Below are 57,671 nucleotides of genomic sequence, written 5' to 3'. Positions count from 1 at the left end.
TTTACGGATGAAGAACGGCTGGCCTTCGAGCAGCAGGTGCTGTTTCCGCTGGCCGGCCTTGACCCTGCGCTGGCGCCGCGCTACCTGGCAGTAAATCGCCTGCTGGCCCGGCTCGCGTATGCCGACAACGATATCGCGCGCCAGTACCTGGACGGCAGCCTGTCGCGCGGCGAAGCGCTGGAGTGGCTGGTCAATGTGCGCCTGTATCCGGCGGAAAAAGCCGCGCAGCGCCTGCAGTTCTACGATGCCATGGGTGCGTATGTGATCAACTACAACCTGGGCCAGGACATGGCCAGGGCATGGGTCGAACGCCAGGGCGCGACGCGCGCGCAGCACTGGGCGGCGTTCCGCGAACTGATGTCCTCGCCGCGCACGCCCACTGCCCTGCTTGCCTGACCACGGCAACCGGTGTCATCATCCTGACATATCCGTCCGCTAGCATGTCGGCACTTTTTATACCGACATCACGGGACGGACATGCAGACGACTACCCCTTGCTTCACCCTCAGCCGCGCTACCCTGGCGGTCGCCATGGCACTGGCGCTGGGAACCGGCCTGGCCGCTTGCGGCGGCAGCGGCCACCATGACACGGCGGCGCCCGTCTCGCCGGCACGCATCATGAACGTGGTGGCCGCTACCGGCAAGGCCATCGCCAGCGCGTCGGTCACCGTGCTCGACGCCAGCAAGAACCAGGTCGGCAGCGGCACCACGGATGCCGCCGGCAAGGCCGCCATCACGCTGGCCGCCGGCGCAAAGGCGCCGTTCCTGCTGTCGGTCACGCCGGCTGGCGGCACCACGCTGTATTCGCTGTCGCACAAGGAGAGCACCGTGAACCTGACGCCGCTGACCACCGTAATTGCCATGCAACTGCTGGGCACCATGCCGTCGGGCGTGCCGGCCACCAGCCTTGCCGCGATCGATGCCGCCAGATTGCAAACCGCGCAGACCCAGCTGGCCACGGCCCTGGCCGCGCCGATGCAGACGCTGGGCCTGGCCGCCAGCTACGACTTCATCAATGGCGCCCTGGCCGCGAACAGCAAGGATCCGGCCGACGTGCTGCTCGACAACGTACAGGTCAAACAGAGCGGCGCCGATGCCGACATTGTCAACGCCAGCGGCAGCATCGTCGCGCAAATCACCAATGGCGGCGTGCCGATGGCCACCGGCAAGAGCGTGCTGGAGACGCCACCGGCATTGAGTGCGCGCGACCAGCAGCTGATCGCCACCGCCGCCGGCACCGATGCCGCACCCGTATTCCTGCAAGTGTCGCTGGACGAACTGCATCCCACCCAGCCGGCCATCGGCTACGACCAGGTGTATTACAAGCTGGGCCGCTATGGCGCGGAAGACCTGATCATGGCCAAGACCAACAAGCCGAAGAAATTTGCCGAACTGTGCGAAGCCAACGGCCAGGATGACGTGGTGACCAAGACCGCCAATGTCGCCGGCGCTACCCTGATCAACCCGCCTGCCACGTTCCAGTGCAAGTCGCCGGTCGGCACCAAGCCGGGCGACATGAAGACGGTTGTCATCGGCCCCAACGGCAAGCTGTTCCTGACCGACGGCCACCACACCTTCACGGCTTTCTGGGACGCCGACAACGGCCAGAATCACCAGCTCAAGGTGTGGGTCAAGGTAACCGACAACTTCAGCAAGCTCAACGAATATGATTTCTGGGCGCAGATGAAGAAAGCCAACAAGGTCTGGCTGAAGGACGGCGCCAACAAACCCATCGCCACCAGCCAGCTGCCCGCCTCGATCGGCCTGAAATCCCTGGGCAACGATCCCTACCGCGCGCTGGTCTACTTCACGCGCGACGCCGGCTATGTGGTGCCGTCGACGGCCACCGAATTCCTCGAATTCTACTGGGCCGACTGGCTGCGCAACAAGCCGGTGATCGACCTGTCGAAAGTCGACACCACCGACACCGCCGCCTACATGGCGGCCATCAAGTCCGCCTCGCAAGCGATGGCGGCATTGAAGGCCACCGACATCGTCAGCGGCACGGCGACGGCGCAAAGCCTGGGCTGGACCGGTGTGTTCAGCCAGCCTGCGCTCGACGACCTGGTCACGCCGACCGGCAAGCTGACGTATTCGATCGCCTACAAGAAGGCGCTGGCGAAGTAAGCCTCGTCCTTCGAGACGGCAAGCAAGGATACTGCCCGGTTTCCTGGGCCTGTCGATGACCTCGGCGGTGTCAGCTACGTCGGCTTGCATGTGGAATGCAAGCATACTCAATCGAAACAGAAGCGCGCCAGAAAATCGTTTTTGATGACGGTACGCGCGATTCTGGTATCGGCGCCGATAAACACATCTGCGCGGCTGAACGGCGGTTTGATCTCCACGCCGTCACGGCTGGCCATGGGCAAGCTTACCTCGATGACATAGCCGGCATGGGGATGGCGGGCAGTGCGGAACTGCCGGCTGGTTCCCGGATGAATGGCATCTTTGGTAATCGTATTGTCATCATTAAAGAAAAAACCCACCGGCCCGCTCGCGGCGGCTGAGTAATGCAGAACCACCACCGGCGCGCTGCATAAAAATAAGAGCAGCGCCAGCACCAGCGTGGCAAGCAGTGCTGCGAGAACGGACAGTTTCCTGAGCATCGCCGAGTTCCTTGTCATGGCATTAATCAAAAATTATAGTTGGCAGTTTGGAAAATTTACTTCGGTCTTTCGACGGTCACATGGTATGGTGACAATCTTCCTGATTACCTGGCAAATGCCGCAATCATCTGCATGAAAAAATTTTTATTGCTGGGTGCGATCATTGTCGCCCTTGTCGCCGGAGCCGCCGTCTTCCTTTGGCCTCCCGCCAACACCATCACCTTTACCGCCACCAATGTTGGCACCGAGCCGATGCGTTCGTTGGTGGTGCATATCACCGGCAAATCGTACGCCATCGGCGACCTTGCCCCTGGCACCGGCAAGTCCTTGCAGCTGCATCCCGGCGCCGACTCGCATATCGAACTGGCACTGGCCGGGCATCCACGGCTGGTGATCGATTGCTATTTCAGCGGCGGCTACAGCGGCAGCATTGCCGCCGAGGTGACAGTCGATCAGGTCGTGGCGATAAACAATTCATTGATTTTCGGCGCGTACTGATTTGGGAAGCAATGTTTTCCCGCAGTCCATTTCAAAACGAAGGCAGCTCAGGCACCGATACTGCCGGCCAGTGAGCGCGACAGCAAACCATCAGCGGTAGCCATGTCGATAAACGCGCGCAGCTTGGGCTGGCTTTGCGTTCTGGCCGCAAAATACAGAAACAATCCCGACGTTTTCGGGATAAACGCATCGAGCACGCGCTCCAGCCTTCCGTCCGCCAGATCGTGCGCGATCTCGATATCGGGCAGATACGCCAGTCCCAGCCCCGAGCGGGAAAAATCGGCAATCAGGCCGGTGTCGTTGACCACCAGCTTGTGCCCGGTTTCCACCTGGAAGCGCTCGCCATCGCGCAGGAAGGCCCACGGCGCCAGCGCTTTCGAGCGGTGGAAGCGGTAGCGCACGGTTTCGTGGCGCACCAGGTCTTCAGGAACCCGCGGCCGGCCGGCGCGCGCAAAATATGCGGGCGAAGCCACGACAGACCAGGCCAGGTCGCCCGTCAGGCGCACCGCCACCATGCCTTGCGCTACCGACTGGCCCAGACGTATGCCCGCATCGAAGCCCTGCTCCAGCAGGTCGACCTCGCCATCGTCGAGCGACATATCGAGCGACACGTCGGGATACGCGCGCTGGAAGCGCGGCGCCAGCTCCCTCAGTACCAGCGCCCCCAATGCACGCGGCACCGTCAGCCGCAAGGTGCCGGCCGGCCGGTCGCGAAAGCGCGTCAGCGCAGCGAAGGCATCGTCGATCTGGCTGCTGGCCGCCAGCAGGCTGGCGTACAGGACACTGCCGGCTTCGGTCAGCGCTACCCTGCGCGTGTTGCGCACGAACACGATCACGCCATGCTGCGCTTCAAGCAGTTTGACCGCCTTGCTGGCGGCTGCCGGCGTGACGCCAAGCCGAATGGCGGCAGCGGTAAAACTCCTGGCCTCGGCCACGGCAAGGAAGATGCGGATACTCTCAAGCGTAACGGGTTTCATGGCGGCGATTATCAACTGTGAGTTAATAGCTTACATCGCAAACCTGTGTATCGGGAATAAATGATGATCCCTATGATGGCCATTCAATATTCACTTCACAGGAGAACGCTATGACCATCACCCTGCCTGCCGTGGTTGCGGCATATTTTCAGGCCGAAAATATCCACGACGCCGCCGCCGTGGCGCAATGCTTCAGCATCGAAGGCGAAGTGCGCGACGAACAGCACATCCACCGTGGACGCCCTGCAATTGTTGACTGGAAACGCGCCACCAGCGCCAGCTACGCGGCAACAGTCACACCCCTCGCCAGCACCACGACGCCAGCCGGCTGTGTCGTCAAAGGCGAGGTCAGCGGCAACTTTACCGGCAGCCCGGTGCAGCTGAACTTTGATTTCACGCTTGATGCCGGACACATCACCGTACTGGAGATCACGCAATGAGCCACGCACAGGACTTTACCGGCAAAACCGTGCTGGTCACCGGCGGCACCAGGGGCATGGGCCGCGCCATCGCCAGCCTGATGCAGGCACGTGGCGCGCAGGTCATCACCACCGCCAGGGAAGCTTCCGATGAACTGCCAGCCGGCGTGGCATTCATCCGCGCCGACCTGGGAACGCGGGAAGGCACCGATACGCTGGCCAGCGCCATCCTGGCGTCGCATGGCGGCGTCGATATTCTGGTCAACAATGTCGGCGGCTCGACCGCTCCCGGCGGCGGCGCGCTGGCACTGACCGATCAGTTATGGGAAGACGCGCTGCAAAGCAACCTGCTGGCGGCGGTGCGCCTGGACCGGGCCCTGCTGCCGGCCATGCTGGACAAAGGCGCTGGAGTCATCATTCATGTCTCCTCGATCCAGCGCAGCCTGCCCCTGTTCGATTCCACCCTGGCCTACGCCGCTGCCAAGGCGGCCCTGAGCAATTACAGCAAGGGTCTGGCGAATGAATTCGGTCCGCGCGGCATCCGCATCAATACCGTGGCGCCCGGCTTTATCGAAACCACTGCGGCCAGCGCCATGATACGGCGCCTCGCCGAGCATGGCGGCACCAGCGACATGGCTGCGCGCGAGAAACTGATGGCGTCGCTGGGCGGCATCCCGATCGGCCGGCCGGGCAAGCCGGATGAAGTGGCCGAACTGGTCGCCTTCCTGGCTTCGGCTCGGGCAGCTTCGATACATGGCAGCGAACATGTGATCGATGGCGGCACCGTACCGACTGTCTAGCCGCAGTCACAGGCCTGGTCATTCCAGGCCAGGCGGCTGCGTGACTCTTGCCCGATGACTGTCAAGTATGAAAGATCAACGGGCATTGTGCGTACGCCTGCATCTACAAGCAAGATCAGCCCGCTCCTGCCGCACGCTGCCCGCAGCATCGGTAGTAATTGCAGGAGACAGGCTTGCGAAGAAAACATGCAAATCCGGCATGCCCATCAGTTGGCTGCTTGCGACGAGGCTTTGACGGCGGGACATGTGTTGCATACGCCGCACTGGCTGCGTATGAGCACAATCGCTTCATGACGGGAGCGCCACAGAATATGTCCGAGCAGTTCCCGTACTGGCACTGCAAACGCCGCGATGGCATCCCGCATGCCATTATGAGATTGCCGAACGCGACCGCCTGCTTACCCGGATGCAGGCTTTGAACAGCCTTCCAGGCAGCTCATCACAAGGCGCTGCCATACAGGAAATCAGGAAATCAGGAAACTCGAGTCCGGACTGAACGACATGCTGGAACATTCAAACCGGCCTTCGCATGCCTGTCCGGGCAGGCCAATTCAGGCTGGCCCACTATTCCCATTCTTTTTCATTGTCCGCCTTGCGCAACTGGCTGCTGTCCAGCGTCGGGCGCACCAAGGGCACAATCCGGCTTCAGCAACACCCACCGCACGGACTGCCACTGCGAGAATGCCATGCGCTGGCCTTTTTTCCGCATCTGGGTAAAGCTGCCATGCGACTCGAGCAGCCACCGGCCGCTGACGGGGGCGGCGGCGCCGCTCCAGGCCCAGATCACGCCGTCGGGCGGCTCGATGCCCGAGGTTTTCGGCCGCGAACGCTCCGGTTCGAGGAAGCGGTAGTGCGCCTCCTCTTCCGGCACCGTGCCGTCCGCATAACGGTCCTCCTGCCACAGCAAGCGCCACGCCAGGTGCAGTTTTTCGCCGGCGTCGTCGCTGTCGCTGTTGTGCTGCAAGGTGATGCCGTTAGCCTGGGCGCCCCGGTCGAAGTATTTCATCGGTCCCACGACCCTGAAGGGCGGCGCCGGTTTCCATGCGCCCGTAAAGCGGTCGACAAAGCGCGTGGCCGGCGCGGCGACCGGTTCCCAGATACCCGCGCAGGGAACAAAACCATTGGCGCGAACCAGGCGATTTAGTGCGGGATCGGGCACCGCTTCCATCTTGTCGGGAAAATGCATCAGCGGCACATCGTTTTTCAGCCAGCGGTTGTAATACCACATGCCACTGGGGAAATAGTCGCGCTGGAACAGGTGCATCGAGCATTCCTGCCACACGTCGTAGGCGCAATGCATGGCATCGCAGTACTCCTGCCACAGCGGCGTATGCTCTTCATTGACGCCATTCTCGCCGTCGTCCACCCGCTGCTGCACGCTGAGCTGAATGGTGAGGCGCTTGCGCGCCGCGATCAGTTCCATGAAAGGCGGATCGCCGATCTTCTTGCAGTGGTTTTTTTCCAGGATGTCCATGGCTTTCCTGAATTCATCCAGGCCGCCCTGCACGAACTCCAGTTCCGATGCCGGCAGCGACGTCGTCAGCGCCCAGCCGTGCCGGCTCGCCTCCTGCAGGCTGGCTTTTGTCACGTCGGCCCATGCTTTGTAGTAAGCGTAAATGCGGCGCCAGGCGGTGATGGAACTGACTTTTTTCAGCAGGTAGAACAGTTTTTGCCGATCGAGATCGCACGGCACCACCAGATCGTTCGGCTCGACGATTTCATTCATCGCGCATGGCCAGGGCGTTCGCCGTGGCGCGCCAGCGCCTGCGTGACGGTGGCCGCCAGGTCGGCCAGCTGGAAAGGTTTGCGCAGCACGGTATTGCTGCCGATGACCTGGTCGATCGCTTCCATGTCCGCATAGCCGGTGGCGATAATCATCGGCAGTCCGGGAAACTCGCGGTTGGCAATCGCCACCAGTTCGGCGCCCGTCATGCCCGGCATCAGGTAGTCGGTGATCATCAGGCTGGGCTTGTCGCGCCGCAGTTCATGCAGGCCGGCCTGGCCGTCCTGGGCCTGGCTGACGCAGTAGCCGAGTGCCTCGAGCGACTCGACCATCGACAGGCGCACCGAGCTGTCGTCTTCCACCACCAGGATGCGCGCGCCGGTGCCGGGCGCCGGCGGCGCCTGGGCCGGTTCCGCGTCCTCGGCATCCATGGCGTCACCGGTCAGCCGCAGCCAGATTTCAATCGTGGTGCCGACACCGGCTTCGCTGAGCACGCGCGCGGTGCCGCCCGATTGCTGGGCCATGCCATACACCTGGCTCAGGCCCAGTCCGGTGCCCTTGCCGATCGCCTTGGTGGTGAAAAACGGTTCGAATACCTTGGCGACGATGGCCGCGTCCATGCCTTGCCCGTCGTCGGTGACGGCGATCAGGCCATACATGCCGCTCGGCAGCAATCCTTCCGGAGCGGCCGCGCGGCTGGCCCGCACGGTCAGCTTGCCGCCGGCCGGCATCGCGTCGCGCGCGTTGATGGCCAGGTTCAGCAGCGCCATTTCCATCTGGTTCACATCGGCCATCACGAACTGTACCTGCTCGTCGATCTCGAACGACAGCTGGATCGCCGAACCGAGCGAGGTGGCCATCAGCTCGCGCACACCATCGAACAGGGTATGGATATCGGTCGCGCGCAGGTTCAGGCGCTGGTTGCGCGAAAACGCCAGCAGCTGGCTGGTCAGCTTGCCGCCACGCTCGCAGGCTCGCCGGGCGACCTCGGCCTTGCGCCTGGCATTCTCGTCCTTGGACAGATACAGGATCAGGTCCATGCTGCCCTGGATCACGTTGAGCAAGTTATTGAAGTCGTGCGCGATGCCGCCCGTCAGGCGCCCTACCGCTTCCATCTTCTGCAGCTGCACCATCGCCAGCTGCACCCGTTCGCGCTCGATCACTTCATTCATCAGCCGGTCGTTGGCCTGCGCCAGCGCGCGCGTGCGCTCCTCGATGCGCGACTCCAGCGTTTCGTTCAGCTGCAACAGCTGGGCCCGGCTGTCGCGCAGGTTTTCCGCCGCGCGCATGCGTTCCACCAGGATCTTGCGCGCCTCGTACTGGCGCTGCCGTCCGCGCAAGGCCGAGGCGGCCGCGCTGCGCAGGGTTTCGGCGTTCAGCGGACGTTCCAGCAGGATGATATTGCCCAACTGGTCGAAGGTGCTGCGGGCCGCGTGCGGCGTGATGCCGGTGCGCTTGGAAATGAGCACCACGAACGGAAAGTCGGACCACGGCTCCTGCGTGCGCAGCCAGGCCAGCAGCTGGTTGACGCTGGAATCCTGCAAGGCCTCTTCGGCGATCACGCAGGCGCCCGCGCCGGCCGCCAGTTCGGCAACCATGGCGTCAAAGCTGGCCACGGCGCCGCCGCCAAAGCCGTTGCGCACCAGCACCTGGTGGATCACCTCGGCGTCGCGGCCATGCGGCGCGAGGATCAGGATGCGCTCGTCGAGCGCGCCGCTATCGAGGGTCATCGGGCCCAGCCATCATCATGGGGGTGGCGCCGCGGTAAGTCGGCAGGCCCGTCAGTATGCCTTCGAAGCCTTCCAGCGCGCCGCCGATGGCGATGCCGCCGGCGCCGAGTTTCAGTTCGTGGATGGTCAGCGCATGGTTGCTGGTGCGGCTCTTGATCACGGTGATCGCGCGGCGCAGCTTGCCGTTCGATTCGAAAAAGCGCAGCAGCACGGTGGTGTCGCTGAGGTAGCTCAGGTCCACATCGGAGCGCACCTCGCCGATCAGGCCGTGCTGGCCCAGCACCAGCACGGTGGTCACGCCCTGCTGGTTCAGGTAGGACAGCAGTTCATGCATCTGCAAGGTAAGGAAATGTTCGCCCGGCATCGCCTGCAGATAGGCGTTCAGGCTGTCGATCACGATGAACTGCACGTTGCACTGTTCCACCGCGTCGCGCAGCATCTGCGCAAATTCGCCGGGCGCCAGTTCGGCCGGATCGATATGGTGGATTGCCAGCTGGCCGCTCGCCACATACGAACGCAGTTCCATCTGCAGCGAGGCCGAACGCGCAAAAAACGTCGCGAGACCCTCGTCGAACAGATAGAACGAAGCCTTTTCGCCGCGTTCGAGCGCCGACAGCAGGCAGCGCACCGACACGGTGGTCTTGCCGATGCCGGACGGGCCGACGATCAGGGTATTGGTGCCCTTGGCCAGGCCGCCGCCCAGCAGGCCATCGAAGGCGTCCGAACCGGTCGAACTCAGATGCGCATGAAAATCGCGGTTGTGTTCGGCTGCGATCAGGCGCGGGAAAATCTTCAGGCCGCCCGTTTCCAGGATGTAGTCGTGGTAGCCGCCGCGAAACTTGGTGCCGCGCATCTTGATCACATTGACGCGGCGGCGCTCCTTGCCGAATTCCTGGGCGATCTGTTCCAGGCTGATGACGCCGTGGGCGATGCTGTGCAGCTGCTGGTCCGGCGTGTTCGACTTGTCATCGAGCAGCAGCACGGTGCAGTCGCGCAGCGAGAAGAACTGTTTCAGCGCCAGGATCTGGCGCCGGTAGCGCAGCGGATTCTGCGCCAGCAGGCGCATCTCGGACAGGCTGTCGAATACCACGCGCAGCGGTTTCAGGATATTGACCTGCTCCATCACGCTTTTGGTGGTTTCGCCCAGCTCCACTTCCGACGGATGAAACACGGACTGCTGGGCATCGGGATCGAGCGAGGTGTCGTTGGCCAGTTCGAACACGGCGATGCCGTCCATGCTCCAGCCATGGCTTTCGGCCACGGCGTCGAGTTCGTCGGCCGTTTCCGACAGGGTGATATACAGGCCCGTTTCACCCTGCGTCACACCGTCGAGCAGGAATTGCAGGCCCAGCGTGGTCTTGCCGGTGCCGGGCGAGCCTTCGACCAGATACACGCGCTGGGCGGTCAGGCCGCCACAGAGGATGTCATCGAGGCCGGCGACGCCGGTGGAGATGCGCGTGGTCGGCTTGCGGCGCTCGCGCAGTTGCGAAGAGGTTTTTTCGTTCATAGGTAGTCAACTTCATCATATAGGCATCGAAAGAATAGTCGTCGAGTGGCACTACATTGTCGGGGGAGTGTACGCTGACCGCTATATCTCGTATTGTAAATTCGGCGCGTAAAACCTTATGTTCGCCATCGAACATAATTCGCAAATGGTATGACGATTCAGGGACAGGGCTGCTGGTCGAACTGGCTGCCCACCAGTTCGTGCATTTCCTGCCCCAGCTGGCGCAGCAGCGCGTTGCCGGCACGCGTCAGGCGCGGCAGCATTTTCATGTCGACCTTGTTCACCACGATAAACACGGCACTGCGCGGCGCGGGCAGGATCGCCGTGTAGCTCATGAAGCCGGCACCGCTGCCCGTCTTGTGCCAGATCGGCGACCTGGCCTGCTGGCCGTCGCCCAGGCGCACCCAGCCCAGGCCCAGCGCATCGGCCGGCCCGGGAAAATCGAAACCCTTCATCACCGGCATGGCGGCGCGCGTGACCCACGGTTTGAGAACCATGCAGGTCGAGGGCGCCGGCGGCACCACGCTGACCAGCTTGCGCAGCCACACGGCCATGTCGAGCGGCGTGGAAAACAGGCCGCTGCTGGCGGCCGTGGCGGTGGTCGCGCCGCACGGGCCGCTGTTGTCGAGATCGGGACCGCTCATCAGGCGCGCGCATTGCGCCGGCGTTGGCGTGGCCGTCGTGTCGTTCATCTGCAGCGGGCTCGTCACCAGCCGCGCCAGCAGCTCCGTATACGGCGCGCCGCCGGCCGACGCCAGCGCGTCGCCGAGCAGGTCATAGCCCGCATTCGAGTAGACCGCTTCCGTGCGGGGTGCCGCATCGGTCTTGCCGTCCTTCAGTTCGCCCCAGCGCACGGCAGCGCCAGGCCAGGCAAACGGCGCCGCATACTTTGGCGGCCCGCTCGAGACGCCGCGCGGCAAGCCGCTGACATGCGTGGCCAGGTCCAGCAAGGTAATCTCGGGCACGCCGGCCGTATGCGGCACCACGCGGCCCTCCCCTGCATGCTGCTGCAGCGTATCGTCCAGCCCCAGCTTGCCCTCTGCCACCAGGCGCGCCAGTACCTCGGCCGTCAATACCTGCGAGCCCGAGCCGATGCGCACCAGCGACTGGCCGTCCGGCACCTGGCCGCTGCCGGGCCGCGTCTCGCCACGGCCATACACCTCGATCTGCCCGCCCTGCACCGTCACCACCACCATGCCCAGCGCGCCGCTGTCGGCAAACATGGCGGAGACGGCCGCTTCATGCCCGGGCTTGCCGGCGCTGGCGGACAGGCAAATCAGCGACAATATCAGGACGGTGGCGAGTTTTTTCATGGCGAACGCATCAAATGGAAAAGCCAGCAGTGTAAACGACAATGGCCCGGCAACCTTGCGGCGGCCGGGCCATGCGTGTGGCATGCGATCAATAATGATCAGTTACGCGATACGCTCGCCATTGGCAGGGTCGAACAGTGCCGCCTTGGACAGGTTGAACGACAGCTGCATGGTCTGGCCCGGGCGCACGGCCTCGATCGGGTGCGTGCGGCAGGTGACGGCCGCGCCGTTCAGGCGCGTCGTCAGCAGGGTATCCGGACCGGTCGGCTCGACCAGGTCGATCAGGCAGCCGAGTTCCTGGCCCACGTCGCCGTGCGCGCTGCTCATGTCGGTAATCTGTTCCGGGCGCACGCCCAGGATCACGTCGCGGCCCACGTAGCTGCGCAATTTTTCGGCGTCGAACGGCAGGGCCAGGCGCATGTTGTTGCCGCCGTTTTCGATCGCAGCGATCACCGCGCCGCCTTCGATCACCGGCTTGACCGTGATGAAGTTCATCGATGGCGAACCGATAAAGCCGGCCACGAACAGGTTGGCCGGATTGTCGTAGATGTCCTGCGGCGTGCCCAGTTGCTGCACCACGCCGTCCTTCATCACGGCGATCAGGTCGCCCATCGTCATCGCTTCGATCTGGTCGTGCGTGACGTAGACCACGGTGGCTTTCAGGCGCTGGTGCAGGCGCTTGATTTCGGCACGCATTTCCACGCGCAGCTTGGCGTCCAGGTTCGACAGCGGTTCGTCGAACAGGAACAGCGACGGCTTGCGCGAAATGGCGCGGCCCATCGCCACGCGCTGGCGCTGGCCACCGGACAGCTGCGCCGGACGGCGGTCCAGCAGGTGCGAGATCTGCAGCGTCTCGGCCACGCGGGCAACGATTTCTTCCTGCTCCGCCTTCGGCACTTTTTTGACGTTCAGGCCGAACGCGATGTTCTCGCGCACGGTCATCGACGGGTACAGCGCGTACGACTGGAACACCATGGCGATGTCGCGGTCTTTCGGCGGCAGGTCGTTGACGACCTTGCCGTCGATCATGATCTCGCCCGAGGTGACGCTTTCCAGGCCGGCGATCATGTTCAGCAGCGTGGACTTGCCGGAGCCGGAGCCGCCGACCAGGATCAGGAACTGGCCGTCCTTGATCTCGATGTCGATGCCCTTCAGGACTTCGGCGCCGTTGGTATAGACCTTGCGGATATTACGAATCGATAAACTAGACATGTTTTTCCTTAACCTTTGACTGCGCCTGCGGTCAAGCCGCGCACAAAATAACGGCCTGCGACCAGGTAGACCAGCAGGGTCGGCAGCGCGGCAATCACCGCAGCGGCCATGTTGACGTTGTATTCCTTGACGCCGGTCGAGGTGTTGACCAGGTTGTTCAGGCCGACCGTGATCGGCTGCGAATCGCCGCTGGCGAACACGATGCCGAACAGGAAGTCGTTCCAGATCTGCGTAAACTGCCAGATGATGCAGACGACAAAGGTCGGACCGGAAATCGGCAGCACGATCTTGCGGAAGATCAGGAAGAAGCCGGCGCCGTCGATGCGGGCCGCCTTGATCAGCTCTTCCGGCACGCTGGTGTAGTAGTTGCGGAAGAACAGCGTGGTGAAGGCCACGCCGTACACCACGTGCACGAATACCAGGCCGGTGGTGGTGTTGGCCAGGCCGAAGTCGCCGAGCAGGCGCGCCATCGGCAGGATCACCACCTGGAACGGAATGAAGCAGCCGACCAGCAGGGCCGTAAACAGCAGCTCCGAACCGCGGAAGCGCCAGTGCGCGAACACGTAGCCGTTGAAGGCGCCGATGAAGGTCGAGATCAGCACGGCCGGCACGACCATTTCGATCGAGTTCCAGAAGAACGGCTGCAGGCCGTCGCAGGTCACGCCGGTACAGGCCGAAGACCAGGCCTTGCCCCACGAGTCGAACTGCCATACCTGCGGCAGCGCCAGCAGGTTGCCGCTGCGGATTTCGTCGAGCGACTTGAACGAGGTCGCCAGCGTCACGTACAGCGGGATGATGTAGTACAGGGCGAACAGTACCAGCAGCAGGTACAGCACCACCCGTCCCGGCGACAGGCTCAATTTGTTGTTGCGTGTATGTGTGGTCATCTCATCGCCTTTGCGCTGCGCGTTTCCAGGTACATCAGCGGCACCAGTACGGCCACGATGGTGGCCAGCATCATCATGGCCGATGCCGAACCCAGGCCCAATTGGCCGCGCGTGAAGGAAAACTGGTACATGAAGATCGCCGGCACGTCGGACGAATTGCCCGGACCGCCAGAAGTCAATGCAATCACCAGGTCGAAACTCTTGATCGCGATATGCGACAGGATCAGGATCACGCTGAAGAACACCGGGCGCATGGCCGGAATCACGATGCGCCAGTAGATCGTCGGCAAGGACGCGCCGTCAACTTGCGCCGCCTTGATGATCTCGTCGTCGATGCCGCGCAAACCGGCCAGGAACAGCGCCATCACGAAGCCGGACGACTGCCAGATGCCGGCGATCACCACGGTGTAGATCGACATGTCGGAGTTGACCACCCAGTCGAAGCTGAACGAGGTCCAGCCCCAGTCGTGCATGACCTTTTCCAGGCCCAGGCTCGGGTTGAGCATCCATTTCCAGGCAGTGCCGGTGACGATGAACGACAGCGCCATCGGGTACAGGTAGATCGCGCGCAGGAAGCCTTCGCCGCGGATCTTCTGGTCGAGCAGGATCGCCAGGAACAGGCCGATCACGATCGACAGGCCAATGAACAGCACGCCGAAGATGCCCAGGTTCTTGAGCGAGGTCCACCAGCGTTCGTTATCGAACAAACTATAGTATTGCGTCAGGCCGGAGAACTCGAAGTTCGGCATCATGCGCGATTCGGTCAGGGACAGATAACCGGTCAGGAAGATAAAACCATAGACGAATACCAGGCTGGCGATGAGCGTCGGGCCCAGTACCAGTTGCGGTATCCATCGATCAAATTGCTTGCGTATGGACATAGGACAGCCGTAGAAGTAGAACTGCGTGTGGCCCCCATCCCGGCGGACGCCGGGCGGGGGCCTGCGATGCATGCGCTAATGCGCGCCATGCGCACTATGCGTCGAGCAGCGCCGGCGGGGAGCCGGCGCGGTCGTGATTACTTCACTTTGGCAGCTTTGGCCAGTTCGGCCACAGCGGCCTGGGACGTCATGTTGGTGTTCATGAACTTGGCAACCACGTCAAACACGGCGCCTTGCGTTGCCGATGGCAATGCCATGCCGTGCGCGAACGATGGCAGCAAGGTACCTGCCTTGTTGCTGGTATCCATGTCTTCCATCGATTTCAGGGCGCAAGCGTCAAACTTGTCCTTGGAAACGCCGGAACGCACCGGGATGGAACCCTTGTTCAGGTTGAAGATCGACTGGAACTTCGGATTCATGATGGCGTTGGCCAGCGCGATCTGGCCTTTCTTCGCATTCGCATCCTTTTGCGTGAACATGGCAAACGAATCGATGTTGAAGGTGTAGGCTTTTTCGGTGCCAGGCGCTGCCACGCACAGGTAGTCCTTGCCAGGTACTTTGCCAGCGGCGGTGAATTCGCCCTTGGCCCAGTCACCCATGAACTGGAAGCCTGCCTTGTTGTTGATGACCATGGCGGTGGCCAGGTTCCAGTCGCGGCCTGCCGCATCCTTGTCGATGTAGGTCTTGACTTTGCCCAGGGTGTCGAACACCTTGATCATGGTCGGGCCGGTCAGTTCTTTCTGGTCCAGCTTCAGGATGGCTTTCTTGAAGAACTCCGGACCGCCGACGCCCAGTGCGACCGATTCAAACACGGTCGCATCCTGCCAGGGCTGGCCGCCGTGGGCAATCGCCACGCCGCCCGATTTCTTGATCTTGTCGGCCGCTTCGAAGAACGCCGGCCAGGTGGTTGGCGTGCCGACCACGCCGGCTTTTTTCAGCACTTCCGGATTGACCCACATCCAGTTGACGCGGTGCACGTTGACCGGTGCGGCAACATAGTGGCCTTTGTATTTCATGATGTCGGCCACGACTTTCGGCAGCACGGCATCCCATTTGCCGGCAACGGCGGCTTCATCGATATTGGCCAGCACGCCTTCCGCGCCCCATTCCTGGATCGACGGGCCCTTGATCTGGGCGGCGGTCGGCGGGTTGCCGGAGATGACGCGGGTTTTCAGCGCGGTGGTGGCGTTTTCGCCGGCGCCGCCTGCCACTGCAAAGTCTTTCCAGCCGAAGCCGGCTTCCTTGACCATCTGTTGCAGCTGGCCGACGGACTTGGCTTCGCCGCCCGAGGTCCAGTAGTGCAGCACTTCGACGTCGGCAGCGAAAGCGTTGCCGGCAAATGCCAGGGCGGTCACTGCGGCCAGTTGGCTAATCTTGAATTTCAGTTTCATCTCCACGTTCCTTTTTTGATCAAGCTTTTAGGGGGCTTCGGCAATCCATGCCGAGAAAGGTCGAAATTGCGCCTGTATCGGCGCTCTTGCATGCGAGACCTGCTTGCAAGCGGGTATCTCGCTTCAATCAACTGGGGCCACACCCGGCGGGAATGGCCCCAAAGACTTTAAAACCAGGTCTCGACCTGGAAACCGTACGACGTGCCGCTCGTATTGTTGTTGTAGATCGGGCCGCCATTGTTCGACGCGTTGACCGAAGCGGTCGCCGCATCGTTCCATTTGCCGTAGGTGACAAACGCGCGCAGTTCAGGACGCGACCACAGGCCAGGACCGGCCGAGATGGTCGGTGCAATGGTCAGCTTGGTCAGGCGCTTGGCCGGACCACCCGATTGCGTCACGCGGTCCGTGCCCAGTTCGCCCACCAGCTTGAAATTGTTGGTGAACGCGTAGACAGGGCGCACGCCGACCGAAGTCCAGGTCGAGGAACCGGTAGCGTTCGATTCGTCTTTTTGCCACAGGGCGACGAATTCCATGCCGAAGTTTTCCATCGGCTGGATCGCCATGTCATTGAACACGCGGGTACGCTTGCGGTCCGAACCGTAAGCGGTGTCGCCGGACGCGCCGAACTGGCCGTTGCCGTCGCCGCCGATGCCTGGGCCCACGCCGTACTGCACGCCGAAGGTGTTGCCGCCGCCGTAGACTTTACCTTGACGGTGGAATGCCGACAGCTGCCAGCCATTGTGTTTCGGGCCGTAGAAATCATCATCCTTGCCTTCGGCCGTGATGATGGTTGCAGCCAGGTCCAGCGTGCCGTTGGTATTGACCGGGATTTCGCCGTAGATGAAGTTCTGGCGGATCGCCGATTTGGTGCCGATCACGGCGCCGGTAACAGGATCGCGGGCATTGATGTCGTGATCCTTGAAGAAGGCATACGAGAATTTGCCTGGACCGACAGGAATGCGGTCCAGACCGGCACCGGTACCATTCATGTTGATGTATTGCATGTCCAGCATGTGGATGTCAGGACGGTAGTAGAAACGCTTGCCGACCCAGGCCGTGCCGCCGTTCAGGAAGTCCAGTCCCTGTGCTTCGACGTAGGCTTTGACGATGCCCAGTTTGTTGTCGCCGAAGTCGGAGTTTGGTGCGTAGGCATTGACCCAGACCGTGCCCATGTAGGTCACGTTGCCGGACTTGGCCAGCGCCTTGGTGTAGCCGAATTCCGTGTAGGCGTCGCACTCATTGCCCAGACGATATTTCTGCGTATTGCCGCCCAGGCCGAAGCAGCCTTGCGAGCCGCCATCGCTGGACGTGTTGCTGCCGGCGCCAGCGCGCAGGTAGCCGTGGAAGCCTTCGGAATCGGATGGGTACATCGGGTCTGCCAGGGCGGAACCGCTGGCAATGGCTAAAACGATGGCAGCAGGCAGCGCTTTCAAAGCGGCCTTCAACATGTTGCGATGCAGCATGGTAAGTCTCCTCAGTAGTTTTGTTTTTATCTAGTACTTCGTGGCCGAATATACTGGCCAGAAATTCTTTCCAGCGCAGACATAGTAACTATACTACGAACAAATATCAACATATTATGTTGTAATCCTACGACTAGTCTGCGACACTTTATTTGACTATTTTTGTCTTCGGGAAATATGTTTTTCGTGCCCCTGTCGCCGCCGGAAAATCGGCCCGTGCATTTTTTGGCGCGCAAGGCGTATACACTCTAAAATCCGTGGTTTTCACCATAACGACAGATGCGCCGCAATGACGGCGCACGCAGACGAGACCAGAACGCCGCCATGAGAATTGAAGAAAGAACAGACAGTGCCGGCAGCGATGCGGCAGAGCGTTTCAGCGACGGCCCGCGCCTGCTGGCCGATATCGGCGGCACCAATGCCCGCTTTGTACTGGAAACGCGCCAGGGCCACCTGGAAGCGGTAGCCGTACTGCCTTGCGACGATTACGCTTCGCTGTTCGACGCGATCACCGCCTACATGAACAGCGTTGACGCGCGCGCCGCCGGTTCGGCCCGCGTGCGCCATGCGGCGATCGCGATCGCCAACCCGATCGACGACGACAATATCCGCATGATGAACCACCACTGGTTCTTTTCGATCGAAGCGATGCGCGCGGCCCTCGGCCTCGACACCCTGCTGGTGGTCAATGACTTCACGGCCCTGGCGATGGCCCTGCCCTATCTGCGGCCCGACCAGCGCACGCAGATCGGCGGCGGCATGGCGCGTGCCGACAGCGTGATCGGCCTGCTCGGCTCGGGCACGGGCCTGGGCGTGTCGGGCATGATCCCGGCCGAAGACCGCTGGATCGCGCTGGGCAGCGAAGGCGGCCATGTCAGCTTCGCGCCGTGCGACCAGCGCGAGATGGACGTGCTGTCGTACGCCTGGCGCGAACTGTCGCATGTGTCGGCCGAGCGCCTGGCATCGGGCCGCGGCCTGGAACTGATCTACCGCGCCTTGTCCGAGCGCGCCGGACAGCACGATGTCCAGCCCTTGCTGGCGTCCGAGATCACCAGCCGGGCATTGGCCAATGACTGCGAAGTGTGCCTGGAAGCGGTCGACTGCTTCTGCGCCATCCTCGGCTCGATCGCCGGCAACGTGGCGATGACCCTTGGCGCGCTGGGCGGCATCTATATCGGCGGCGGCATCGTGCCGCGCCTGGGCCCCCTGTTCGAACGGTCGCAGTTCCGCGCGCGCTTCGAGCAGAAAGGCCGCCTGAACGAATACCTGGCGCAGATCCCCACCTTTCTGATCACGGCCGAGCTGCCGACTTTCCTCGGCATCGCCGCCATCCTGGCGCAAAAGCTCAAGCGCGCCAACTCCGGCGCGCCCGTGCTCGAATCGGTGCGCCAGGCGCGCGCGCGCATGAGTCCTTCGGAATGCAAGGTGGCCGACTGGGTGCTCAAGGAACCGAACGCCATGCTGACCCTGCCGATCGCCGAAATCGCCCAGCGCGTGGGCGTCAGCCAGCCGACCGTGATGCGTTTTTGCCGCTCGATCGGCGTGCAGGGACTGGCCGACTTCAAGCTCAAACTCGCATCCGGCCTGACCGGCGGCGCCATCACGGTGGCCCACTGCCATGTCGAGATGTCGGACTCCGACGCCGAACTGGCGCGCAAGGTGCTGGGCAACAGCGCTTCGGCCGCGCTGGCCATGCGCGACATGCTGGACGTGAAAGCCCTGACCGAGGCGATCGACATGCTGCGCGGCGCGCAGCGCGTGGAACTGCTGGCCGTCGGCAGCGCGCGCGTGGTGGCCGACGACATGCAGCACAAGCTGCTCAACCTGGGCATTGTCAGCAGCTATTTCGCCGACCAGCAGGCGCAGGAAATGAGCGCCGCCATGCTCAAACCGGGCGACGTGGCGCTGGTGATCTCGCGCTCGGGCGCCCTGCCCGAACTGCTGCGCACGGTAAAAGTGGCGCAGGGCTGCGGCGCGCGCGTGCTGGCGATCACGGCCAGCGGTTCGCCGCTGTCGCGCCTGGCCGATGTGCTGCTGACGCTCAATCACCCGGAAGGCAATCTCAACTTCGTGCCGATGATCGTGCGCCTGCTGCAGCTGATGATGCTCGATATCCTGTCGGTGGGCGTGGCGCGGCGCGATACGGCGCAGCGCACCACTGTCGCCGAACTGCATCCGGGCCAGTTGCCGGGCATGCGCATCAGCGGCAAGCTGAAGTTCGGTGGCCACCTCGAATAGCATGGCCGCCCACATCGATACGCCGGGCGGCGCCACCGTGCACGACGTGGCGCGCGTGGCCGGCGTGTCGGCCATGACGGTGTCGCGCGTGATCAACGGGCGCGCCAGCGTCAGCGCCGCCACGCGCGGCAAGGTCGAAGCGGCCATCGCCGCGCTGCGCTACCAGCCCAACCTGGCGGCGCGCGCGGCGCGTACCGGCACCTTGCGCATCGGCCTGTTGTACAGCAACCCGAGCGCGGCCTACCTGAGCGAATTCCTGGTCGGCGCCATGGAGCAGTGCAGCAAGCAAGGCGGCCAGCTGCTGCTGGAGCGCTGCGGCAATCTGGCCAGCCAGCGCGCCGCCATCAAGCAACTGGTGGCGGCCGGCGTGGACGGCATCCTGGTGCCGCCGCCGCTGTGCGACTCGCCCGAGGTGCAGGCGCAACTGAACCGCATCGGCATGCCATCGATCGCGGTGGCCACCGGCCAGCCTTCGCCGGCGATTTCCGCCGTGCGCATCGACGACTACCAGGGCGCGCTGGCGATGACGCGCCATCTGCTGGGGCTGGGACACCGCGATATCGGTTTTATCCAGGGCGACCCGGCCCATACGCCCGCGCTGCTGCGCCAGCAGGCGTTTCTCGATGCGATGCAGGAAGCGCGGTTGCATGTGGCGCCACACCGGCTGGCGCAGGGCCTGTTTACCTACCGTTCGGGACTCGATGCGGCGCACCGGCTGCTGGCAGCGCCCGTGCGTCCCAGCGCCGTCTTTGCCAGCAACGACGACATGGCCGCCGCCACGCTGGCCGTGGCGCATGGCATGGGCTTGCAGGTACCGCAGCAATTATCCGTATGCGGCTTTGACGACACGCCGGTCGCCACCACGGTGTGGCCCGAACTGACCACCATCCACCAGCCGATCGCCGACATGGCGCGCGCCGCCGTGACGCTGGTGCTCGATGAAATACGGCAGCGCCGGGCCGGCGACGTGGCGCCGGCCACGCATCGCCTGCTGGAATTTACGCTGATGGTGCGGGGGTCGTCGGGAGTGCCGGAAGCCTGAATGCTTCAATGGCGCCAACAAAGTTGTCGGATTATGGCCCTTCGGGCCTAATCCGACCTGCGCGATACGGCAAGGACGCGTAGGTCGGGTTAGCGCTTTGCGCGCAACCCGACAACACCGGCGCCATCGGTCTTACCTGACCACCGTGCGTTCCGCCAGCGACTCCACCAGCTCCACCGACGGCGGCGATCCGCCGGCCGCCAGGCAGGCGCCCGCACCGGCCGCCACGGCAAAGCGCAAATGCTCGCCGCCATCGACCTCGGGCCGGTACATCAGGCTGTACAGCAAGCCGCCGATGCTGGCGTCGCCGGCGCCCACCGAATCGACCACGTCGATCTGCGGCGGCGCCGCCTGCCACACCTGCTCGCCCCGGTACAGGGCCGCGCCGGCCGCGCCGCGCGTGTACAGGAAACTGGCCTGCGGATTCCAGCTGCGCAGCAGCGCAAACGAGGCGTCGATATCGTCGTGGCGGAACAGGCCCGCCAGGTCTTCGTCGGATACCTTGACCACGTCGGCCAGCGCCGTCATGCGCGCCAGCGTGGCGTCGTAGCGCTCGTCCATCATCACGCGGAAGTTCGGATCGTAGCTGATCCTCACGCCGGCCGCCTTCAGTTCTTCCGCCAGCGCCACCAGCTTGCCGGCCAGCGGTTCGCGCGCCAGGCTGATGCCGCCAAAGTGCACCCACTGCGCGCCCTGCATCCAGCCTTGCGGCAACTGCGCCGCGTCGAAATGCAGGTCGGCGCTGTCGTCGCCGATAAAATAATAGGTGGGCGGATGCAGCTCGTGGACGATGGCCAGCAGCGGCGACCTGGCATAGCGCTGCAGGAAGCGCCGGTCCAGGCCCGCCGCATCGTTGGCGCCGGCCAGCGCGTCGCCGAACACGTCGAGGCTGACCGCGCCGGCGAACGCGCTCGGCACGCCCAGCCTGGCCATCACGCGCGCCACGTTCCAGGTCGAGCCGCCGACCTGGCTGCTCCACTGGTCGCTGCCGGTGCGCAGCATGTCGGTCAGTGCCTCGCCGGCCGAGACGAAGGCCGGAAAATCATGCGTGGCGGCGTTCATGCGGCACCGCCGATCACGTTCAGCACTTCATAGCAGGCGCCCATGGTGTGGTAATCGACCTTGCCGGCCGGGCTTTTCTCGTTGCTGATCTTTTGATTGTCCGGTGTGAGGATGCGGTACCAGGCGCCGTGGTCATGGTCGACGAAATGCTGCCAGCTGTAGTCCCAGATCTTGTCGTAGGTCTGCCAATAGCCTTCTTCGCCGGTGCGCTGGGCCAGCACGGCGGCCGCCGCAAAGCTTTCCGCCTGCACCCAGAAGTATTTGTCGCCGTCGCAGATCCCGTCCTGCGGGCCGAAGCCGTAATGGATGCCGCCGTGCGTGCCGTCCCAGGCCTTGGCCAGCGCCGTGTCGAACAGTGTGCGCGCGCGCGGCAGCAGCCAGTCGGACGGTCCGGCCATGAATTTGGCATGGCGCTCCATGATGATCAGCAGCTTGGCCCACTCCGTGAAGTGGCCGGGCTGGTAGCCCCACGGACGGAAGATATTGCTCTTGTCATGCAGGTTGTATTCCCAGTCGATGGACCAGTCGGGCTTGTAGTGCTCCCAGATCATGCCATTGGCCAGGCCCGCCTGGCGCACCGTGATATTGTGCGCCAGCGTCTCGGCACGGTGCAGGTAGCGCGCCTCGCCGGTCGCTTCGAACGCGGCCAGCATCGCTTCGCAGGCGTGCATGTTGGCGTTCTGGCCCCGGTAGCCATCGAGCGTGGACCAGTCGGCGCTGGCCACGTCCGCATACAGGCCATGCTCGGGCAGCCAGAAACGCTGCTCCAGCAATTCGAACGTCTCGTCCAGATAGGCGCGCGCTTCCGTCATGCCGGCGTGCAGCGCATGCGCATACGCGAGCAGCACGAAGGCCAGGCCGTAGCAGTGGTTGGCGCCGTCTTCCACCGTCTTGCGGCCGTCTTCCCAGCGCAGCTGCCAGGCATAGCCGCCCGTGTCCGGGTCGCGGTGCACCTCGCGCAGGAATGCCACGCCGTGGCGCAGCGCCGCCTGGTAGTCGTCGTCGCCGAACTGGCGGTAGGCCATCGCGTAATTGAAGATGAAGCGCGTGCTGCTGACCAGATGGCGCGTGTGGGCGTCATAGATGGTGCCGTCGTCCAGGAAAAAATGATAGAAGCCGCCGCTCGCATCGAGCGCACGCGGGTGGTAGAAACGCATGGTGTGCAGGATATGCTGCTCCAGCATGTTCCTGGAACGGAAATCGGGATGGGTTGCGGAATTCATCGGTCTCTCATCATATTGTTATCGATAACAAATATCATAGCATGTCAGCTGCGCCCGCCGCCTGTGGCCCTGGCTTGCCGCAGCTTTTCGCGCCACAGCGCCGCCTGCGCGGCGTCGGCGGCCTGTCCCAGCTCGCCCTGCTCATACACTTTGACCAGCCGTTCCATTGCCTCCTCGTCGCCCTGCTGCGCCGCCATCAGGTACAGCGCGAACGGCGGCGGAGGCGGCCCCTGGCGGGTCGGCCCGCCCCGGCCCTGCTCCAGCAGCCGCGCAAAGCCGGTCTGGCCGGGCGGGCTCCTGGCGATCGCCGCCATCTCGTACCAGCCCAGCGCCGCCTCGTCGCTCTGCGGCACGCCCTGCCCCACTTCATACGAATAGGCGACATTGTTCAGGCCAGGCGGATCGAGCGCCTTGGCCGCCTGCATGTACCAGCCGAATGCCTCCTTGCGCTGGGCCTCGTCGGTGGCGGTCATCATCAGGCGGTAGCCGATTTCATTATAGGCGGGAATATAGCCGTTTTCCGCGTAGTGCTTCAGCCAGCGCAGCGCATGGGCGCGCGCTTCTTCGCTGCTGTGGATGGTCTCGAACTGCAGCGCCAGCGTGATATGCGCCAGTTCGATGTCCTGCGCCGCGCCCTTGCGCAGCCAGTATTCGCCCAGCTTGCGGTCGACCGCCATGCCCTGGCCATGCACATAGGCCGCGCCAAGAAAGGCCTGGGCCGGGCCGTTGCCGCCCTCGGCTGCTTTTTTCAGCCAGGCCAGGCCCGCGTCCGTGTCGCGCTGCGCGCCCTCTCCCTGCTGCAGCATCTGCGCCAGCTCCAGCATGGCCTGCGCATCGCCCGCTTCGGCGGCGCCGCGCGTCTTGACAAAGGCGGCCACCTTGTCGGGCGCCAGGTCGGCCGGCGCATTGATCACGTCCTGCACGCGCTGGCGCAGTGCGTCGAGCCTGCTGGTGTCGAATTCCTGCAGCGCCGGATGCTGGCGCGGCACAGGTACAGTTTCTGCATGGGTGGAGGCCGGCAGCAGACACGCCAGCGCAAGGAGATATTTGAACATGGCGAGATGGTAATGGATAACGCCTGCAAGACACCGCGCGGCACGCAATAATGGTAGGCTGGAAGCCACTCGCCCATTCTCCGAAAGGACCGCCATGCACCGTTCATCCATCACCGCACTGACCCTGCTGCTCGCCATCGCCGCCAGCGGCAGCGCGCATGCCGAGACAAAACTGGCCGGCTGCGCGGCCAAGCGCGAAAGCATCCGCGCCGAACTCCATGATGCGCAGAAAATGGGTCTCACCGACAAGGTGGCAGGCCTCACGCGCGCGCTCGACGAGAGCAACGCCAACTGCCGCGACGACGCGCTGGTCAGGCGCCACAACGAAAAAATCGTCAAGGCGCAGGCCAAGGTCAACCAGACCGACCGCTCGCTGCGGCTGGCGCAGGAAGCGAACAAGGAGCCGAAGAAGATCGCCAAGCTCGAAGGCAAGCTGGAAAAAGCCAAAGCCGAACTGGCCGAGCTGCAGGCAAAACAGCCTTGAGGCAGGTTTATCCGGCCGCCTCCAGCGCCAGGCACGTGGTACAGACATGGGCCAGCCGCAATGCCTGGCCGGCCTGCGGCGCACGCAGATAGTCCATCAGCAAACGGGCTGGCAGGTCCAGTCCCAGCGCGCGCAAGGTGGCGCCATGGCGCGCCAGCTCGTTGGCCACGTCCATCTCCAGGCGCGGCCGGCCGCTGCGCGCCTGCAGCGCCAGCAGGTCGAGCACCTGCGCCAGCACCAGCGCGACGCTGGAGGTCTGCTGCGCCACCGGCGGCGCCATGCTGGTGCCGGCCAGGCTCTTAAAAAAACGCGCCAGCGCCGACGGCAGCTTGCCGGCATCGACCGCGAAGTCGAGCGATACCACGCGCAGCTTGCCGTTCTTGGCGATCAGCAGCGACACTGGCTGCCAGCCATCGGATTCTTCGCGCGCGCGGCTGGCCAGCACGGCGCGGATGTCGGCGCCATCGCTCACCGCCGCCTGCAGCCGCGCGATGCGCGCGCGCAGCCTGGGCAAGGCGGGAATCTGCAGAGTCAACACTTCACCACTGGCGTCGAAGACCTGCCAGTCCAGCTGCTGGCGCACTTCATCGAGCTGCGGCGACGCCACCGCCTTTGGCCGCAGCAGCACGCAGTCGACCGGGTCCGCCGCCAGTCCGACGTTGTCGCTGATAAAAGCGGCCAGCGCGCTCCAGTCGTCAAAACCCAGCGCCTGCCAGCGCGCATCGTCGAGTTCCCATAGCGGCGCCGGCGTCGCGCGCGCGCCGCTGTCCATGCCCAGGCGCCCGTCGGCAGCCAGCGAAGCGCCGTTCAATACCAGCCCCTGCTCGCACAGCCGCTGCGCGCTGCCGGCGCCGGGCCACAGGCTGATCGCATTCCAGCTCGACTCGCGCGTAAATGAGCGGTCGGTGGCGTCGGGCCGCGCCAGCACCGCCTGCACGATGCGGCCGGCCGCATGATCCCAGAACGACAGCGTCAGGCCGTGCGCGCCGCCGCGCGTCTCCCACCAGCAGGCGCCCAGCGGCAGCAGCTCCAGGGGGAGCTCGCCTGCGGCGTCAAAGCTGCGCCGCGCCTGGCCGCGCAGCCGCTGCAGCGGTGCGCCGGTGGCGTGTTCGAGCGCCGCGCACAGCGCGTAAATGGTTGCCATCTGGTCGAAGGCCTGGCGTTCGCTGGCCTGGTAGTCGCGCCGCACCAGCAGATCGAGCGTGCCGCCCAGGCCGCGCAGCATGGCGGCCAGGCGCGGCAGGCCCTCGCCGCGTGCCGACATCGTCAGTGCACGCAGCTGGCCGGCGGCTACCGCGCTGGCGTGCGACAGGCCGTTATCATGCAGCTCGCCCAGCAGGCGCCGCACCTGGGCCAGGAACAGCAGCTCGGCGCTGCTGACGCCTTCGGATTCGTCCGGCGGCGTGCTTGCCACGCCGGCCGGCCACGCAAACTCCCGGCCGTGCGCGCGCCACACGCACGCCAGCGCATACAGGTGCAGCGCCTTGCGCAGCGCCACCGGCACATCGGACACCATGCCCTGATAACCGGCGCCCAGCAGATAGCTGCACGCCAGCTTCAACGACGGCAGTTCCATCTGCAGCCGCGCCTGAACCACCGTGGCCTCGACCTGAGCGCCTTCATTCAGCCACGCCAGCGCCTGGCGCACGGCCGGCTTGCCGGCCTGCTTGCAGATGGCCGCGCTGTCCTGCGCCAGCACCTCATCGAGCACGCCGGCCGCTGGCGCATCGCTTGCGCTGTCATCGGGCAGCTCGCGCAGCCAGACGCTGGCGGCCAGGATATGCTTGCAGATGCCGGGGGCGGGACAATCGCAGCGCGCCTTTTGCGGCCCGCCGCCGTCCAGCGTCACCTGCTGGCCGTCGGCCAGCACGACGCCGCCGGCATCGCCCTGCCAGCTCACCTTGCCCGCCTCGACATCTTTCAGGGCGCGGCGCAGCAGGCCCGCATTGGCCAGCGTGGCCAGGCTGTCGTCGTCAAAACTGCGATACACGGCTTGCCAGCTCATTGCATCACCCCCGCCAGCCACTCGGCAAAATGCTGCGGCGTCAGTGCCGCCACGTGCATGCCCTGATCCGCGAGACGCTGCGCCATGCCATGGTCGTAGACGGGCTGCGCGCGCTCGTCGAGCGCGGCCAGGCCCAGCAGGGTCACGCGCGATTCGGCCATGCGTTTCAATGACGCCAGCAGCGGCGCCGGCGGCGCGCCCTCCTCGAAGTCGCTGATCAGGGCAAAAATCGTGCGCTGCGGCGTGGTCACCAGCTGTTCGCAATACTGCACCGCGCGGCCGATATTGGTGCCGCCGCCCAGCTGCACCGTCAGCAGCACTTCGACCGGGTCGCTGGCCAGATGCGTCAGGTCGACCACGCTGGTATCGAACACCACCAGCCGCACATTGACCGCGGGCAGGCTCGACAGAATGCCGGCCACCACCGCCGCATAGATCACCGAATCCATCATCGAGCCGCTCTGGTCGACGCACAGGATCACGTCCCACGGCAGGCTGCGCTTGACGCGTGCATTGAAGATGGGCCGCGCGATCACCATGCGCTGGCTTGCCACGTCGAAGTGTTTCAGGTTGGCGGCGATGGTGGCGCGCCAGTCGAAGTTCTGCGCGCTTTTCATCTGCGTGCGGCGAAAGCGGTTGCGCCGCCCCGTTACCGCGTTGACGAAATCCTTGCGCAGGCGCTCGGTGATTTCCTCGACCACGCGGCGGATAACCGCCCGCACCGCATCGTGCATGTCGGCGCTCAGGCGCCCGCGCATGCCGATCAGCGCGCGCGCCAGCGCCTGGTTCGGCTCCAGGCTGGCCAGGACAGCCGGGTCGCGCAGCAGGCCGCTCAGTTCATAGCGTTCGATCGCATGGCCCTGCACGCGCTCATACACATCCTGCGGAAAGAGCTTGCGCGCCTGGTTCAGCCAGTCGATGGCGCGCAGCTGGCTGGGGTCAAGCGAGCCGCCACCGCCGGCACGCCCGCCGAGCAGCATGCCCTTGCGTTCATATTCGCGGCCATACAGGTAGTCGAGACTGGCGTCCAGCCGGCCGTCCTGTTGCGACCAGCCCTCGCCCTGCAAGGGCTGCGCATAGCGACCGAGGATCAGGCGCCAGCGGCGCAGCAGTTCAGCGTTATTCGGGTTGTCGGTGCTGTCAGCCATGCGGCGTCTCCGGTGTCGTGTCGAACCAGCCGGCCAGGCCGTCGCGCGCCAGGCAGGCCAGTAGCGCCGCGTTCAGCCGTCCGCCGGCCAGCATCTCGCTTTCGCTGACGTCGTAATGGAGCTCGGCCTGCAGCGCCTCGGGCGCGGCGCCGTTCAGCACCGCCAGCGCCTCGGCCAGTTCTCCCGTTTCCTGCGGCTTCAAGCCCGTGAATGCCAGCCGCAGGTCGGGCAGATAATGGATAAAGCTGTCCTCGTCCCAGCCGCCGACCAGCGTATTGAAACTGCGCCGCAGCCCCGCTTGCGTCAACAGCAGCTCGGGCGCCGCCGCCATCAGGCCGGACAGGAAGCGCACGGCGTCCTGCGGCGTAGCGCCGGCACCGAAGCGCTGCTCCAGCAGCTGCGACAACTGCCGCTCGTCCCAGGCGCCATCGAGAAACAGCAGGGCGGCCGCCGCGCCGCAGATACCGGGCGCGCCGTCGCGGCGCTGCGTCAGGCCAGCCAGGTGGCGATGCAGGTCGTCCAACTCGAAGGCGAGGCCGGCGTCGTCCGCGGCCAGGGCGCTGCGCGCGGCGCGGCCGAATTCGCGCAGGGCCAGCAACTGCCCCACCTGCGCGCTTTCGGCCTCGGGCGCCGTATCGGCCAGGCCCGGCAGCAAAAACAGCGCGGCCGGCCACACGCGCCGCATCAGCTGCAGCACGCCCGGATGCTCGCGCACGCCCAGCGGCTCGCGCGCGCGCCACAGCGTCACCAGCGCATGGCCGCAGGCTACCACCGAGGCGAAATCGGGGTCCTCGTCGAGATGGTGCGACAGCAGTTCCAGCAAGTCCGGCAGCCGTTCATGCAGGCCGATCACGCAGGCGCGCACCAGCAGGGCGGCGGCGCTGCCGGCCGAGCGGGCCTTGCCCGCCGCGCCCAGCGCCTGCTCCTCGCGCAGCAGGCGCGCCAGCGCCACTTCCGCCAGCGTCGCGCCGTCAGACGCCAGTTCGATCAGGCGCGCTTCGACCAGCGGCGTCCACGCATACGACCATTCCTCGAACAGCAGTTCCAGCCGGCTGCCGGACAGAAAATCGGGCCCGCCCTGCCAGCGCGCCAGGCCCGTGTCGAGGTACTGCATCAGCTGAAAATAGCGGCTGCGCTGGCGATGCCGGTCCTTGCGGTACAGGTCGAGCCGCGCCAGCCGCTGTGCGCCGTCGTCCAGGCGCAGGCCATGGCGGCGCGCCTCGGCGCGCGCGTCTTCCACCAGCGGCGGGGAGCCGGCCGACGGCGGCACGTCGCCCAGGCGGCTGCCCGTCATCTGGCGCCGTACATCGTCCAGCAAACCCTGCATGCCGTCGTCGATGGCGCCTTTTACAAAGCACGAGCGCATGGCGTCGAGCAGGTCCATGCGGCCCGGCCCCGCATGGCCGCGCAGGGCCGCCAGGCGCGCCGCCTGCAGCACGGCGGCCTGCACTTCGGCGGTGGAGATGCGGTCCTGCAGTCCGCGCGCACGGCTGTGCTGGGCCAGCGCCGTCAACTGGTCGACGGCGACCGCCAGATGGTGCTCGCCGCCGCCTGCCTGCAGCGCCTCCCATGCCGCCTGGTAGTAGGCCGGCGCCGGCATGCCCGCGCCATAGCCATTCAGGGCGTCGAGCCGTTCAAAGCTGTAGCGTATCAGCCAGCTGGGGGTGGCAGTGGCGGCCACCGCTGCGGGCGCGGTTTTGGCGGCAGCGAGCAGCCCGATCAGCGCGCTGGTATGAAAACCGCCCGTCACCACCACGATGGGACCGGCTACCTGGCTGCGCCAGCGCGCGATATGCGCCGCCATATGGCGCTCGCGCGGCAGGCTGCCTTCCGCCTCCAGCACCGCCGGTTCATAATCGAGGCGCGCCATGGCGCAATAGGCAAATACGTCGCCAAACAGCGCGCGCCAGTCGAGCAGCGCGGCGCGCGGGCGCGACTCGAACAGGTGGTCCCACAATTCATCCTGGTCGCGGCAACCGGCGCTCCGTGCCAGCGCGTTCAGATAGCTGCTGTGCGCCAGATAGCGTTCGGCCATCAGGCTGCGCGCCTCGTGATCGTTGTGTTCCTTGCCGGCACGCGCCTGCCACGGCAGGTCGATAAAGGCCAGCTGCGCGCCGGTCTCCTGCCCTGTTTTCAGTGCCACCCATTCCGGGCTGTAGTCGCAGAACGGGAAGAACGCCGACTGCGTGTGCGCCTGTCCGTCGACTGCCGGCGCACGCGTCTGGCACAGCAGCGCCACCGGTGGGCGCGTGCGCTCGTCGAGCAGCAGCGGCAGCATGTCCGTAAAGCCGTCCGGCCCTTCGATCAGCACGGCGGCAGGGCGCAGCTCGCGCAGCATCGCCTGCAAGGCAAACGCGCAGGCCGGGCTGTGGTGGCGCAGCGGCGCGAAATACAGGCCGTCGGCAAACAGCCGTTCACGCGCGGCGGCCAGGGCGGCCGGCAGCACTACAGCCATAGCTGACGCGCCGCCTCGCCGAAGCTTTTCCACAAATCGTCGCGCCGTCCCCGCTCGCGCACCACGGTATCGAAATAATGGCGCACGCGCTTGATGTCGTCCGCATTGTCCTTCAACACCACGCCCTGCAGCTGGTTGGCCAGCTCGCGCGGGCGCAGGGTGCCGTCGCCGAAATGCAGCGCTTCGAGCGAGGCCGCATACACCACGTTGACCGCTTCCGCGCTCGACATCACGGCGTCCGGCGTCTTGATGGCCGCGCCGTCGCGCGTCTGGCCGGCGCGCAGTTCCTGGAAGGTGGTCACCAGCAGTTCGACCACCTCGCGGTTGACGACCACGGTGGCGCCGATGGCGTCCAGTTCGCGCGCCAGCTGCTGCATCACCAGTTCGACTTCAAAACCGTGGTCGCGGATCGGCTTGACGGTCTCGAAATTGAAGCGGCGTTTCAGCGCCGACGACATTTCATGCACGCCCCGGTCGCGCAAGTTGGCGCTGGCGATGATATTGAAGCCGCGCCGCGCATGCACGCGCGCGTCGCCACCGAGTTCGGGAATCATCAGCTGCTTTTCCGACATCAGCGAAATGAGCACATCCTGCATCTCGGGCGCGCAGCGCGTGATCTCCTCGAAGCGCACCAGCTTGCCCGCCTCCATGCCCTGGAACAGGGGCGACGGCACCAGCGCGCGCCGGCTCGGGCCTTCGGCCAGCAGCAGCGCGTAGTTCCACGAATACTTGATATGGTCCTCGGTGGTGCCGGCCGTGCCCTGGATCGCCAGTGCCGAGTCGCCGCTGATGGCCGCCGCCAGCAATTCGGACAGCAGCGACTTGGCCGTGCCCGGCTCGCCCACCAGCATCAGGCCCTGGTGGCCCATCAAGGTGACGATGGCGCGGTCGACCAGCGGATCGTCGCCATAGAACTTGCGGCTCACCTTCAGTGCCGCATCGCCGAGGATAAAGCGGCGCACGGCGCGCGGCGACAGCAGCCAGCCTTCCGGACGCGGATCGGTATCGGCTTGCTTCAGCCGTTCGAGTTCATCGGCATGGCGCTGTTCGGCGCTGCGGCGCACCGCGTGAGGGTGGTTGTCTGTCTCGCTCATATCGTCTTTCGCCTAAAAAGGCACTTTGCTTTCCCAATGTTCGTCGTAGGCGCCGCTGGTGGCCACCGCATGATAATCCGCATAGGCTTCGGCCAGCAACACGCCAGGCACCTGCTCCAGTGGCACCGCAAGCAGGCCGGGCAGACGCTGGAAGGCCAGCGCCTTGAGCGCGGCCGGCTGGCGTTCCTCGGGCAGCAGGCTGCCCCGAAAAAGATATGCGCACGCGCAGTCCGGCGCCGGAAAAATCCTTGCGGTACGCCTCGAACATGCCGCCATCGATGGCGGCCTCGCGTACGTAGCCGCGTTTGGCAAAGGCGCCGCGCAAGGCGAAGTTGTCGCTCAGACAGCCCAGCCGGTCCTCGATATGCGGCCCTGCCCGCAAGGCGGACGGCGGCGCCGCATGGTGCAGTTGCGCAAACAGCGGCGCGAGCTTGTAATCGCGCAGATGCCGCATCCACGCGCTCACTTGCGCCGGCTCCAGCAGTGTCGCATGCGCCAGCTGCTTGCGGCAGGCGGACAGCCGCTGTCTGGCTTCCTTGATGCTGGCCGGCGCATCGTGCGGGCGAGGTTCGGGCAGCGACACGACCGGCCGTCCTTCGGCATTATGCAGGACCGGTTTCATCGCTTCATCGAGAATCACGCATCGGGTTCATCGGGCAGGAGCTCCAGGCGGCGGTACATACGGCCCGGTTGCCCCAGCAGGCGGCCGGCGCGCGGCGCACAAGCATGCAGTTCGGCCAGCACCGCCTCGCCGCTGCCATCGCGCACCCAGGCGCAGGCACGCTGCCACAGGCCCTCGTCGAGCAGGGACAGCCCGCGCAGGCCGTCCGACCAGGCCTGCTGCTGCGCTTTCAACTCGATCACCGGCAGTTGCGCTGCGTCCCTTACCATGGCACCTTGCTCCCCCACTGCGGATCATAACCGCCACATAAGCTGGCCACGGCATGATAATCGGCGTAAGTTTCGGCCAGCAGCACCGGCGGCACGTCCGAAAGCGCCAGCGGCGTGTCGCCCCACGCCTGCGGCAAGCGGTAAAACGCCAGGGTCTGCAGGGCGGCGGGCACCAGCTCTTCCGGCAGGGCGCTGCCGGAAAACTCGATCACCGCACGCAAAGCCACGCTGGGGAAATCCTTGTGATACTCGGTGAAGATGCCGCCATCCTCGGCCGCGCCGCGCAGGTAGCCCCGCTGGCCAAACGCGCTGCGCAAGCCGAAGGTGTCGCCGACCCAGCCCTCGCGGTCGGCGATCTCGCTGCCGGCCATCAGCGACGCCTCGGGCAGCTGGTGCGCCAGCTGTTCGAACAGCGGCTTGACCTTGTAATCCTTGAAGTGGCGCTGCCAGGCGGCGACCTGCTCTGGCGTCATCAGCGACGCATGCGCCAGGCGCAGGCTTGCCCCTTTGCCTGGCGCGACCTCGTCGTCATGCGCGTCGAGCAGGCTGCCGTCGTCGCCCGGGCGCAGCAGGGTTTGCACGCCGTCCTCGTCGCTGATCCACACCAGCGTCTGCACCAGGCGCCCGGCGACCGGGTGCTGCAGCAGGTACTCGCGCCACTCCTGCGCCGGCCACGCGCGCCCGGTACACATGGCCTCGTACAGGCGCGCCGTCTGCATCGCGATGATCTGTTTCAGTTCCTTTTTGCACACCGCCAGCTGCTGCTTCGCTTCCCTGGCCAGTTCGGCCGATTCATCCTGGCGCGGCTCGGGCAAGGCCTTGATTTCCTTGCCTTCGGCGTTGCGCAGCACCGGCTTCATGGCGCCATCGAGCGTCACGACGAATACGCGCTCGCCATACGACAGGTCCAGGCGGCCGGCGTCATCGAAGCCGGCGCTCGGGATGGTGCGGTCGCCAAGCTGATCCCGGGTCCAGCCCTTGCCCTGCGCGATGCGCTCGACCAGCTGGCCCGCCTTTTCCTTGACCGAGGCGGTCCGGTAGCGGCGCGCGATGCCCAGCAGCAGCTGGATCACGGCCGCGTCCATGCCATCGGCCAGCGCATCGAGCATCGCCTCGATCTGCGCGCGGCGCGGATAATGGTCGCGCAGATAGCCTTGCAGCAGGCTGACGGCCACGTGGCCGGGCGCATGCGCAGCGAGCGCCAGGATGCCCTTTTCGCCAATCGCGCTGCCCAGGTATTCGGCCATCCTGGCGCGGCGGATTTCATCGAAGACCTGGTCGAGGGTCAGCTTGCCTTTCTCGGCGTAATATTCGGGATAGCGCCTGGCGTCATCCTGGTAGCTCTGATACTGCTGCGGCGCGAGGGCTGTCGCCTCGGCAGTGGCCACTTCCAGACTGGGGCCGCGCACATCCTGTTCGATAAACAGGCGCAGCATGGTCTCGCCCAGCGCCGCGCGGCTGGCCTCGTCGAGCAGGCCCAGGTAGCGCAGCAGCAGCGCATTGCCGCCCGGCTCCTTGAGCTTGCAGGCCAGCACCACCCACCAGCGCAGGATTTCCGCACCGACCGGCGTGCCGTCATTCCAGCGGCAGGCCGGCAGGCGCTCCCAGGGGAACCAGGCCAGGCCGACCGGCGCCTTGCCCTTCAGGCCCTTGCGCGCCTCACCCAGCAGGACGGCCGGCGACAGGCGCGGCGACAGATCCTCGCCCAGTTTTTCCAGCGCCGTCAGGATCGCGGCGATCACGGTTTCGCGCGTCTCCTTGTGCAGCGCCTGGTACAGCGCGGGCACGCTGGCGCGGTGACCGAGATCGGCCAGCCAGCGCGCCGCGCCGATGCGCAGCTCCTGCTTGCCCGATTCGAGCGACTCGGCCACGCGCTTGCCGATATCGGGCATCTTGCCGAGGATTTGCTGCGCCGTGGCGCGGTGCTGCCTGCCTTCGCCCAGCGCCAGTTCCATCATGCGCGGCAGCCACTGCGCCGGCACGACAGGGAAAGTGGCCAGCAGTTCCAGCGTGGTACCGAGCTCGGGCAGCACGCTGCCGCGCCGTTCGGCGGCACGCAGGCCCAGTCCCTGCTCGATCAGTTCGGGACGCTCGGCAAGCAGGGGCCAGACCAGGCCGGGCGCCAGCATCTGCTGCGGCCTGGCGCCATGCCAGTTCGATGCCATGCACGCCGTGGCGACGCTATCGTTGTCATCGCCAGCGTCGCGCATGGCCTGGTCGAGCAGGCGCAGATCAAAGGCCGCCAGGTCCTGGCGCGCCAGCCATTGCTGGAAAAACGCGTCTTGCCAGAACTGGTGACTGTTCTGGCGCGAGGCCACGATCCAGCGCGCCATCTGCAGCAGGCCAAATTCCGGCAAGGCCGACAACTTGCCCTGGTACTCGATCGGCTCGTGCAGCAGGCTGTTTTTCATCGGCCCGGCGTTTGCCTTGCTGCCTTCGCCATTGAGCACGCGGATCGCGCCTTCCAGCCAGGCCGGATTGAGCCCCTCATAGCGTTTCAGTCGCTCCTGCCGCCATTTGTATCGGTGTTCGCCGCTCCTGTTTTCGTCGATTTCCTGCTGCGCGTCGGCACGGTACCTGGCCAGAAGCGCGGCGTGGTTGGCCAGCAGCAGTTCCAGCGCCTCGTCGCCCAGCATGGCCGCCGGCGGCATGGCCGGCATGGGCGCGTCCGGCAGTTCGCCCTTGCCCGCGTCGCTGGCCGCGCCCAGCCACGACAGCGCATTGCGCAGCGCCGCCTGGACCGGCTTGCTGGTTTCCTTCGCCAGCGCCTCTGCCAGCATGGCGCTCTGCTCCGGCCCCAGCCCTCGTGCCAGCAGCTCGGCCGCCTGCACACGCTCATCGGTCTTGCCGGTCAGCAGGCACTGCCGCAACAGGGCGACGCGGTGTTCCTGGGGAATGGCCGCCATATAGGGCGCCGCCATCGTGCGCACGGCCTTGCCGCTGTCGACCGCCAGCCGCACGAGGACGGCGGAAAAGGCATCGGCCAGCGCCGGTGCGCCACCGAGGCGGCGCGCCAGCAGCAGCTTGCCGCTGGACGACAGCAAGGCTGGCAACCGCTCCACCAGCGATGCACGCGCAAGCATGTACTCGTCCAGGGCACCGGGCGCGAGCAGGAAAGCCAGGGCGCTGTCGCGTTCATATTCCCTGATCGCGCTGCGCTCGAAGACCATCTGCAAGGCGGCCATCTCCGCTTCGCCTTCGGCCAGCAGCAGGCGCGCCAGCAAGGCCGCGCCCCAGCCGCGCCGGTTCACCACCGTGGCCCGCGCGCGCGTCTCGCTGAAGCTGGCGTGCAGCGCGTCGTTGACCAGGTAGTGCAGCCAGTCGGGCACGGCAGCGCCGCAGCGTTCGAGCGACTGGCCCTGGTCGGCCGCCTGCATCAGCTTGCCCAGCCTGACCAGCACTTCCGCCTCCATCGCCGATACATCGGCCTGCGCGTAAAACTGGTGCCGGTGGCGCAGGCTTTCGGCCGCCCGCGCGCCCTCCAGCCGGCCCAGGTCCTGCGGGTGAAAATAGCCATCGATACGGCCAGGCTTGCCCAGCAGCGAACCGGCCAGGGGCGCGGCCGCCTGCAATTCCAGCAGTACCGCCGGGTCGCCGCCGGCGCAGACAAAATCGCAGGCGCGCTGCCACAGCCCGGAAGAAATCAGGTTCAAGGCGGCCAGGCCCTTTTTCAGTTGCGCGTACTGGTCCGCGTTCGCCGCTTCGGGCAGTGCTTCCAACAGTTCATCAGGCATGTCCCGGTTCCCTGTGGCTCACATGAGTCGTTGATGGCAGGCTTACCATGGCATCTTGCTTTCCCACTGCGCGTCATGGCCGCCCGTCGATCTCGCCACGGCATGATAGTCGGCATACGCTTCGGCCAGCAGCACCGGCGGCACGTCGGCCAGCGGCACCGCTTCGTCGCGCCAGGACTGCGGCAGGCGGTAGAAGGCCAGTGTCTTGAGCGCCGCCGCCATCTGCTCTTCGGGCAGGCCGCTGCCGGAAAACTCGATCTGCGCGCGCAGGCCGGCGCTCGGGAAGTCCTTGTGGTACTCGGTAAACACGCCGCCATCTTCGGCCTGGCCGCGCAGGTAGCCCTGCTTGCCGAAGGCGCCGCGCAAGCCGAAGGTGTCGCCGACCCAGCCCTGGCGGTCGGCGATTTCGCGGCCGGCCATCAGCGAGGCGTCGGGCAACTGGTGCGCCAGCTGGTCGAACAGCGGCTTGAGCTTGTAATCCTTGAAATGGCGCTGCCAGGCGGCGATTTGCTCCGCATCGAGCAGCGAGGCGTGCGCCAGGCGCAAGCGGCTGCTTTCCTTCAGTTCGACTTCGTCGTCATGCACGTCGAGCAGGCTGCCATCATCGCTTGGACGCAGCAGGGTCTGCCCGCCGTCATCTTCGCATATCCACACCAGCGACTGCACCAGGCGCCCGACGATCGGATGGCGCAGCAGGTACTCGCTCCAATCGCCCGCCGGCCACACGCGGCCCGCGCACATCGCTTCGTACAGGCGCGCCGTCTGCATGGTGATGACCTGCTTGAGCTCCTTCTTGCTGCTGGAGAGCTGCTGCTTGGCTTCCTTGGCCAGTTCCGGCGCTTCGTCCTGGCGCGGCTCGGGCAGCGCCTTGATTTCCTTGCCATCCGGGTTGTGCAGCACCGGCTTCATGGCGCCGTCCAGCGTCACGACAAACACGCGTTCGCCATACGGCAGCTCGAGCCGGCCGCTGTCGTCGAAGCCGCCGGTCGGGATCGTGCGGTCGCCCAGCTGATCCTGGCTCCAGCCCTTGCCCTGCGCGATGCGCTCGACCAGCAGGCGCGCCTTTTCCTGCACCGAGGCGGTACGGTAGCGGCGCGCAATGCCCAGCAGCAGCTGGATCACGGCCGGATCATAGCCGTCGGCCAGGCCGTCGAGCATTGCCTCGATCTGCGCGCGGCGCGGATAATGGTCGCGGATATAAGCTTGCATCAGGCTTACCGCCAGGTGGCCCGGCGTATGCGCGGCCAGCGCCAGGATGCCTTTTTCGCCGATGGCGCTGCCCAGGTATTCGGCCAGCTTTTCGCGCCGCACTTCGTCGAACACCTGTTCCGGCGTCAGCTTGCCCTGCGCGCCGTAATACTCGGGATAGCGTTTGGCGCTGTCCTGGTAGCCCTGGTAGCGGCCGGGCGCCTGCGCTTCGGCGTGCGCGGTGGCCACCTCCATGCTGGGCCCGCGCGTATCCTGGGCGATAAACTGGCGCAGGATGGTTTCGCCCAGCGCCGCGCGGCTGCCCTCGTCGAGCAGGCTCAGATAGCGCAGCAGCAGGCCATTGCCGCCCGGCTCCTTGAGTTTGCAGGCCAGCACCACCCACCAGCGGATGATGTCCGGCTCCACCGGCGAGCCATCGGTCCAGCGGCAGGCCGGCAGCGCCTCGAACGCAAACCAGGCCAGGCCGACCGGCGCCTTGCCCTTCAGGCCCTTGCGCGCGGCGGCCAGCAGCACTTCGGGCGACAGGCGCGCACTCAAATCCTCGCCCAGCTTTTCCAGCGCCGTCAGCAGCGCGGCAATCACGGTTTCGCGCGACTCCTTGTCCAGCGCCTGGTATAGCGCCGGCACGGCGGCGCGGTAATCGAGGTCGGCCAGCCAGCGCGCCGCGCCGATGCGCATGTCCTGCTTGCTCGAGCCCAGCGATTCGGCCACGCGCTTGCCGATGTCGGGCAGGCCGGCCAGCACCTGCTGGGCGGCAGCGCGGTATTGCTTGCCCTCGCCGAGCGCAAACTCCATCACGCGCGGCAGCCATTGCACCGGCAAGGTGGGGAACATCGCCAGCACTTCCAGCGTGGTGCCCAGTTCCGGTGGCGAGACGCCCTGGCGCTTTTCCACCGCGCGCAGGCCCAGTCCCTGGTCGATCAGTTCCGTGCGTTCGGCAAACAGCGGCCAGACCATGGCGGCGTCCAGCATCTGCTGCGGCTTGCCGCCCCACCAGCTGCTGGCCAGGCAGACCATGGCCACGCTGTCGTGCTGGTCGCCCGCTTCGCGCATGGCGCGGTCCAGCAGGCGCAGGTCGAACGCCGCCTGATCCTGGCGCGCCAGCCATTGCTGGAAGAAGCCGTCATGCCAGAAGCGCTGGCTATTGCGCTGCGTGGCGATGATCCAGCGCGTCATCTGCGCCATGCCGAATTCCGGCAAGGCCGCCAGCTTGCCCTGGAACTCGACCACGCTGGTCACCAGGTTGTTTCTCAAAGGCTGGTCGTCGCCCTTCTGGCCCTCGCCATTGAGCACGCGGATGGCGCCTGCCAGGTAGTCGTCCTTCAGCGCCTCGTAGCGCTTCAGCGCGGCCTGCTGCCATGTGTATTTGTGCTTGCCCAGCTGGTTCTGCTCGCGCTCCTGTTGCGCTTCGATGCGGTACTTGGCCAGCAGCGCGGCGTGATTGGCGCGCAGCAGCTGCAACGCGTCGTCGCCGAGCCGGGTGGCCGGCGGCGCGGGCGGCAGCGGCGGCACATGCAGTTCGCCGGCCCCCGCATCGCTGGCCGCGCCTAGCCACGACAGCGCATTGCGGATCGCCGCCTGCACCGGCTTGCTCGTTTCCGCCGCCAGCGCGTCTTCCAGCAGTGCCGCCTGTTGCGGCCCCAGGCCGCGTCCCAGCAGCTCGGCCGCCTGCACCCGCTCTTCCGTCTTGCCCGTCACCAGCAACTGCTGCAGCAGCGCGACGCGGCGCTCTGCGGGAATCGCCGCCAGGTGCGGCGCCGCTTCCGTGCGCACGGTCTTGCCGCCATCGACGGCCAGGCGCACCAGGATCGCCGCAAAGCGCTCGGCCAGCGCCGGTGCGCTGCCCAAGCGCCGCGCCAGCTGCACCTTGCCGCTGGCCGACAACAGGCCCGGCAATTGCTCCACCAGCTCTGCGTGCGCCAGCATGTACTCGTCCAGCGCGCCGGCCGCCAGCAGGTACGGCATCGCGCGGTCGCGCTCGTAATCGGACAGGGCGCTGCGCTCGAACACCATTTGCAGCGCGCCGATTTCCGGTTCGCCCTCAACGGTCAACAGGCGCACCAGCAGTCCCACATGCCAGCCGCGCCGGTTCACCACGGTGGCCGTGGCGCGCGTGTCGTCAAAGCTCGCATGCAGCGCGTCGTTGACGACATAGTGCAGCCAGTCCGGCACGGGCGCGCCGCCGCGGTCGAGCGAGTCGCCCTGGTCGGCCGCCTGCAGCAGCTTGCCCAGGCGGATCAGCACATCCGCGTCGAGCTTGCCGGCATCGAACTGCGCATAGAACTGGTGCCGGTGGCGCAGGCTTTCGGACGCCAGCGCGCCGTCTTTCTTGTCCATGTTATAGCTGTAAAAACCGCTGACCAGCCGCCCCGGCCTGCCCAGCAACAGGCCGCCGCGCGGCGCCTCCTTTTGCAGCGCCAGCAGCACGTCGGGGTCGCCGCCGTTGCAGACAAAGTCGCAGGCGCGCTCCCACAGCGGCGTGGAGATTTGCGTCAGTCCGCGCAAACCCTTTTTCAATTGCGCGTAGTCGTCGAGACCCGCCGCCTGCTGCGCCGCTTCCAGTATTTTCTTGAACATGTGTCGTCTATCCTTTTTTGTCATCAAAGCCCTACCAGGGCATTTTGTCTTCCCAGCCGGCGTCGAAGGCGCCCTGCGCCGCCACCGCCAGGTAATCGTTATAGGCTTCGGCCAGCAGCACTGGCGGCACCTCGGACGGCCGCATGGCGCGCTGCTTCCATGGGCCCGACAGGCGCTCGAAGCTCAGCTGTTTCAGGGCGGCCGGCAGGTTGTCCTCGGGCAGCGCATTGCCGGAAAAGTGGATCACCACGCGCAGGTCAGCGCCGCCAAACTCCTTGTAGTAATGGTCGAAGATGGCGCCTTCCTCGGCCTGCGCGCGCTGGTAGCCGAGCTTGCCAAAGGCACTGCGCAAGGTGTATGCGTCGCTGACCCAGCCCAGCCGGTCGCCGATATCGATGTCCGTCAGCAGGGCGGCGTCGGGCGACACGCGCTGCAACTGCTCGAACAGCGGCTTGACCTTGTAATCCTTCAGATGGCGCTGCCAGGCTGCCACCTGCGCGGGTTCGAGCAGCGAGGCGTGCGCCAGGCGCAGCACGCTGCCGGGCGCCAGCGCCACCTCGTTGTCGTCCGCGTCGATCAGGCTGCCGTCTTCGGTGGGACGCACGACCTGCGGTGCGCCTGCGCCATCGTCCGCCAGCCACAGCAAACGCTGCACCAGGCGCCCGACGATCGGGTGGCCGGCCAGGTAGGCTTGCCACTCCGCGACCGGCCAGCTGCGGCCCGTGCACATGGCGTCGTACAGGCGCGCGGCCTGCATCGTGACCACCTGTTTCAGTTCCTTCCTGCAGCCGGCCAGCGCCTGTTTCGCTTCCCTGATGCTGTCGGCGTCGTCGCCCTGGCGCGGCTCCGGCAGCGCCTTGACTTCCTTGCCGTCCGCATTGCGCAGCACCGGTTTCAATGCCGCGTCGAGCGTGACCACGAACTGCCGGCCGCCGTAATCGAGCTCCAGCCGGCCATCGTCATCGAGTCCGCCGGTGGGCACCGTGCGGTCGGCCAGCTGGTCTTCGCTCCAGCCGCGCCGTTCGGCTATCTGGTCGACCAGGTCGCGCGCCTTGTCCTGCACCGACGCGGTACGGTAGCGGCGCGACACGCCCAGCAGCAGCTGGATCACGGCTGGGTCCATGCCGCCGGCCAGGCTTTCCAGCATCGCTTCGATCTGCGCGCGCCGCACATGAAAGGCGCGCATATAAGCCTGCAGCAGCCCGACCGCTTCCGCTCCCGGCGCGTAGGCCGCCAGTGCCAGGATGCCCTTCTCGCCGATCACGCTGCCGCGGCTTTCGTCATAGGCGACAAAGGCGCGCAGTATCGTGGAACCCAGCGCGGCGCGGCTGTCCTGCGACAGCAAGCCGAGGTAGCGGACCAGCAGTCCATTGCCGCCCGGCTCCTTCAGCTTGCAGGCCAGCACCACCCACCAGCGGATGATGTCCGGCTCGACCGGCGCGCCATCGTGCCATGTGCAGGCAGGCAGCGTCTCGAACGGGAACCAGGCCAGCCCCGCCGGCGCCTTGGCGTTGAGGCCCTTGCGCGCGTCAGCCAGCAGCTTGTCGGGATGCAGGCGCGGCGCCAGGTCTTCGCCCAGGGTTTCCAGCGCGGCCATCAGCGCCGCGCTGACGGTTTCGCGCGTTTCCTTGTCGAGCGCCTGGTACAGCGCCGGCACGGCGGCGCGGCAATCGAGGTCGGCCAGCCAGCGCGCGGCCACGCTGCGCACTTCCTGTTTATTCGACGCCAGGCTGTCGATCACCTGCAAGCCGATATCGGGCACCTTGCGCATGACATCCTGCGCGCCCTGGCGATAGGTTTTGCCCTCGCCCAGCGCCAGCTCCATCAGGCGTGGACGCCAGCGCACGGGCGGCTGCGGGAACATCCCGATCACTTTCAGCGTCCACGCCAGTTCCAGCGTGATGTCGCTGCGCGCCACCGACAGGCCCAGTCCCTGCTCGATCAGCGCCGGCTGTTCGTAAAACAGCGGCCAGATACTCTCGGGTGGCAGCATGTCGTGCGGCGAGCCGCGCCAGGCGGGCTGCAGGCAGTCCAGCGCCACCAGGTCGGGCATGGCGCGGGCTTCGCGCAGCAAGGTGTCGACGGTGCGCAGGTCGATGCTGGCCGGGTCCTGCCGTTCGAACCAGTCGCGCAAGGGGCCGTCGTTCCACACCGACAGCCAGCGCTGGCGCATCGGGCCATACCACAGCGCCAGCTGGCGCAGCCCGAATCCTTCCAGCGCGAAGATGCGGTCGCGGTAGCCTATCGTCTCGCGCATCGCATGGTCTTTCAGCAGCGCGCGGTCGGCATCGTCGCCATCGCCATTGAAGGCGTCGATCACGCCGCGCAGCTGCGGCTCGCCGATTGCATGCTGCTGCTCCCTGCGCTGCTGCTCCCAATCGTACTGTTCGCGCCGGCCACGATTTTGTTCCACTTCATCGCGCGCGTCTTCATCGCACCGCTTCAGCAGCGCGACATGGTTTTCCAGCAGGATCACCAATGCCTCGTCGTCCAGGAAGGTCTGCTCTGCTTCGGGCGCGGGCGGCGGCGCCTCGTCAAGTACTGCGGTTTGCGCGTCGCCCATGCGGGCCAGCGCGTTGGCGATCGCCTGCCTTGCCGCCTTGCCCGATTCGTTCGCGTAGGCTTGCTCCAGCAGCGCGCGCCGCGCGGTTGACGGCGTGCGGCCCAGCAGCTCGGCCGCCTGCGTACGCTCGTCGAGCTTGCCGTCCACCAGCCAATGGCGCAGCAGTTCGAGCTGGCGCTCTTCGCCGATGGCGCTGACGAACGGCGCGGCGGCGGCGCGCACGGTCTTGCTGCTGTCGACCGCCAGCCGCACCAGCACATCGTCAAAGGTCTGCGCCAGCGATTCGGCGCCGCCGATGCGTTCGGCCAGCACGCGCTTGCCCTGGGCCGACAGGCGCGGCGCCAGTTCGCGCACGTCGCCGGGCTGTTCTTCCATCACGTTGTCGATCACATTGGGCACCAGCAGCCGCTGCAGGCAGCGCTCGATCATGTAGTCGGCGACCTGGCGGCGCTCGAATACCAGCTCCAGCGCCAGCGCTTCGGGCAGGTCTTCGGCTGCCAGCAGCCGCATCAGCAGCCGGGTATTCCAGGCGCGCCGGTTGGCGGAAGTGGCGTCCTCGCGCGTTTCGCTGCAGGTGCCGAACAGCGCGTCGTTGACCAGGTAATGCAGCCAGTCGGGCACATTGGCGCCGGTCGGCTCGAACGATTGCCCTTGGTCGCCCGCCGCCAGCAACTTGCCCAGCCGCACCAGCATGGCAGGAGACAAGGTCTCGGCGTCGAGCATGGCGTAAAAGCCGGCACGCGCGACCAGGCCGGCGCGCGCCAGCTTGGCTTGCTTGTCGGTGATGCCGATGGCGAAAAAAGCGTGGCTGAGGCGGCCCGGATGACCGAGCATGGTGGCGGCGTGCGAGCCAGCCTGCTGCAGCTGCTGCAGCACGATTTTCTGTTCGCCGCACAGCACAAAGGCGCAGCTGCGCTGCCACAGCCCTGTGTCAATGGCGGCCAGGCCCTTGAGGCCGGCTTCCAGCGCCGCTGCCAGTTCGCCGTCGACGGCGTGTTTGCTCGTATCGTTCATCAGCATCCTTGTGGTGTGCAGGCGTCCCGTGCAGATTGATTATGCACGGCGGGTATTGCATTTTGCCAAGTTGCTGATTGTATATTTTTATCTTCCTGCCATGGCGTACAGTTGGATTTGGCGTGACCTCAAAGATGTGTCGGATTACGCGCGCAGCGCTAATCCGACCTGCGATGCCTGGCTTCCTCGCATGGCGTACGGTTGGATTTGGCGTGACCTCAAAGATGTGTCGGATTACGCGCGCAGCGCTAATCAGACCTGCGATACTGCCAAGGAAGGTAGGTCGGATTAGCGGGGCGCAGCCGCGCGTAATCCGACGCCACCACCAGCGCTGGCGATCTTACGTTGGCGTAGCGAGTTTGTAGATACTCGAAAAATCGAGACCACCCGCGCCCGACTTGCTGTGCAGGTCATAGAGCTGGCGCGCCAGCTCGCCCAGCGGCACGCTGGCGCCGGAAGCCCCCGCGCTTTCCACCGCCAGCCCCAGGTCTTTCAGCATCAGGTCCACCCCGAAGCCGCCCGCATAATCGCGCGCGGCCGGCACATTCTCCGCCACGCCCGGACACGGGTTGTACACTTCCAGCGTCCAGTTGCGGCCCGAGCTTTTCGCCATCACGTCGGACACCACTTTCGGGTCGAGGCCATTGGCCACGCCCAGGCGGATCGCTTCGCTGGTGCCGATCATCAGTATCCCCAGCAGCATGTTGTTGCAGATCTTGACCGTTTGCCCGCTGCCGCTGGGACCGGCGTGAAAGATATTCTTGCCCATCTGTTCCAGCAATGGCCTCGCGCTGGCGAGATCCGCCTCCGCCCCGCCGACCATAAAGGTCAGCGTGCCGCCGGCCGCGCCGGCCGTGCCGCCCGAGACAGGCGCGTCGATCATGCGCAGGCCCCTGGCGCTCGCCGCGGCGGCCACTTCGCGCGACACGTCCGGCGCAATCGTCGAACAATCGATCAGCAAGGCACCCGCTTTCGCATGCGCCAGGATGCCGCCTTCGCCCAGATACGCGCCCTGCACATGGCGGCTGGCCGGCAGCATGGTGATGACGATATCGGCTGCGGCAATCGCCGCCGCCTGGTCGTCCGCCGACAGGCCGCCGCCAGCGACGAACTGCTGCACGCTGGCCGGCATCAAATCGAAACCGGTGACGGCATGGCCGGCGCGCGCCAGGTTCTGCGCCATCGGCAGGCCCATGTTGCCCAGGCCGATAAAAACGATGTTTGAAGTCATCGCCGCCCCTTATTTCATCGAGATGGTGGTGTTCACGCCGCTGCCGCCATCGTCCGGCGCAAACCAGCGCGCGGTCACGGTCTTGGTCTGGGTCCAGAAGTACAGCGCCTGCTTGCCGTTCGGTCCCAGGTCGCCCAGCTTCGAGGCGCGCGAGCCGGTAAAGCTGAAATAGGCGACCGGCACGGGAATGGCCACGTTGATGCCCACCTGGCCCACGTCGATCTCGTTCTGGAACTTGCGCCCGGCCCAGCCCGAGGAGGTAAAGATCGAGGTGCCGTTGCCGTTCGGGTTGGCATTGATAAAGGCGATCGCTTCGTCCAGCGTCTCGGTTTCGACCACGCACATGGCGGGGCCGAAGATCTCCTGCGTGTAGACCGAATTGGTCGCGTTGACTTTCGAGAAAATCGTCGGCCCCATGAAGTTGCCGCCTTCGAAACCGGCCACCTGGTGGCCACGGCCGTCGAGCAGCAGCTGCGCGCCTTCGTCGACGCCCGCCTGGATCAGTTTTTCCGCGCGCTGCATGGCGCTTCTTGACACCATCGGCCCCAGGTCCGCTTCGCGGTCGCTGCCCGGCCCCACCTTCAACGCTTTCGAGCGGGCGACGATATCGGGCAGCCACGAACGCGCCTCGCCCACCAGCACCACCACCGAATTGGCCATGCAGCGCTGGCCGGCCGCGCCGAACGCCGCGCCGATCAGGTTGTTGATGGCCTGCTCCTTGTTGGCGTCGGCCAGCACCACGCAATGGTTTTTCGCGCCCATCATCGACTGCGCGCGCTTGCCCGACTCGCTGGCGCGGCGGTACACATGGGTGCCGACAGCGGTCGAACCGATAAACGAGACGGCCTTGATATCGGCATGGTCGCACAGCAGGTTGACCACCTCGGCGCCGCCATGCACGACATTCAGCACGCCGGCCGGCAGGCCTGCCTGGTACATCAGCTCGACCAGGTACATGGTCGACGACGGGTCCTGCTCGGACGGCTTCAAGACAAAGGTATTGCCGCAGGCGATCGCGATCGGGAACATAAAGCACGGCAGCATCACGGGAAAATTGAAGGCGGTGATGCCGGCGCCCACGCCCAGCGGCTGGTAGATATTGTAGACATCGACGCCGTTGGCGGCGTTTTCCGCGATCTCGCCCAGCTGCAGGGTGGCGATCGAGCACGCATGTTCAACCACTTCCAGGCCGCGCATCACCTCCCCTTCCGCGTCGGGCAGGGTTTTGCCGTGTTCGCGCGTGATCAGTTCGGCCAGCGCGCCGATATTTTCGCGGATCAGGTGCTGGTACTTGAGCATGATGCGCATGCGGGCAGCGAGCGGCGTATTGCGCCAGGTTTTGAACGCTTCCTTGGCGGTGGCAATCGCCAGTTCGACTTCGGCGGTGGTGGAAAACGGCACGCGGGCGACGATTTCCTGGGTGGCCGGATTGACCACGTCGCGCCATTCGGTGCTGCTGGAGGCGTGGTGCTTGCCGCCGATATGCAGGGGGACGGCGGGGACTGAGGTGAGGGCTTGGTTCATTTTTTGAGGCTCCATGATGTCGGTATTGCTTGAGTTCACCCCAAAGTCGAAACTGCCGGGGTCGGACCCTGCGGGGGAATACGTCCCAGCGGGACGTATTCCGATCGCGTAGTGACTGACCCCGGCCTTTCGCCGTTGGGGTAAAAATTATTTCTTGACCAGATTGCACGCCGCCGCATCCATCGGCTTGAACGCCTGCTCGGCCGGAATGGTCGACAGCACTTTCAGGTAGTCCCAGGCGCCTTTCGATTCGGCCGGGGTTTTTACCTGCACCAGGTACATGTCGTGGATCACGCGGCCGTCGGGACGGATCGCCGCGTTGTTCATCACGGCGTCCCGGATCGGCAGTTCGCGCATCTTCTGGGCGACGATTTTCGAGTCGTCGCTTTTCGCGGCGGCCACCGATTTCAGATAGTGGTAGACGCTGGAATACACGCCGGCCTGCACCATGGTCGGCTTGGCGCCCTTGTTCAGCGCTTCGAAGCGCTTGGCAAAGGCGCGGCTGCGGTCGTCGTAGTCCCAGTAGAAGCCGTCGGCGTAGACCAGGCCCTGCGCCGTTTCCAATCCCAGCGCGTGCACGTCGGACAGGAATACCAGCAAGGCGGCCAGGCGCTGGTCCTTGCCGCTGCCGATGCGAAATTCGCGCGCCTGCTTGATGGCCGAGACCACGTCGGCGCCGCCATTGGCCAGGCCGATCACCTGCGCCTTCGAGCCCTGCGCCTGCACCAGGAACGAGGAAAAATCGGAGGCGTTCAGCGGATGGCGCACGGCGCCCAGCACCGTGCCGCCGTTATGCTTGACGACATCGCTGGCGTCTTTTTCCAGCGAGTGGCCGAATGCGTAATCGACGGTGACGAAATACCATGATTTCTGCCCCAGCTTGGTCAATGCCGCCGCCGTGCCGGCCGCCTGCGAATAGGTGTCGAACATCCAGTGAAAACCGTTCGGCGAGCAGTCCTCGTTGGTCAGCCTTCCCGTGGCCGGGCCGCTGAACATGGCGATACCGCCCTTCTCTTTCATCAGTTTTTGCACCGACAGCGCCACCGAGGAATTGGTGAGATCGGCGATCGCATCGACCTTGTCGCGGTCGATCCATTCGCGCGCCTTGGAGGCGGCGATATCGGCCTTGTTCAGGTGGTCGGCCGAGACGATCTCGATCTTCATGCCCTTGCATTCGGCTTTCAGGCAGTCTTCCATCGCCATCTGGCTGGCGACGACGGAGCCGCGCCCGCCCATCGCCGAATACGGGCCGGACATGTCGGTCAGGATGCCGACCTTGACGACGCCATCGGAAATCTGGGCCTGGGCGGAAGTGGTGAAGGAAAGCGCGAGCGCGAGCGCGCCCATGGCCAGAACGGTCTTTTTCATGCAGTGTCTCCTGATGGATAAGGGGTATTTCTTATATGTTTGGTTGCATTCTGCATGTGTAAAAATATTCACTCAAGTGAAATTGATGCATAATTCCTTTGCAAAAATGCACAAGGAGAACGAAGTGCTCGATTGGGACAATGTGCGCGTCTTCCTGGAGCTGACGCGCAGCGCGGGACTGGTGGACGCGGCAAAAAAGCTGGGCATCGATCACTCGACCGTATCGCGCCGCATGCGCAAGTTCGAGGAGCAGGTCGGCACCCAGCTGTTCGACCGCAATTACGTGGGCTACCAGCTGACGCCCGAAGGCCACCGGCTGATGGAATATGCGGAAACCATGGAGAGCACGGTGTTTGCCGCCACCGAGGAGCTGGGCGAGCATAACCGGCTGCTGTCAGGGCAGGTACGGCTGGGCGCCACCGAAGGCTTTGGCGCCGTGGTGCTGGCGCCGCACCTGGCGCACTTCTGCGGCCGCCATCCGCATATCAGCGTCGACCTGATCGCCGTGCCGCGCTTTGTCAGCCTGTCCAAGCGCGAGGCGGACGTGGCCATTTCCATCGAGCGCCCGCTGTCCGGGCCGTATGTGGTGACGAAACTGTCGGATTACCGCCTGAAGCTCTACGCCACCCCGGCCTACCTGGCGCGCCACGAGGCCATTACCAGCGTGGACCAGCTGGCGCAGCACCCCATCATCGGCTATGTGGACGACCTGGTGTTCAGCGCGGAGCTGCGCTATATGGACCATGTGGCGCCCGAGTCGCTGCGTGCATTTCGCAGCACCAGCGTGCTGGCGCAATACCATGCGGCGCGCGCGGGCCAGGCGCTGGCGATTTTGCCCTGCTTCGTGGCGCAGCAGTCGAACGAGCTGGTGCCCGTGCTCGACGGCCAGATCGACCTGATGCGCTCGTTCTGGATGATCTCGCCCACCGAGCGGCGCAATATCGCGCGCGTGCGGGCCTTGTGGAATTATCTGCGCGAGGTGATCGAACTGAACCATGGCTACCTGATGGGAGAAACGTCCACGCCAGAGTGGCTGCCATAAGATTGAACCAAGGAGAACGCGATGCTGATGGATGCAAACAAGGCGGTACTGGTGATTGTCGACCTGCAGGACCGCCTGCTGCCGGCGATCCACGACGGCGGCGCGGTGCTGGCGCAGAATGTGCGGCTGGCCAGGATTGCGCGGCTGCTCGATATTCCCGTGCTCGGCACCGAGCAGAACAGCGGCAAGCTGGGCCCCAACGCGCCCGAGATCGCCGCGCTGTGCAGGCAGACCTTGCAGAAAACCCATTTCGGCGCCTGTGCCGATGGCCTGCAGCACATCCTGCCGCCTGGCCGCACGCAAGTGGTCGTTACCGGCTGCGAAGCCCATGTGTGCATGCTGCAGACGGCGGTCCAGCTACTGGAGCTCGACTACGAGGTGATTATCGCCATCGACGCGGTCGGCTCGCGCCTGCCGGCCAGCCGCGATGCGGCACTGGGCCGGCTGGCCACGCTGGGCGCGCAGTTGCTGACGGTGGAAATGCTGGCCTTCGAGTGGCTGCGCGATTGCCGCCATCCGCGCTTTCGCGAGGTGCTTGCCCTGATTAAATAGCAGGCAGCCTTTACGCCAGATCAAACCCGGCCGGCTCTTCTTTGCTAGCTTGAGAGGATCGCCGCACGTGCTGCGGCATTGCCGTCCGATCGAGCAAGGGGATGATCATGGCCTATATCCTGCGTGGCAAGCTGTGCGGCTTGATTTGCGCCGAGTGTCCGGAAAACCTGGCCCACGTGAGCGTGCGCCTGTACCGCCTGCGCGATACGCAGAATGTCACGGCGCTGGCGGTGGCGAGCGCCAAGGAGACCTTTGCCATCTTGAGCGACGACGACATCGAGGCCAAGGCCCCGTATCTGCTGGCCGAGACGCGCACTGACGAGGACGGCAACTACAGCTTTGCCATCGGCGGCGAACAGCCATACCAGGGCGAGGCGGTGGAAGTCGATATCTGGTGCCCCACCGTGCCGCACCTGAAACCGGGGCCGAAGGAACCGCCTGCGCTGCAGTTTTCGATCACCGTGATCCAGCCGCGCTGGCGCCGGCAGCAGGATGATTTCCTGGCCATCTGGGATTATTGCGTGCCGCACCGTTTCTGGTGCCTGGTGCGCGCCCGCTTCGGCGCCTGGACCATCTGCGGACGCCTGCGTACCTGCGCCGAGCCGTATGCGCCGATTGCCGGCGCCACCGTGCGCGCGTTCGACGCGGACTGGCTGCAGGACGATGCGCTGGGCGACGCCGTGACGGACGCGAGCGGACGTTTCCGCATCGACTACCTGGCGTCCGATTTTACCTTGACGCCATTTTCTCCATTGATCAATGTGGAATTTTCCGGCGGGCCGGACGTGTACTTTACGGCCGAGCTGGGCGGCGTGACCATCCTGTCCGAACCGCAGTCTGCGGGCCGCCAGCCGGGGCGCGAAAACGTGGGCCACTGCTTCTGCGTGGAGCTGTGTTCGCGCGAAGTGCTGCCGCCCGACGTGGAAACCGTGCCGCACTGGCAGCAGGTGGAGGTGTTCGATATCCACCCGTTCCCGTCGCTGGGCGGCTTTTCGCCGCAGGGCTACGCGGGCGGCCCGGCGCTGTCGTATGTATTCGCCGGTGGCGTCACGCTGAAAGGCAACTGCCCGCTGCGCAACAGCGCGCTTCCCGCCAATGCGCTCGAATACCGCTTCCTGATCGGCGAATGGAGCTGGCCCGGCGGCACCGAGGATCCGAACGCGCTGCCCTCGGTGGCTCCGGGCAGCCTGTCACCGCTGACGCAAATCCTCGGCACCCATGTGGGCTATGTGTTTTATACGAATGGGCTGGGCCTCGGCGACTCGGCGCAGGTCATCGTCGACGCATCCGATTTGCAGCCTGGCGGCTGGATACGGGTCGACAACAAGGCGGTCACGGTCGACATGCGCGACGGCACCACCAGCGTGGTCAATGTAGGCACCGGCAATTTCCTGCGTACCTTTGACCTGTTCGTGATCAATACGGACGCCATCACCAGCCTGCATCCGCCCAAGCTGCCGGGCGGCCTGCCGATTCTGGACGCAGGCCGCAGCCTGCTGCCGGCCGAAAGCGAACCGGTGCGCCGCTACCGGCTGGGCTTTGAAGTGCGCGACGCCGTCACGCTGGCGCCGGTGGCCGGCGACGGGCTCGATTCCATCGTGTTCGACAACTCTCCCGTGATCGTTGCGCTCGACCTGGAAGAGCTGCGCAGCAATGCCTGCAATCCGATCGCGGGCGGCGTGGTGCATATCCTGTACACGATCGACCATCCGCACCTGCGCTTTTTCAACCTGACGATTTCCAACAACAACGGCATTGCGCATCCGCCGCCACCGCTGCCCTCTGCCGTCTTCACGCCACCGCCGCCGGCTTCCAACTACCTGTTCCGCGGCGGCGCGGGCGGGCCTCACCTGTCGGGCAACAATGGCGGCTTTCCCGTCAACGTGGCACTCGACCCGCCGTGCGCCTACCGGGTGGCGATCGGCTGGCAGACGCGCCATTACCTGGCCTCGTCGCACAGCATCGACCGGCTGTACTGCAAGTAAGTGCCTGCCTAGAAATAGCGCACCCAGGCCTGTTTCGAGGTGCGCTTGTAATTGGCAAACGCGCGGCATGGCCAGTACAGCACCGGCATCAGCGCCAGCGCGATCAGCCAGACCTGCCAGAGATGCTCGACGCCATAGCGGCTGCCGTGGTTGGCGCCCAGCACGCTGGTCAGCACGCTGCCGATGACCAGCAACAGGTACAGGTGCAGCAGGTAGTAGAACATCGGCGCGCCGCCAAAGGTGGCGCAGGCGCGCACGAACCAGTTGTCCAGGGTCTCCAGCCACGCCAGGCCCAGCAAGCCGATGCCCAGCGTGAACAGCAGGAAGTCCAGCGATGGCGGATATTTGGTAAAGTTCAGCACGCTCATCGCCGTCTGCAAGGCGCTGTCGCCGGCCACCCACGGCATCGTTTCGCCATACAGGTTGAAGCCGCGCAGCAGGGCCAGCAGCAGCAAGCTGGCGCCACCGAGCGCCAGCAGCAGCCGGCGGCGCCCCTCGGGCGTACGGCCGCGCGCATACAGCGGGCCGGCAGCATAGCCAAGCAGGATCACGCCGATCCACGGCAGCAGCGGATAGCTGACCTTGATCTTCATGGCGCCGTCCGCCACCAGGAAGCCGCGCTGCAGCAGCACGGTCAGCAGATAGTAGCCGGGCGTGCCCTGTTCCGCCCGCAGATGCGTAAACAGATGCTGGCCGGCGACAATTGCCACGCCCAGCAGCGCCAGTACTTTCAGCGGCAGTTGGTGCAGCACGGCCAGCGCCATCATCGCCAGGCCGATCACCCAGATCACCTGCAGGTACAGCACGGCCGGTGGAAACGCGCCGCTCCACGCGAAATTGACGAACACCAGTTCCAGCACCACCAGCAGCAGGCCGCGCTTGAACAGGAAACCGCTGGCGCTGCGCGGCCCGGCAGCCGGATGCGCATACAGCCAGGCCGACAGGCCCGTCAGGAACACGAACATCGGCGCGCAGACATGCGCCGCCAGGCGGGTAAAGAACAGCGCCGGATCGACGCTGGAGACCTGCATCGGGTCGCTGACCTGATGGTGCAGAAACACCGTTTCGCGCACATGGTCGAACAGCATGATCAGCATCACCAGGCCGCGCATCACGTCGATCACGGCGATGCGGGTGCGCAGGAGGGCAGGAGCTATGGAAATGGTCATAAAATATTGGCGGATTGTCGGCGTTGCTGATAACCACAAGCAAAAACCGGGGTCAGACCCGACGGGTCTGACCCTGGCTCCCAGCTGCTGATTCTAAAAATTATGTGGCAGTTCGTAGGTCGGATTAGCGGCGCAACGCCGCGTAATCTGACAATATTGTTGGCGCTTGCGGCCCGGCCGGTGGTGATGTCGGGTTACGCGCTGGCGCGCCAACCCGACCTACCGGACCGGCCCGCGGGCAGCGAATCGATCTTAAAACCTGTAATGCGCATTCAAGGTCACGGTGCGCTCGGCCCCCGGCGCCACCCATAGCGGACTGTACGAACTGGCATAGTAGCGGCGGTTGAACAGGTTTTCCACGTTGAGCGCCAACCGCAGCTTCGCATTCGGCGAATACGACGCCAGCAGCTTTGCCGTGGTATAGGCCGGCAAGGTGAATGCACTGCTGACGGCCACGTCGCCCAGCCGCTCGCCCACATACTGCAGGCCGCCGCCGATACTGCCTGCTGCGCTGCCCACGCTGAACTGCTGCGTGGCGACCAGATTGGCGCTGTGGCGCGCCACGTTCGGGAAGCGGCTGCCGGTGATGATCGCATTGTCGCCGTGCGTGACAGTGGCGTCGGTATACGCATAGGCGCCCGAGACGCGCAGGCCGCGCGCCAGTTCGCCCGACACGTCCAGTTCCAGGCCACGGCTGCCCACTTCGCCAGCGGCCAGCGCAAAGTCGGTATTGAGCGGATTGGTGGTCAGCACATTGCGCTTGCTGATATCGTAGACGGCCAGGGTGCCGGTCAGCTTGCCCGTTTCCAGCTTGGCGCCCAGCTCGTATGAGCGGCTCTGCTCGGCCGGAAACGCCTGGTTGGCGATGCTGATGCCGCTGTTCGGGCGAAAACCCTTGGCCGCGCTCGCATACAACGACCAGGCTTTCGACGGCTGGTACACCAGGCCCACGCGCGGGCTGGTGGCCGACAGCGACTGGTGGTTGCTCACGTTCAAACGGTTATTGGTCACGTCCTGCTCATAGCTGTCGTGGCGCACGCCCAGCAGCGCCTTCCACTGCGCGTTCAGATCGACCTGGTCCTGCGCATACAGGCCGTGCGCCTTCTGTCCTTCCTGCGTGTCGATCGACAGCGCCAGCGCATCGGCCACGCCGCCGTACACGGGCGCATGAATGTCGATCGCATAGGCATTGCCGGTTGACGGATTGCGGCGCAGCTGCACCCTGTGGTCGTCGAAATGGTAGGCATCGACGCCAAACAGCACGTCATGCTTCACCGAACCGGTCACCAGTTTGCCCAGTAATTCGACGCGGCCCGAGACATCGGTCGACGAAAAATCGCGGTGGCGGCGCTGGCGGCGCAGGATGAGGCCATCGGCCAGCAGGTTGTTCGCTTCCGTCGAATAGCCGGTCAGCTCGCTGTCGCGGTAGGACAGGCCGGCCTGCACGATCCAGCGGTCGGAAAGATCGTGGTGGATGAACAGCTGCTGCCCCAGCGACTTGACCGTCATCGGGCCGTCCGCCGGTTCCCCGAGGAAGCGCGACACGGGCACCACGCCCAGCTTGCCATTGACGGCGACCACGCCGCGGTCGAACGGCGTGCGCTGGCGCACCGCTTCGATCTCGTACGACACGGTCGTATGGTCACCCGGCAGCCAGATAAACGATGGCGAAAACAGGCTGCGCTCGACTGTCAAGGTATCGCGGAAGCTGTCGCCCTTCTCGTGCGCGGCATTGAGGCGATACGCAACGTTGTCGGTCATTGGCCCTGTCAGGTCGACGGCGGCGCGCTTCATGTTGAAGCTGCCCAGCGACACATCGGCATTGTATTCGGGCACGAACCTGGGCTTTTTGGTGGTGATATTGACGGTGCCGCCCGGCTCGCCCCGGCCATACAGCGCCGACGCCGGGCCTTTCAGCACTTCGATATTCTGTGTATTGGCTCCGTCGCGCATGCCGTTGTAGCCACGGCTGGAACTGAAGCCGTTGACCATGTAGTCGGAGCCGAAATTCGGGTCGCCCGTAAAGCCGCGCATGGCGTAGCTGTCCCACAGCCCGCCCAGCGGGCTTTGCTTGGCTATGCCGCTGGCCAGTTCCAGCGCCCCGGCCAGATTGGTCACGCCCGCGTCGCGCAGCAGGTCGCCGGTCAGCACGCGCACGCTTTGCGGCAAGTCCATCAGCAGCGCGTCGGTCTTGGTGGCGCCGGTGGCCGACAGGCTGTGGTAATGCTGGCGCTCGGCCTTCACAGTCACTACATCGGCGGTATCGGCGGTATCGGCTCCAGGAGCGGCAACAGGATCGGCGGCAAGCGCCAGGGGACTGGATGCGGCAAGCAGCAGCGCAACGGGACGGCGTAAAAATTGGGACATGGGTTTCCTGGATAGCAAGCAAATGCAATAGGCTTGCATTGTAATTGATAATTGGTTCTCATTAAAGGGCTGAGCTGTATTTTTTCGCGACGGCTGGCAGGCGAACCACGGTCGGCAGCCCTGCTGTCGTAGAATCGGCCTACGTCAACTTGATGAGGAGTATCGATTGCAGAACCATATTATCAGGAAGATCGCCATGCTCGCGCTGGCGCTGGGCATGGCTTCCGCCGCCCTGGCCAGCGCCGACACGTCCCCAAAACCGGGCGGCGTGTACCTGCTCAAACCCGGCATCTATGTGGCAAAGGGCTCGGACTGCGGCGCGCCGCCGAACGCCGCCATCCGCCAGTACGATGGCAAGGGCCTGTCCACGGCGCATACGCGCGCCTGCAAGGTCACGGTCAAGAGCCGCAAGCGCAGCACCTATACGGTGGACCAGTCGTGCATCGACGCCGGCGCCGGCCCCGCACCGCGCGTGGTGCAGCGCCAGCAGGTGACGGTGCAGGATGCATTGACGTTTACACAGGTGATCCGGGGCGATCGCACCACGTACCAGTATTGCCCCGTGTATCAGTTGCCGAAGGATTTGCAAAACGTGGTACGGTAGGCCGGATTAGCGGCGCAGCCGCGTAATCCGACGCCACCACCGGCGCAAGCCAACCATGTTGCCGGATTACGGTCCCGCAGCGACCTGATCCGACCTGCTGCGACCTACTCCCCCCGTTCGCTGGCCAACCGCTTGGCCAGCAGTTTGCCGGCATTGTCCGCATACGCGCGGCAGGCGCCCGCATCGATGAAGGGATTGCGCTCGCTGGTGCGACTGGCGGCTTTGTCCAGCACGTTCGTCATGCCCGGATGCACGGAAATAATCACGTCGCACGGCAGCGCGGCCACTTTGGCGATGCTTTGCTGGAACGAGGCCGAGATATCGGCTGTCTTTCCCCGGCCCGTAAAGGTGAAGTCGCCGCTCGAATACGCATTCAGGCTGTCGGCATACACGATATCGAGGCAGCGCTGGTCTTCGCACGATTTCCACGTCCAGGTGGTGGCGCCGGGCGTATGGCCGGGCGTCATATGGGCCGTCAGCGCCAGCTTGCCCAGCTTGACGACGTCGCCTTCTTTTACCACGGTGACCTTGCCGACCTTGGCCACGTGCACCACCGGCTTGGCCTGGTACTGCGGATCGTCACGGCCATTGGTGCCGCTTTGCAGCACTTTCGCGCCCGACGCGCTGGCCACCACGGTGGCGCCGCTGGCTTGCTGCAGGGCCGCGATGCCGCCCGCATGGTCCCAGTGCGCGTGCGAATTGAGGATCAGCTTGACGTCTTTCATGCTGAAGCCGAGCGCCTCGATATTGGCGGCGATCAGCGGCGCCGACTGCGGCAGCGCGCCGTCGAGCAGGATATGGCCGCCCTCGCTGGTCACCAGCACGGCGGACAATCCCGCCACGCCCACATACCAGGTATTGCCATAGATATTGAACGGCTTGACGGGCGCATTCCACGCCTTGCAGTCGTCGCAGTTTACAGCGTCCTCATGCGCCTGCGCCATGCCGCCTGCCGCCATCGCCACCGCTGCCGCCAGCACCACTTTTGTCAGTTTCTTCATGTTGTCTCCTCGGTTAAAAATGGGTAGTCGCCAGCGCCGCGCGGATCTGGTCCGCGTCCTGCGCGCGCCGACGGGCGCCGTCGGCGTCCAGCAGCACCACCGTGACATGCCTGCCGCCGCTCTGCATGCGCATGCTCAGGCAGCTGCCGGCCTCGTTGCTGCTGCCGGTCTTGGACAGCGCGATATGCCAGCCTGCGCCGCCGACCAGCGCATTGGTGTTATGCAGCAGGCGCGCCTTGCCGTTGACGGCAACCCGCGCCTCCCGCAGGCTGGTAATGCGCGCGATGTCGGGGTAGCGCGCGGCGGCGGCAACAATTTTGGCCACATCGGTGGCGGTGGAGGTATTGGCCGGCGAGCGCCCGACCGGCTCGCTCAGCGACGTTCGCTTCAGGTCCAGGCTGCGGATCTTGGCTTGCAAGGCCTGGTCAAATGCGGCGCGGCCACCGGGATAGGTGCGCGCCAGCGCGGCCGCAGCGCGGTTTTCGGACGGCAGCAGCGCCAGCTGCAGGGCCGTGCCACGCGACACGCGCACGCCGTCGCCCAGCACGCCGTGGCGCTGGCTTGGCTCGCCATCGGCGGCCACGATGCGCAGCAGCTCGTCGGGGTCCAGCCGGGCGTCGAGCACCACCATGGCCGTCATCAGCTTGGTGATCGACGCGATCGGCACGATGGCGTCGGCGTCTTTCGCCATCAGCACCTTGCCGCTGGCGTCGTCGATCACCAGCATATGGCGCGCATTGACGGGCAACGCCAGCATGCTGGCCGCGGCCTGGACGATGCGCGCCGCTTCGGGCGCAGGTTGCCGCGCCGTTTGCGCCAGCAAGGTCATTCCCGCCAGCAGCATGGCGGCAGTGCCAGCTTCCACCCCGCCCTGCCCGGCAGCGGCGCCGGCGCCATCAGGCGCTGTATGCGAATGAGCAAGGGGCCGCCGCGCGCCGACAGCAGCAAGCCGCCGTGCCCGGGCGCTGCCGGCTGCAGGGAGAGCTGGTGCAGCGCGCTGGCCAGCTGCGCCGGGTCCTGCAAGGATTGCGCGGCCAGCGCATCGGCCACCAGTTCGCGTTCACTGCGCAGGCGCGCCGACAGCCACCACACCACGGGATGGAAAAACAGCAGCGCCTCGGCCACGCTATGCAGCAGATTGACCAGGTAATCCCGGCGCCGCACATGGGCCAGTTCATGCGCCAGCAAGGCTTCCAGCAGCGACACCGGCATGCCGCTCAGCAAGGAGGCCGGCAACAGCACCAGCGGACGAAAGAAACCCACCGTCACCGGACTGGCCAGCGCCGCATGCAGCCTGAGCGGAACCGGAGAACGCAGGGCCATGCGCAGCGCCAGCGCATCGAGCCGCTGCTGCCAGACGGCCGGCGCGGCCACGGCCTGGCGGCGCAGCCGGGCCACCCAGGCCAGGCCCAGCAGCAGGCGCAAGCTCATCAGCACCACGCCGGCGCTCCAGGCCAGCACCAGCGTGGGCATCCATGCGTTCAGCGTCGCCACAGACAATCCCGAATGCGGCAACTCCTCTGCACCGAGCAAATAAAACAAATGCGTCAGAGGAATGCCCACGCATGCCAGCAACGCCAGTGCACAGACCGCATACCGCGCGCGGGCGTCAGCGCCGCGCAGCAGC

At 65.4% G+C, this 57,671-nt stretch carries 43 protein-coding genes (1 of these 43 running past the window's edge); 12 read left to right on the top strand and 31 right to left on the bottom strand.

Annotated elements, in window-relative coordinates; translation table 11 throughout:
* Positions 1 to 396, top strand: partial view of a hypothetical protein gene (locus RTQ46_RS15740; protein ID WP_312437970.1) — the 3' end only. It extends 825 nt beyond the left edge of the window; the window shows 396 of its 1,221 coding nt (coding positions 826–1,221); the start codon falls outside the window, past its left edge; it ends in the stop codon at positions 394 to 396.
* A gap of 81 nt (positions 397 to 477) precedes the next feature.
* Positions 478 to 2,127, top strand: a complete 1,650-nt coding sequence (locus RTQ46_RS15735; RefSeq protein ID WP_312437968.1) for a ParB-like protein — start codon at positions 478 to 480, stop codon at positions 2,125 to 2,127.
* A gap of 107 nt (positions 2,128 to 2,234) precedes the next feature.
* Here the strand turns inward: RTQ46_RS15735 and RTQ46_RS15730 are convergent, their stop codons facing one another.
* A complete protein-coding gene (locus tag RTQ46_RS15730; protein ID WP_312437966.1) occupies positions 2,235 to 2,606 on the bottom strand; it encodes a hypothetical protein in 372 nt (123 codons plus the stop codon).
* Positions 2,607 to 2,738: 132 nt separating this feature from the next.
* Here RTQ46_RS15730 and RTQ46_RS15725 point away from each other — a divergent pair, with 132 nt between their 5' ends.
* Positions 2,739 to 3,104 (top strand): hypothetical protein, encoded by a 366-nt coding sequence (locus RTQ46_RS15725; RefSeq protein WP_312437965.1) that lies wholly within the window; start codon positions 2,739 to 2,741, stop codon positions 3,102 to 3,104.
* A 47-nt stretch (positions 3,105 to 3,151) separates the two neighbouring features.
* Here the strand turns inward: RTQ46_RS15725 and RTQ46_RS15720 are convergent, their stop codons facing one another.
* Positions 3,152 to 4,081, bottom strand: a complete 930-nt coding sequence (locus RTQ46_RS15720) for a LysR family transcriptional regulator (RefSeq protein WP_312437963.1) — start codon at positions 4,079 to 4,081, stop codon at positions 3,152 to 3,154.
* A gap of 110 nt (positions 4,082 to 4,191) precedes the next feature.
* Between RTQ46_RS15720 and RTQ46_RS15715 the strand changes: the two genes are divergently transcribed.
* Both RTQ46_RS15715 and RTQ46_RS15710 read left to right on the top strand, forming a co-directional pair.
* Positions 4,192 to 4,521 (top strand): nuclear transport factor 2 family protein, encoded by a 330-nt coding sequence (locus RTQ46_RS15715; protein ID WP_312437961.1) that lies wholly within the window; start codon positions 4,192 to 4,194, stop codon positions 4,519 to 4,521.
* Entirely contained in the window at positions 4,518 to 5,300 is a 783-nt protein-coding gene (locus tag RTQ46_RS15710) for an SDR family oxidoreductase (protein ID WP_312437959.1), read from the top strand. The genes RTQ46_RS15715 and RTQ46_RS15710 overlap by 4 nt, the downstream gene beginning before the upstream one ends.
* Positions 5,301 to 5,880: 580 nt before the next feature.
* Here the strand turns inward: RTQ46_RS15710 and RTQ46_RS15705 are convergent.
* The 9 genes from RTQ46_RS15705 to RTQ46_RS15665 form a co-directional block, all read right to left on the bottom strand.
* Complete coding sequence (locus RTQ46_RS15705; RefSeq protein ID WP_312437957.1) at positions 5,881 to 7,026, bottom strand: Imm71 family immunity protein; 1,146 nt, start codon at positions 7,024 to 7,026, stop codon at positions 5,881 to 5,883.
* Positions 7,023 to 8,753 carry a response regulator gene (locus RTQ46_RS15700; RefSeq protein WP_312437956.1) on the bottom strand — a complete coding sequence of 577 codons (1,731 nt, stop codon included), beginning with the start codon at positions 8,751 to 8,753 and terminating at the stop codon, positions 7,023 to 7,025. Before RTQ46_RS15700 ends, RTQ46_RS15705 begins: the two co-directional genes overlap by 4 nt.
* Complete coding sequence (locus RTQ46_RS15695) at positions 8,740 to 10,260, bottom strand: ATPase domain-containing protein (protein ID WP_312437955.1); 1,521 nt, start codon at positions 10,258 to 10,260, stop codon at positions 8,740 to 8,742. Before RTQ46_RS15695 ends, RTQ46_RS15700 begins: the two co-directional genes overlap by 14 nt.
* 158 nt (positions 10,261 to 10,418) lie before the next feature.
* Positions 10,419 to 11,573, bottom strand: a complete 1,155-nt coding sequence (gene ampH / locus RTQ46_RS15690) for a D-alanyl-D-alanine-carboxypeptidase/endopeptidase AmpH (RefSeq protein WP_312437954.1) — start codon at positions 11,571 to 11,573, stop codon at positions 10,419 to 10,421.
* A gap of 102 nt (positions 11,574 to 11,675) precedes the next feature.
* Positions 11,676 to 12,785 carry a sn-glycerol-3-phosphate ABC transporter ATP-binding protein UgpC gene (locus tag RTQ46_RS15685; RefSeq protein ID WP_312437952.1) on the bottom strand — a complete coding sequence of 370 codons (1,110 nt, stop codon included), beginning with the start codon at positions 12,783 to 12,785 and terminating at the stop codon, positions 11,676 to 11,678.
* A gap of 8 nt (positions 12,786 to 12,793) precedes the next feature.
* Positions 12,794 to 13,672, bottom strand: coding sequence for a carbohydrate ABC transporter permease (locus tag RTQ46_RS15680; protein ID WP_312437950.1), 879 nt, complete (start codon positions 13,670 to 13,672; stop codon positions 12,794 to 12,796).
* Complete coding sequence (locus tag RTQ46_RS15675) at positions 13,669 to 14,553, bottom strand: sugar ABC transporter permease (RefSeq protein ID WP_312437949.1); 885 nt, start codon at positions 14,551 to 14,553, stop codon at positions 13,669 to 13,671. Before RTQ46_RS15675 ends, RTQ46_RS15680 begins: the two co-directional genes overlap by 4 nt.
* A gap of 137 nt (positions 14,554 to 14,690) precedes the next feature.
* Positions 14,691 to 15,944, bottom strand: a complete 1,254-nt coding sequence (locus RTQ46_RS15670) for an ABC transporter substrate-binding protein (RefSeq protein WP_312437947.1) — start codon at positions 15,942 to 15,944, stop codon at positions 14,691 to 14,693.
* A 167-nt stretch (positions 15,945 to 16,111) separates the two neighbouring features.
* Entirely contained in the window at positions 16,112 to 17,407 is a 1,296-nt protein-coding gene (locus RTQ46_RS15665) for a carbohydrate porin (protein ID WP_312437945.1), read from the bottom strand.
* 324 nt (positions 17,408 to 17,731) lie between these two features.
* On the opposite strand from RTQ46_RS15665, the gene RTQ46_RS15660 reads away from it, so the two are divergent.
* The gene (locus RTQ46_RS15660) at positions 17,732 to 19,645 is read left to right on the top strand and encodes a glucokinase (RefSeq protein WP_312437943.1); all 1,914 of its coding nucleotides are present in this window, start codon (positions 17,732 to 17,734) and stop codon (positions 19,643 to 19,645) included.
* A 1-nt stretch (position 19,646) separates the two neighbouring features.
* Positions 19,647 to 20,687, top strand: coding sequence for a LacI family DNA-binding transcriptional regulator (locus RTQ46_RS15655; protein ID WP_312437942.1), 1,041 nt, complete (start codon positions 19,647 to 19,649; stop codon positions 20,685 to 20,687).
* Between the two features lie 132 nt (positions 20,688 to 20,819).
* On the opposite strand, the gene RTQ46_RS15650 is transcribed toward RTQ46_RS15655, so the two are convergent.
* The 3 genes from RTQ46_RS15650 to RTQ46_RS15640 are packed head-to-tail and all read right to left on the bottom strand — an operon-like array spanning position 20,820 to position 24,027.
* Positions 20,820 to 21,749 carry a carbohydrate kinase gene (locus RTQ46_RS15650; RefSeq protein WP_312437940.1) on the bottom strand — a complete coding sequence of 310 codons (930 nt, stop codon included), beginning with the start codon at positions 21,747 to 21,749 and terminating at the stop codon, positions 20,820 to 20,822.
* A complete protein-coding gene (locus tag RTQ46_RS15645; protein WP_312437939.1) occupies positions 21,746 to 22,972 on the bottom strand; it encodes an AGE family epimerase/isomerase in 1,227 nt (408 codons plus the stop codon). Before RTQ46_RS15645 ends, RTQ46_RS15650 begins: the two co-directional genes overlap by 4 nt.
* Before the next feature lie 44 nt (positions 22,973 to 23,016).
* Entirely contained in the window at positions 23,017 to 24,027 is a 1,011-nt protein-coding gene (locus tag RTQ46_RS15640; protein WP_312437938.1) for a tetratricopeptide repeat protein, read from the bottom strand.
* Between the two features lie 94 nt (positions 24,028 to 24,121).
* Here RTQ46_RS15640 and RTQ46_RS15635 point away from each other — a divergent pair, with 94 nt between their 5' ends.
* Positions 24,122 to 24,511 (top strand): DUF1090 family protein, encoded by a 390-nt coding sequence (locus RTQ46_RS15635; protein ID WP_312437937.1) that lies wholly within the window; start codon positions 24,122 to 24,124, stop codon positions 24,509 to 24,511.
* A gap of 7 nt (positions 24,512 to 24,518) precedes the next feature.
* On the opposite strand, the gene RTQ46_RS15630 is transcribed toward RTQ46_RS15635, so the two are convergent.
* From RTQ46_RS15630 to RTQ46_RS15575, 12 genes are all read right to left on the bottom strand, one after another.
* Positions 24,519 to 26,516, bottom strand: coding sequence for an SWIM zinc finger family protein (locus tag RTQ46_RS15630; RefSeq protein WP_312437936.1), 1,998 nt, complete (start codon positions 26,514 to 26,516; stop codon positions 24,519 to 24,521).
* Complete coding sequence (locus tag RTQ46_RS15625; RefSeq protein WP_312437935.1) at positions 26,513 to 27,664, bottom strand: VWA domain-containing protein; 1,152 nt, start codon at positions 27,662 to 27,664, stop codon at positions 26,513 to 26,515. The genes RTQ46_RS15630 and RTQ46_RS15625 overlap by 4 nt, the downstream gene beginning before the upstream one ends.
* The gene (locus RTQ46_RS15620) at positions 27,657 to 30,119 is read right to left on the bottom strand and encodes a DUF5682 family protein (protein ID WP_312437934.1); all 2,463 of its coding nucleotides are present in this window, start codon (positions 30,117 to 30,119) and stop codon (positions 27,657 to 27,659) included. Before RTQ46_RS15620 ends, RTQ46_RS15625 begins: the two co-directional genes overlap by 8 nt.
* Positions 30,110 to 31,213, bottom strand: coding sequence for an AAA family ATPase (locus RTQ46_RS15615; RefSeq protein WP_312437932.1), 1,104 nt, complete (start codon positions 31,211 to 31,213; stop codon positions 30,110 to 30,112). The genes RTQ46_RS15620 and RTQ46_RS15615 overlap by 10 nt, the downstream gene beginning before the upstream one ends.
* A complete protein-coding gene (locus tag RTQ46_RS15610) occupies positions 31,149 to 31,853 on the bottom strand; it encodes a hypothetical protein (RefSeq protein WP_312437931.1) in 705 nt (234 codons plus the stop codon). Before RTQ46_RS15610 ends, RTQ46_RS15615 begins: the two co-directional genes overlap by 65 nt.
* Positions 31,850 to 32,104, bottom strand: a complete 255-nt coding sequence (locus RTQ46_RS15605) for a hypothetical protein (RefSeq protein ID WP_312437930.1) — start codon at positions 32,102 to 32,104, stop codon at positions 31,850 to 31,852. The genes RTQ46_RS15610 and RTQ46_RS15605 overlap by 4 nt, the downstream gene beginning before the upstream one ends.
* Entirely contained in the window at positions 32,098 to 35,838 is a 3,741-nt protein-coding gene (locus RTQ46_RS15600) for a DUF4132 domain-containing protein (protein ID WP_312437928.1), read from the bottom strand. Before RTQ46_RS15600 ends, RTQ46_RS15605 begins: the two co-directional genes overlap by 7 nt.
* 42 nt (positions 35,839 to 35,880) lie before the next feature.
* Positions 35,881 to 39,624, bottom strand: a complete 3,744-nt coding sequence (locus tag RTQ46_RS15595) for a DUF4132 domain-containing protein (RefSeq protein WP_312437927.1) — start codon at positions 39,622 to 39,624, stop codon at positions 35,881 to 35,883.
* Between the two features lie 31 nt (positions 39,625 to 39,655).
* A complete protein-coding gene (locus RTQ46_RS15590) occupies positions 39,656 to 43,201 on the bottom strand; it encodes a DUF4132 domain-containing protein (RefSeq protein WP_312437926.1) in 3,546 nt (1,181 codons plus the stop codon).
* A 340-nt stretch (positions 43,202 to 43,541) separates the two neighbouring features.
* On the bottom strand, positions 43,542 to 44,432 hold the full coding sequence (mmsB, locus tag RTQ46_RS15585; RefSeq protein WP_312437925.1) for a 3-hydroxyisobutyrate dehydrogenase: 891 nt from the start codon (positions 44,430 to 44,432) through the stop codon (positions 43,542 to 43,544).
* Positions 44,433 to 44,441: 9 nt separating this feature from the next.
* The gene (locus RTQ46_RS15580; RefSeq protein ID WP_312437924.1) at positions 44,442 to 45,956 is read right to left on the bottom strand and encodes a CoA-acylating methylmalonate-semialdehyde dehydrogenase; all 1,515 of its coding nucleotides are present in this window, start codon (positions 45,954 to 45,956) and stop codon (positions 44,442 to 44,444) included.
* Between the two features lie 147 nt (positions 45,957 to 46,103).
* Positions 46,104 to 47,324: an ABC transporter substrate-binding protein gene (locus tag RTQ46_RS15575; RefSeq protein WP_312437923.1), complete on the bottom strand. Its 1,221-nt coding sequence runs from the start codon at positions 47,322 to 47,324 to the stop codon at positions 46,104 to 46,106.
* Between the two features lie 124 nt (positions 47,325 to 47,448).
* Here RTQ46_RS15575 and RTQ46_RS15570 point away from each other — a divergent pair, with 124 nt between their 5' ends.
* The 3 genes from RTQ46_RS15570 (at position 47,449) to RTQ46_RS15560 (ending at position 50,903) form a co-directional block, all read left to right on the top strand.
* A complete protein-coding gene (locus RTQ46_RS15570; RefSeq protein WP_312437992.1) occupies positions 47,449 to 48,366 on the top strand; it encodes a LysR family transcriptional regulator in 918 nt (305 codons plus the stop codon).
* A 21-nt stretch (positions 48,367 to 48,387) separates the two neighbouring features.
* The gene (locus tag RTQ46_RS15565) at positions 48,388 to 48,918 is read left to right on the top strand and encodes an isochorismatase family protein (protein ID WP_312437922.1); all 531 of its coding nucleotides are present in this window, start codon (positions 48,388 to 48,390) and stop codon (positions 48,916 to 48,918) included.
* 107 nt (positions 48,919 to 49,025) lie between these two features.
* A complete protein-coding gene (locus tag RTQ46_RS15560; protein ID WP_312437920.1) occupies positions 49,026 to 50,903 on the top strand; it encodes a hypothetical protein in 1,878 nt (625 codons plus the stop codon).
* Positions 50,904 to 50,911: 8 nt separating this feature from the next.
* Here RTQ46_RS15560 and RTQ46_RS15555 read toward each other — a convergent pair whose 3' ends face one another.
* Both RTQ46_RS15555 and RTQ46_RS15550 read right to left on the bottom strand, forming a co-directional pair.
* Positions 50,912 to 52,072, bottom strand: coding sequence for a heparan-alpha-glucosaminide N-acetyltransferase domain-containing protein (locus RTQ46_RS15555; protein WP_312437919.1), 1,161 nt, complete (start codon positions 52,070 to 52,072; stop codon positions 50,912 to 50,914).
* Positions 52,073 to 52,324: 252 nt separating this feature from the next.
* Complete coding sequence (locus RTQ46_RS15550) at positions 52,325 to 54,439, bottom strand: TonB-dependent siderophore receptor (protein ID WP_312437917.1); 2,115 nt, start codon at positions 54,437 to 54,439, stop codon at positions 52,325 to 52,327.
* 166 nt (positions 54,440 to 54,605) lie between these two features.
* On the opposite strand from RTQ46_RS15550, the gene RTQ46_RS15545 reads away from it, so the two are divergent.
* Entirely contained in the window at positions 54,606 to 55,043 is a 438-nt protein-coding gene (locus RTQ46_RS15545; protein ID WP_312437915.1) for a hypothetical protein, read from the top strand.
* A 104-nt stretch (positions 55,044 to 55,147) separates the two neighbouring features.
* Here RTQ46_RS15545 and bla read toward each other — a convergent pair whose 3' ends face one another.
* The 3 genes from bla to RTQ46_RS15530 all read right to left on the bottom strand — a co-directional run.
* Positions 55,148 to 56,044, bottom strand: a complete 897-nt coding sequence (gene bla, locus RTQ46_RS15540) for a subclass B3 metallo-beta-lactamase (RefSeq protein ID WP_312437913.1) — start codon at positions 56,042 to 56,044, stop codon at positions 55,148 to 55,150.
* 13 nt (positions 56,045 to 56,057) lie between these two features.
* The gene (locus RTQ46_RS15535; RefSeq protein WP_312437912.1) at positions 56,058 to 56,909 is read right to left on the bottom strand and encodes a serine hydrolase; all 852 of its coding nucleotides are present in this window, start codon (positions 56,907 to 56,909) and stop codon (positions 56,058 to 56,060) included.
* Positions 56,870 to 57,671: M56 family metallopeptidase (locus RTQ46_RS15530; protein ID WP_312437911.1), on the bottom strand; the 802-nt coding region annotated here is incomplete at its 5' end. The genes RTQ46_RS15535 and RTQ46_RS15530, both read right to left, overlap by 40 nt.

Source organism: Janthinobacterium sp., assembly GCF_031995485.1.
In the GTDB taxonomy this organism is placed as follows: domain Bacteria; phylum Pseudomonadota; class Gammaproteobacteria; order Burkholderiales; family Burkholderiaceae_D; genus Janthinobacterium.
This window is presented reverse-complemented; position numbering and strand designations above follow the sequence as displayed.

Coding starts and splice junctions, on each gene's coding strand:
- RTQ46_RS15580 (WP_312437924.1), bottom strand. CDS start 45,956: ATGAACCAAGCCCTCACCTCAGTCCCCGCCGTCCCCCTGCATATCGGC.
- RTQ46_RS15665 (WP_312437945.1), bottom strand. CDS start 17,407: ATGCTGCATCGCAACATGTTGAAGGCCGCTTTGAAAGCGCTGCCTGCT.
- RTQ46_RS15730 (WP_312437966.1), bottom strand. CDS start 2,606: ATGCTCAGGAAACTGTCCGTTCTCGCAGCACTGCTTGCCACGCTGGTG.
- RTQ46_RS15560 (WP_312437920.1), top strand. CDS start 49,026: ATGGCCTATATCCTGCGTGGCAAGCTGTGCGGCTTGATTTGCGCCGAG.
- RTQ46_RS15685 (WP_312437952.1), bottom strand. CDS start 12,785: ATGTCTAGTTTATCGATTCGTAATATCCGCAAGGTCTATACCAACGGC.
- RTQ46_RS15670 (WP_312437947.1), bottom strand. CDS start 15,944: ATGAAACTGAAATTCAAGATTAGCCAACTGGCCGCAGTGACCGCCCTG.
- RTQ46_RS15735 (WP_312437968.1), top strand. CDS start 478: ATGCAGACGACTACCCCTTGCTTCACCCTCAGCCGCGCTACCCTGGCG.
- RTQ46_RS15710 (WP_312437959.1), top strand. CDS start 4,518: ATGAGCCACGCACAGGACTTTACCGGCAAAACCGTGCTGGTCACCGGC.
- RTQ46_RS15660 (WP_312437943.1), top strand. CDS start 17,732: ATGAGAATTGAAGAAAGAACAGACAGTGCCGGCAGCGATGCGGCAGAG.
- RTQ46_RS15575 (WP_312437923.1), bottom strand. CDS start 47,324: ATGAAAAAGACCGTTCTGGCCATGGGCGCGCTCGCGCTCGCGCTTTCC.
- bla (WP_312437913.1), bottom strand. CDS start 56,044: ATGAAGAAACTGACAAAAGTGGTGCTGGCGGCAGCGGTGGCGATGGCG.
- mmsB (WP_312437925.1), bottom strand. CDS start 44,432: ATGACTTCAAACATCGTTTTTATCGGCCTGGGCAACATGGGCCTGCCG.
- RTQ46_RS15725 (WP_312437965.1), top strand. CDS start 2,739: ATGAAAAAATTTTTATTGCTGGGTGCGATCATTGTCGCCCTTGTCGCC.
- RTQ46_RS15625 (WP_312437935.1), bottom strand. CDS start 27,664: ATGGCTGACAGCACCGACAACCCGAATAACGCTGAACTGCTGCGCCGC.
- RTQ46_RS15630 (WP_312437936.1), bottom strand. CDS start 26,516: ATGAGCTGGCAAGCCGTGTATCGCAGTTTTGACGACGACAGCCTGGCC.
- RTQ46_RS15640 (WP_312437938.1), bottom strand. CDS start 24,027: ATGTTCAAATATCTCCTTGCGCTGGCGTGTCTGCTGCCGGCCTCCACC.
- RTQ46_RS15675 (WP_312437949.1), bottom strand. CDS start 14,553: ATGTCCATACGCAAGCAATTTGATCGATGGATACCGCAACTGGTACTG.
- RTQ46_RS15720 (WP_312437963.1), bottom strand. CDS start 4,081: ATGAAACCCGTTACGCTTGAGAGTATCCGCATCTTCCTTGCCGTGGCC.
- RTQ46_RS15645 (WP_312437939.1), bottom strand. CDS start 22,972: ATGAATTCCGCAACCCATCCCGATTTCCGTTCCAGGAACATGCTGGAG.
- RTQ46_RS15565 (WP_312437922.1), top strand. CDS start 48,388: ATGCTGATGGATGCAAACAAGGCGGTACTGGTGATTGTCGACCTGCAG.
- ampH (WP_312437954.1), bottom strand. CDS start 11,573: ATGAAAAAACTCGCCACCGTCCTGATATTGTCGCTGATTTGCCTGTCC.
- RTQ46_RS15705 (WP_312437957.1), bottom strand. CDS start 7,026: ATGAATGAAATCGTCGAGCCGAACGATCTGGTGGTGCCGTGCGATCTC.
- RTQ46_RS15620 (WP_312437934.1), bottom strand. CDS start 30,119: ATGGCTGTAGTGCTGCCGGCCGCCCTGGCCGCCGCGCGTGAACGGCTG.
- RTQ46_RS15715 (WP_312437961.1), top strand. CDS start 4,192: ATGACCATCACCCTGCCTGCCGTGGTTGCGGCATATTTTCAGGCCGAA.
- RTQ46_RS15555 (WP_312437919.1), bottom strand. CDS start 52,072: ATGACCATTTCCATAGCTCCTGCCCTCCTGCGCACCCGCATCGCCGTG.
- RTQ46_RS15655 (WP_312437942.1), top strand. CDS start 19,647: ATGGCCGCCCACATCGATACGCCGGGCGGCGCCACCGTGCACGACGTG.
- RTQ46_RS15600 (WP_312437928.1), bottom strand. CDS start 35,838: ATGCCTGATGAACTGTTGGAAGCACTGCCCGAAGCGGCGAACGCGGAC.
- RTQ46_RS15635 (WP_312437937.1), top strand. CDS start 24,122: ATGCACCGTTCATCCATCACCGCACTGACCCTGCTGCTCGCCATCGCC.
- RTQ46_RS15700 (WP_312437956.1), bottom strand. CDS start 8,753: ATGACCCTCGATAGCGGCGCGCTCGACGAGCGCATCCTGATCCTCGCG.
- RTQ46_RS15615 (WP_312437932.1), bottom strand. CDS start 31,213: ATGAGCGAGACAGACAACCACCCTCACGCGGTGCGCCGCAGCGCCGAA.
- RTQ46_RS15650 (WP_312437940.1), bottom strand. CDS start 21,749: ATGAACGCCGCCACGCATGATTTTCCGGCCTTCGTCTCGGCCGGCGAG.
- RTQ46_RS15680 (WP_312437950.1), bottom strand. CDS start 13,672: ATGACCACACATACACGCAACAACAAATTGAGCCTGTCGCCGGGACGG.
- RTQ46_RS15695 (WP_312437955.1), bottom strand. CDS start 10,260: ATGAACGAAAAAACCTCTTCGCAACTGCGCGAGCGCCGCAAGCCGACC.
- RTQ46_RS15595 (WP_312437927.1), bottom strand. CDS start 39,624: ATGTTCAAGAAAATACTGGAAGCGGCGCAGCAGGCGGCGGGTCTCGAC.
- RTQ46_RS15550 (WP_312437917.1), bottom strand. CDS start 54,439: ATGTCCCAATTTTTACGCCGTCCCGTTGCGCTGCTGCTTGCCGCATCC.
- RTQ46_RS15605 (WP_312437930.1), bottom strand. CDS start 32,104: ATGGTAAGGGACGCAGCGCAACTGCCGGTGATCGAGTTGAAAGCGCAG.
- RTQ46_RS15590 (WP_312437926.1), bottom strand. CDS start 43,201: ATGAACGATACGAGCAAACACGCCGTCGACGGCGAACTGGCAGCGGCG.